Here is a 57,671-nt window from a genome sequence, read left to right as displayed (position 1 = left end):
GAGTGTTTCTATTTGCACTATCCCTTTGGTTCAAGTTCGAAGAAGCTAAAGAGGTAATTTTGTAGACTGCTCAGAAAAAGGTTTTTGAAAAGGATTGAATGGGAAGAAAGGAGACAAGAAAAAGTTAATTGAAATCAATGGAATCATAAACTGGATAAAAATGATATTCCTACATCTGTGTGGAACTAATCAAACTAAATAGAACTAATCAAACTACATGGAGCTATCGAAACTGCTTAGAACCTATCCTGATTCGTACTAACGTAAACCAAAACCATTCCAGAAAGATAGAATAACGCCTCGCCACGACGTCAACGAACTATACACATCAATTATATAGCACTGCTAAACCAATTACTCTTCCTTTCTGAGTATAAGGGATAGTGCAAATAGGAAGATAAATAAAACCCGCCACTTCAGCTGCTGAAACAGCTTGAAAGGCGGGTATTTTGTATCTTGGTTATTTATCCGCAAGAACAGTTCAGGACAGGCTTGCGGGCAGCGAGCGCTTCGTCCATACGGCTGACGACGGTGGTATAGGGAGCGTTTTTGACGAGCTCCGGGTTTTCTTCGACTTCTTTGGAGATGGCGATCATCGTGTCTATGAATTCGTCTAAGGTTTGTTTGCTTTCGGTTTCTGTTGGCTCGATCATGATGCATTCTTCAACGCTGAGCGGGAAGTAGATTGTTGGCGGGTGGTAGCCGAAATCGAGCAATCTTTTGGCAATGTCGAGTGTGCGTACACCGAGCTTCTTCTGGCGGTTGCCGGAAAGCACGAATTCGTGCTTACAGTAACGTGGGTGAGGCACATCAAAGTAGGGTGTCAATCTAGCCAGCATATAGTTCGCATTCAAGACGGCATACTCGGATACTTTGCGTAAGCCTTCTGGACCGAGTGTACGAATATAGGTGTACGCGCGGACGAGAATGCCGAAGTTGCCGTAAAAGCCTTTGACACGACCGATCGTTTGCGGGTAGTCGTAGTCGAAATAAAAGCTTCCGTCTTCCCGTTTCGCAACGAGTGGAGTGGGTAAGAACGGGATTAGCTTTTCTTTGACGCCAACGGGGCCTGCTCCAGGTCCTCCTCCGCCGTGCGGAGTACTCATGGTTTTGTGCAGATTGAGATGCACGACGTCGAAGCCCATGTCGCCGGGGCGAGTGATGCCCATAATGGCGTTGGCATTAGCTCCGTCATAGTAAAGCAGTCCGCCTGCTGCATGTACGATCTCGGCGATTTCAACGATTTGTTCTTCGAACAAGCCGAGTGTGTTCGGATTCGTAAGCATTAACGCCGCGGTATCGGGACCAACGGCTTTGCGAAGCTCATCGAGATTCACGAGGCCGCGCTCGTTGGATTTAATGGTTATCGTTTGGAAACCTGCAACAGTCGCACTGGCAGGGTTAGTGCCGTGCGCGGAGTCGGGACAGATGACTTTGGTCCGCTTCTCGCCGCGGCTTTCGTGGTAGGAACGGATCATCATAAGTCCGGTCCATTCACCATGAGCGCCAGCCGCCGGCTGCAGGGTTACGCGGTCCATACCGGTGAGCGCTTCAAGGTCATTTTGGAGATTGTAGAGCAGCTCCATTGCGCCTTGCAGCGATTCTTCCGGTTGGTACGGATGTATTTTGGCGAAGCCAGGGAAGCGGGCTACGTCTTCGTTAATTTTTGGATTGTATTTCATCGTACACGAGCCAAGTGGATAGAAGCCATTGTCGATGCCGAAGTTGCGACGGGAAAGGGCCGTATAGTGACGGATGACGTCTACTTCATACACTTCTGGCAGGTCGGGTTCAGTCTGACGCCTAAACTTGGCTGGCAGGAGATTGTTCAAATTGACTTCTGGCACATCGGATTCAGGAAGTGAATAGGCGACACGACCTGGGTGGCTCATTTCAAAGATGAGCGCTTTGGCGTCTGATTTCACGTTTATGTTATTTTCGCTCATACGAGTTCCTCCAGTGCAGCTGCGAAGACATCGATATCTTCACGCGTTCTTTGCTCTGTAACGGCAATAAGTATATGGCCGGCGAGCTCGGGGTAGTCGCGGCCGAGGTCGTAGCCGCCGATGATGTTATGCTGCAGGAGCTTACTGTTCAGCTCCTGCACGTTCGTGCCGTCGGGCAGTTTGACGGCAAATTCATTGAAGAAGCTGCCTGCGAATGGCAGCGAGAATTTAGAAGACGCGGCTAAGCGGTTTGCCGCGTAGTGGGCTTTCTGGACGTTGAGCTTGCCAACGTCTTGGATGCCCTGCTTGCCCATCGTGGATAAGTACACGGATGCGCAAAGCGCGAGAAGCGCTTGGTTGGAGCAGATATTCGACGTGGCTTTCTCACGTCGGATGTGCTGCTCCCGCGCTTGGAGCGTAAGGACGAAGCCGCGTTTGCCATCGCGGTCAACGGTTTGGCCCACGATGCGCCCAGGCATGCGGCGCATCCAGCTTTCGGCGACGGCGAAGTAGCCGCACGTCGGCCCGCCCAGCGCAGCTGGGATGCCGAGCGGCTGGCAGTCGCCGACGACGATGTCAGCGCCGAGCTTGCCCGGCGCCTCGAGCAGCCCGAGCGTGAGCGGATTCGCGCTCACGACGAGCAGTGCGCCCGCGCCGTGCGCGAGGGGCTCAGCGGCCCCGATATCCTCCAAGCAGCCGAAGAAATTCGGCGATTGGAGGATGACGGCAGCCGCTTCGTCGCTAAGCTTGGAAGTGAGGTCCTCGAAGTCGGTCACGCCCTCTGGCGTAAGCCCGATCTCGACCACTTCCAAGTTCAGCCCGCGGGCGGTCGTGCGCAGAATCGCGCGCGCTTCCGGGTGCACCGCGCGAGAGACGAGCAGACGGCTGCGCTTCGTCGCTCCGCTAGCCAGGGCGCCGGCTTCGGCCAGCGCTGTTGCGCCATCGTACATCGAGGCGTTCGCTACGGCCATGCCGGTGAGCTCACAGATGTACGACTGAAACTCGAAAATCGCCTGCAGCTCGCCTTGGCTGATTTCCGGTTGGTAGGGCGTATACGCTGTGTAGAACTCTGAGCGCGAGATGACATGATTGATCACCACCGGAAGGTGATGATCGTAGATGCCAGCGCCGAGGAAGCTGGCATACCGGTCAAAGTCGGCGTTGCGACCCGCCAGACCGCGCATATAGCGTAGAAGTCCTTGCTCATCCAGCGCCTTCGATACGTTCAGTTCGCCTTGAAAGCGAACCTTCTGGGGTATATCTTGAAACATCTCCTCCATGGATGAGATGCCGATGGTCTCCAGCATTTCTTTCTGATCCTGCTCCGTAATAGGCAAATAGCGGTGCTTCATGATGGCGGCTTGCTCCTCTCTTGAGACGAATGGCTTACGGTTTTCTTTTATAAAAAGGGGTGGAAACGACTTTTGCTTTGACCTGAGCCCCTCTAATTTCCACATTCAACTCCGTACCTAGCGTACTGTAAGCGGAATCGATTAAAGCCAAGCCCACATTCGTTTTGAAAGTTGGAGATTGCGTCCCTGTTGTGACTTCACCGATCTGTTTCCCATCCATATTGAAAACAGCATAATGCGGACGGGGAATGCCGCGTTCGACCATTTCAATGCCTACGAGCTTGCGAGGTATACCGTTTGCCTTTTGACCAGCGATCACGTCGCGGCCTATGAAATCTCCCTTATCCAGCTTCACAAAAAACGAAAGTCCAGCCTCTAGTGGTGTAATATCCTTGGAAAGCTCTTGCCCATAAAGGGGGAGACGAGCTTCGAAACGGAGCGTATCGCGAGCGCCTAAGCCAACTGGTACAAGACTGAGATTTTGATCAGCACTCAGCAGCAGATTCCAGAGCTTTATCGCATCGTCTTTGTCAACATACAGCTCAAATCCATCTTCCCCCGTGTAGCCTGTGCGCGAAACGAGTGCCTGAATTCCCGATACTTCCACATCTTGAAGGAAGCGGAACGATTTTAAGGATTGAATCGGTGCATCTGTAACTTTAGCAAGGATTTGTTCCGCATGGGGACCTTGGAGGGCTAGCATGGCCGTTTCGTCAGAGACATTGGTCAATTCCACACGGCCCGTGAGGTTCATCTGCATCCATTCCACATCTTTATCGATATTGGATGCATTGATGACCAGCATGTAGTTGTTATCACCAAGTTTGTAAACGAGCAGATCGTCTACAACGCCACCAGTTGGATAACACATTAGGCTATATTGGCATTGACCTGCTTCCAGCTTGGACACATCATTTGTTGTTATTTTTTGCAGAAAAGGGAGGGCGTCCTCTCCACTTACTCGGACTTCCCCCATGTGGGACACGTCAAAAAGCCCAGCCTGCTGTCTGACGGCGTCGTGCTCTTTTTGAATACCTGCGAACTGCACAGGCAGCTCCCAGCCTCCAAAATCAATGACTCGCGCTCCATGCTCCGCATAAATCGGGAAGAGCGGTGTTCGTTTTAGCATGCTCGTAACCTCACCTTCGATTGTTGACATTACTATTTTGCCCGAAATATAAGCCAGAAAATGCAAAAAAGAGCAAAAAGTATGCAACACAAACATACCTTTTGCCCTGTCCTTTTTACCTGAGAGTTACCTTGCGCGAACTTCATGTCCGTCAAGTTTCCCCTTGGGTGTCCGTTTTGCCGCTGTTTGCGGAAATCCGAAGCTCTCCAGAGATGCGTCCGATACAGGTCCTTTTGCCTGAGAGATTCACCACACTAGGGCTTACTCCTTCGGCGCCGCGAGCTTTCCTTGCGGTCTCTCCCTATACCATCATTCGCCAATATTTAATTAGTTTATAGTATTATTATGTGCCCAAATTGGTGTGAATTGTCAACTGCAACTTTTGAAAAGTGAGACTAGCCGCCTTAGTCCGGCTGTGTTGGCAAAATTTACTGCGACCACCTTGACTTTGATGTTCCCATTAGATTAAGCTAAAAGCAAAATTTGCTGGTAAGCGAGGCGTTAAACGATGAGTGAAGTACAAGCCAATTTGTTATACACCAAAGAGCACGAGTGGGTAGAGAAGCTGTCGGATACAGTGGTTCGCGTAGGCATTACTGATTTTGCCCAAGATCAATTGGGGGATATTGTGTTTGTGGAGCTTCCTAAAGTCGGAACATCCGTTACCGCGAATGAAAGCATTGGCAGTGTGGAATCGGTTAAAACGGTTTCGGATATTTTCTCACCTGTTTCGGGCAAAGTAACTGCAGTAAATAGTTCACTGGAAGGTTCACCTGAGTTGGTAAACAGTGCGCCATTCAGTGAGGGTTGGATGGTTGAAGTCGAAGTTACAGGTGCTGAAGCTTTGGAAGGCTTACTTACGCCAGCTGAATATGCATCTTACATTGGTAATGACTAGTAGTTTTTAGGATGGAGGTTTTCTCATGTTATTTGGGCAAAAGCCACAGGAGCCGAATGACCGTGTTCCCCCTGGCCAAACGCTGACACAAGGCTGGCCTGTGCTTCATTACGGGTCTGTGCCTTATTATAATGATATGAGCAAATGGAATCTGCGTGTCTTTGGCTTGGTTGAGGAGGAGTTTCAGATCTCATACAAAGACTTCATGGCTCTTCCACGCAAAGAGTTCGCAAACGATATTCACTGCGTAACCACATGGTCCAAGCTAGACAATGTGTGGGAAGGCATTGCTGTTTCTGAGCTTATGAGCAAAGTGAAGCTGAAGCCTGAGGCCACACATGTCATGCTGCACGCGGAGCATGGCTGGACGACAAATCTTCCGCTCGAGGACTTCCTCCGTGAGACGTCTTTTCTGGGCATCAGGCACAATGGCGAACTGCTTACACCTGACCACGGGGCTCCTGTTCGCATGGTTGTGCCGCATCTTTACTTCTGGAAGAGTGCGAAATGGCTGCGCGGCATCGAGTTTATGCCGAAGGATAAGCCGGGCTTTTGGGAGCGGAATGGGTATCATATGTATGGTAACCCGTGGGCCGAAGAGCGATATGATTTTGATTAAAGAAATAAAGAAATCGAATAGATCGAAAATAATTTGCGGGTATGTTTGGGATATGTTAGAGTAAAAATAACAAAGAGACGGATTCGCGGTCCGTCTCCTGCACAACACTTGGGTATAGACACTCCGAGTGAGATACCGGAATGAATAACCCCTACCCTACGGTTCACGCTAACCTGAGTGGGGTTATTTTCTTTTCATATACGTCAACAGCGCGAGAATAAACATCCCGAACAGAATCAACTCATGAAATGAAAAATTACACCATTTGAAGTCTATCATCGATAGGCTCTTTTTCATTTTATTGACCTCTTTGAGATGCGTTGGCTGCGTTGGCGATCCCTTTAGAGAGCAAAGGTATGATTTCGATTAGAGATAGCTGTTAACTGCATGAGAAAGAAGTCTTGTATGATCTATTTAATAAGATGAAATCCACAAATAAATTATTACCCAGCACTTATATCTGTCTCCCGTAATAGGATGTATGAAATCACATCATTAGGAGGCATGCAACAGATGCAGAAGAAAAAGCTAACAATAAAGAGAAAAACAAACTTAGTAGTACAGAGGCACGTTCATGAATTTGAAGGTAGTACAAAACTAGCTGAAGAAGGTTCTGATCGACATAACCATCGATTTGCAGGTGTTACAGGGCAAGCGATTCGAGTAGGAACAAGTCATGTCCATGAAATTGATCTCACGAAAACTGATTTCTTAAATCATTTTCATAATCTGAAAAGGATTAGAACTGGACCGGCTATTTCAGTCGGAAATGGCAAACACGTACATTTTGTTACTGGCCAAACCACCTTAAATGATGGTCATGTACACCAATTTAATTTTGCTACATTGATTCAAGCACCTCTTGTTTAATGAACAATTGTAAGTATCTAACTGGTTAGAGGCAGGTTGCTATTGCAACTTGCCTCTTTGTATACAAAACCATTGTGGGCATGGCTGTTCTGTTTTGTGACTACTGTGTTTTTGATCATCTTTTTTAAAATTCCGATTTCTACTATGAAGTAAAACGTAGCTAGCCTCTCCTGAAATGAAAGTTTGCAAATTATATTCTGATAAGTTACTATTAGATTAGTAATTGATCAATAACTAATGTATGTAACTTTAAAGGTGGAATGAATGATGGCAAAGAATTCTTCAACTTCAGTGAATCGACGAGCAGATATTGTATCCGCTGCCATCGAAGTTTTTGCTGAAATTGGTTATTACCGTGCTACGACAGCAAAAGTTGCGGAACGCGCACAAATTTCTCAGCCTTATGTTTTCCGGTTTTTTTCAACAAAAGAAGCACTGCTGCAAGAAGCGCTCGAGGTGTCATGGACACGAATTCTTGAGGCTTTCCGCGCGGTTATTGAGACCGTTGCTCCTGATCAGCTTGAGAAAGAACTGGTCGATGCTTATATTCATATTATGAAATCTTACCAAAATGAAACACTGCTGCAAATGCAAGCTCAAACGATTAAAGAGGACATGATCGCAGAGGTCATGCAAAAGGGATATCGGGATGTTCAGCAAGTGGTGCTAGAAGCTTTTAAGCGGGCAGGTTTCGAAAAACCTCATGAGAGAACCATGATTTTTCTTGCTAAAGGGATGTTGTGCAATATTTCAATGGCGCTGTCTTTACCAGAATTAATGCATGTGGATGAATAAGCGATTAAAATTGCTGATATGTACGGATTGTCCGAGGTTTTTTGAGTAAAGCGAAGTGAGTTGGCAGCTTGAGGTGACAATTAGGCAGAAGTGCACATACACTGTCTTAGGGTTGAGAGGGGTGTCTGATGAATGCCTTCAATTGTTAATGGTGCTATCAAGATCAATAGTGTCACCTCTGGTTCAAATGTCCAGATCGGAGATACCTTCATTATTAACCTATCAAGCAATTCGAAAATCTTCGCAGGAGCTAACTCCTTTTCCCCAGGCGATAGTTTTGGAAGTGTCCAAAGTGTTCTAAACGGCAGCACCAATACCATAGATCCGGATATTGTCGATACGCCGAACACGAATATTTAAATGAGATGAGAAGTATATCATTTTTGTATTTGGCTGGGATTGGTTTCGAGTGGTTCAGGAACAACGCGAACGCGAACAAGTGTGAACCGAAGATCCAACGCTTTGACTGTATGAGAAAAAAAAACCCCTACATGGGGTTTTTATTATTTATACCCTGACATAATGCTGTCAGGGTATTTGCGGTATGATTAAGGTAACACTTGAAATGACGCATGAACAGTGAAAAAGGAGACGATATCTATGACTCATCCTGCACTAGAAATGTACAATTACCACGTCTGGGCGAACCAAACCATGTTGAATCGATTAAAAGAACTTCCAGAGGACGTTTACAATAAGGAGATTAAAAGCGTTTTTTCTACGATATCGAAGGCGATCGCTCATATTTACTTGGTAGATGCGTGCTGGTTAGACATTATCTCCGGTAAAAGCATGAGGGAAGCCATGGCCGATTCAGCCCAATTGACTGCTGACGTAGAGTCCAAGGGGATCGAGGAGATGGAGAAGCTGTACGTCCAGATATCAGAGCGGTTTAAAACTTTTTTGAACCAACAGGAAGATATGGAAAAAAGGATTATGCTTGATAATCCTTATACGCGACAGCGTGATACCAGCTTATCTGAAATGGTTCTGCAGGTCGTTAATCACGCAACTTATCACCGCGGTAATATTACGGCTATGCTGCGTCAAATGGGGCATGCATCTGTGATGACCGAGTATGCGCTTTATTGGTACTCCTAAACATAAAACGGCTCTGTCGCAATGGATGCGAACAGGGCCGTTTGTGGCTTATACCTTAATTCATGGATGCGCCTTCAGTGAATATTTGGAAGGTAACACCGAACTTGTCTTTTACCTGTCCATATGCGGGGCTAAAATGAGTCTCTTGGAGCTCCATAATGACTTGGCCGCCTTCCTTCAAGGCATTATAGAACTGTTGTGACTTTTCCTTATCATCCGATGTAATACAGACAGTCACGTTATCGCCCTTTTGAACAGTCTGACCTGGAAATGTATCGGAAAACATCAAACTAGACTCGCCAACTTGCAACATGGCATGTCCAATACGCCCCTTAGCATCCTCTGGTAAAGGAAAATCTGGGTTAGCCGGCATCTCGCCGAAAGATTGCGTGAAAAGAACTTGGGCATCCAATGCCTTTTCATAGAATTGAATAGCTTCCCCTGCATTGCCGTCCATCACTAAATAAGCTGTTAATTTTACTGTCATTATAAATGCCTCCTTGGTTTTACACTAAAATTGTTTACCTCTTATTATTACCATAAACTCATCAAAAAATAAAGAACATTTGTTCGTATTTATGAAATCTTAATCATTTCTTCCACATATTGAAAAAGTTGCCCTCCTTCATTATTTTCCCTCATGTCGAAAATAAGCGTCCTATACTATAATAAAATAGATGAAGTCCGTATTCTCACAACACGAAAGGTGATGGAGACACCAATGAACAAGTCTCGCATGTGGTCGCCCATTCAAAAAATATTCCATTCGTTCTCCTTAAAGCAAAGAATATGGCTTACCTTTGTTGTTCTAATCACCTTAGGACTTATGGCAACGGGCAGTATTGCATATTTGATAGCTTCCAAGGAAATTCAGCGTAATGCTCTGCAGTCTAGTCAAGATACCGTTAATCAATCGGCGCAAATCGTGAATGAACGGTTGAAGAACATTGGTATTGCCGTAAGAGCATTGATGTTCAGTGATGCCTTTAAGCAACTAATGAAGGATGTACAAGCTAATGATAGATCTAGCTACTACAAGTCATTGACCTCATTGCAGTATGTCTTTTCCCAGGTAAAATTCAACGATTCGATGATTGATAGCATTCTGATCGCCACACCGTTCGGGGATTTTTATCCGACCTCCAGTGTGCGGAACACGGCGAATTCATTTTATAAATCGGACATGTATGAGCATTTCAAGCAATTGAATCGTGGTTTCTGGAGTAAAGGGCATGTCGATCCATTTTTTACAGGCAAGCAAAGGGTGATATCACTCGTTACAGAAGGCGTAGGCGAAGACTCTTTTATGGTTTATGAACCGACCAATGTATATGTCGTAGTCAATGTGAAAGAAGATGACTTGCGTGATCTCTTTATGGAGAATTTGACCAAAACCAACAAACAATATTATTTCATTGATGCCAAAGGTGAAGATGTGAATTACTCAGATAGGACGAGTAAAGACCATTTCATTCAAAAGCCCGCATTTTTTGAGCAATTGAGTGATCAAATGAAAGGTTCTTTTTTCTACACGAATGATAAAAAGGACTATTTAGTTAATTATTCGCGTTTGGATGTGAAGGACGATTGGATGATTGTCAGTGTTCAGGCGAAGGATGAGTTGTTGGCCAAATTAAATGGGATAAAGAGAGCAACGACTTATGTGATTATCGGGTTTATTATTTTATCGCTATTTATAACGAATAATTTAACCTATCTGCTTTTAAAACCGTTGTACAGACTGCAAAGGCTGATGAAGCGAGTGGAAGAGAATGATCTTTCTGTTCGTTTTGAAAGCGTTTATAAGGATGAAGTATCCCAGGTAGGATTCCGTTTTAACCGGATGCTGGACGAAATTAAGCAGCTGATTGAAGATGTGAAGAACCGTGAGCGTGATAAGCGGAAGGCTGAAATTAAGGCGCTATCGGCTCAGATGGACCCGCATTTTTTCTATAATACGCTGAATACCATTTACTGCAAATCGGTTTTGGGAGAAAACGACGACGTGAACGAAATGATCCTGGCGCTGTCGCAAATGTTCCAATTAAGCCTTAACGGCGGGCGCGATCTAATAACACTGGGTGATGAATTGGAGCATGTTCGTCAATATTTGGCCATTCAGCAAAGGTCTTATGAGAATTTGTTCGTGTGCCAATTCGAGGTGGAGCCGGAGCTGCTCACATGCTTGGTACCTAAGATTATGATTCAACCACTTGTTGAAAACTGTATTTTACACGGATTTAAAGATATGACCTCAGGGGGGGAGATTCAGATTAGAGTTCGTACCGAAGGGGACTGGCTGTATATAACGGTGGAAGATAACGGGCATGGTCTAGTGCCTGAGAAGCTCCTTCAGGGAATTGTTCACCCGACAACATCCAAGCATGGCTACGCGCTGCGCAATATTTATACCCGTTTACAGCTGTATTTTGGCGATCAGCAGCGAATGGAGATCACCAATAACGACTTAGGGGCAGCACGAATCGAACTATGGATCCCAAGCTATGAAGGAGAGGAGGATTTCCATGAACATGAACCGACTGGTTAAATTATGTGTCGTTGATGATATCCGAAGCGTTGTGGACATGATTACGAAGAAGATCCCTTGGCAGGATCACGGCATCGAAATCGTGGGAAGCGCAACCAGTGGAGAGGAAGGGTTGTCGGTCATTCGTGAAAGCTTGCCAGATATTATTCTAACCGATATTCGGATGCCTAAGATGGACGGATTAGAGATGACACGCAGTATATTAGAGGTACTGCCGAACAGTAAGGTCATTATATTAAGTGCTTATACCGATTTTGAATATGCTCAAAAAGCCATTCAATATGGCGCGCTTGATTATGTGAAAAAACCTTTCTCCGTTGATCAAATCGTGAAAGCCGTTGTGAAAGCCAAAGAAGTATGGGAGCAGGAAAATCTTAGCCGTACGCACGTGCTTGGGCTTCAGCAGAAGATCAAAGAAAGTATGCCAGCTCTGCGGCAGGAATACTTATCTCTGCTCGTTCATCATCAAACCAGTGAAGCGGAGTTGGCTAGATTGTCGGACTTCCTGGACCTTAATGAACTGACTCCTCCCTTTGCGGTGATGACGATTCAGATTGATCAGTTCACGGACAAATATGGCGAGGTTCCTGTTAAGGAGCTTGAGCTTGCACGGTTCTCTCTGCAAAATATCGTGGAGGAAACGATTTCCTTCTATACGACAGCTGTCGTGTTCAGGGAAGCGTTTAATCGATATATTTGCATTTTGAATATGGCGTCTGACGATCCTTTGGTTGAAATTGCGGATCACTGCTGCGCAAATATCGCGAGACATACTAAGTTCACAATTTCAATTGGTATCGGTCAAATAGTGAGCGTGGTACAGGAGCTTCCGAAGAGTTATCAGCAGTCGTTAAGCGCGTTGTCTTATCACTTCTATACAGGCGGCAATGGTGCGTTCAGTTACAACGCTGACTCGCCAGAGCTCCCTGTGGAGTGGATTTATACCGAGGACAGCGAGAATGAGTTTCTGTTCGCTTTCCGTTCAGGCAATTTGGATAAATGTGTGGAATGGGCGATGGGCATATTCAACGAGATGGGCAAAGCGTCTGTCTTACCTGAGCCGGGTGTTGTCGAACGTTTGCTGCAAGGACTCGTGTTACGGATGCTGCGGGTCCTGATGGAAAAATTCCCTAGGGCGAACATGACCGATTTCGAGTCGAAAGTCCATGAAATTAGAGGCGAGAGCGGGGCGGATCTGCGAGAGTATCGAGAATGGTTCGTTCAATTGTGCGATATCGGCTGTCGTATGATTAATCAGGAGCGAGCAAGCGAGTCGCAGAAAATCATTTATCGCTCTGTGGAGTACATCAAATCGAATCTTCATTTGGATTTAACCTTGGAGCATTGCGCAAAGCAGGCAAACCTAAGCTGGGGTTATTATTCGAATTTGTTCAAAAAGGTAACTGGAACTGCCTTCCAGCAATTTGTTACTATAGCGAAGATAGAACGGGCGAAATCCATGCTCATTGAAGACTACCAAGTGCAGGAAATCGCGCAGCAGCTTGGCTATGAGCATAGGCGGTATTTCAGTGAAGTATTCAAGAAACAAACGGGCCTGACGCCGACTGAATTTAAAGATATGTCTCTGGGCAAGTCCTCGAAGTCATGAGGGTTTGCTCTTTTTTAATTAAATAGACGTTTAACGGACCTGGATGCCGTTAAATGCCTATTTAGAGCGATGATTCCGATCTTACGGACTTCAGCGCCGTTATTCGTTTCCAATCGATCTAAAGTTGATTTCGCACCAATTTCCTTACTCAACAGCTGTATGTTGATTGGTCAATCGTAGTTTTTTTAGTAGATAAGAGAGTACAAGTTTTATTACACTTCGCGTCATCAGTCTTGACAAACGCGCTCGTCCCTGAAGGACGACGGAGTCGTTTATCCCTGACTGGATGGGGTAAAATGTAGAAATATCTGCCCTTGTTCATGAGTTGACCTCATTATCAGAATGAACGAATTCTTTTAGTATAAAAGTGTAAACAAAATCAATTCCAGAACGATACAAGTGTTCGCAAACAAAAGGGAGGCTTACAAATGATAAAAAGAATTGGGACGGTCACTTTAAGCGTTTTACTGGCTGGCAGCCTGGCAGCTTGCAGCAACGGAAGCAACAATGCGGCAACCAGCCCGGCAGCATCCGCCAAGCCATCTGAACAAACTGCTAGCGCAGCGCCTGTGAAGAAAGATAAGACGAAGCTTACTTATTGGACGGGTGACCGTCATGATATGGATTACATTAAAGGCGTTGTACAGAAGTTTAACGAAACGAACGGTGAGAACATTGAAGTCGAAATGGTTGTGAAGACGGAAGATTTCAACCAAGCGATTGATTTGGCTTTCGCTTCCGGACAGGCACCTGATATTATCCGCGTGAAGGAAAATACGATCCAACCTTTTGCCCAAAAAGGATATTTGAAGCCAATTGATTCTTACCTAACTGATGCTATCAAGAAGAAATTCCCGATCATTGATGATTTCAACCGGATTGATGGGAAAATGTACAGCCTTCCGAACTATGGTTCAACACTGAGACTTGTTTACAATAAAGAGCTTTTCGCCAAAGCGGGCATTGCTGCTCCTCCGAAAACATTGAAAGAAATGGTCGAGGATGCGAAGAAAATTACAGCTGTAGGTAAAGCTTCTGGCTCTTATGGTTTTGCTCAAAACTTTAAAAGCCCTGAAAGCGCTCTAGGACGTTCGGCAAGGGTTATCGCTGAAGCGAGCGGTTACGGCGGACTTGGCTTTGATTTCAAAACTGCGAAGTTTGATTTCACAGGATTCAAAGACATCATTCAAGCGTTCAAACAAATGGTAGATGACGGCAGTACGCTGCCAGGTATGGAATCACTGGATATTGACCCGCTGCGCGCGCAATTCGCAGAAGGTAAAATCGGGATGTACATCTCATTCTCATCGGAACCAGGCGTGTATGCGAATCAGTTCCCGGCCAAAATCGAATGGGCAGCTGCACCGGTACCAACGATCGATGGCACGATTAAAGGCGCTACCTCCTTCTTAGGCGGGCAATGGTTAGCCATAAGCAATACAACCAAAAATGCAGACCAAGCATGGAAATTCATGCAGTTCATGTATGCGGACGAAGTTTTGAAAACGTATCATGAAAAAGGCTTCGGTCTCTCCATGGTGCCATCTGTTTCTTCCGTGGCGAAGAAACCGGAAATCAAAGGTATTGACGGCTTCCTACCAGTTGGAAACGACGGCACTTGGCCGCTGCAGCCTACTGTAACTGTTGAAGGCATGAAAAAAGATGATGCATTCTTCAAATACATGATCAGTGGCGGGAATTTGGATCAAATTATTCAAGATCTGAATAAGCGTTACAATGACGCTCTCGATAAAGCGGTAGCTAAAGGTACAGTGAAGGTGCAGCCGAATCTAGGCTTCGATCCGATGAAGCTGATGATGAAATAATAGCTATGAATACGGCGAGAGTGGAGTGAATAGCTCCACTCTCGCTCTCTAAGTATAGATATTACAGGAGGGAACGGGATGAACAGGACACGCCAGATCGGGTTTTCATATTTGTTTTTATTTCCAAGCTTTCTACTGACCATGGTGCTGGGCGTCTATCCGATTGGTTGGGCTATCCGATATATGTTTTATGACTACAAGGGTTTCGGGGAACCGTCATTTATAGGGTTTGATAATTTCAGGAGGCTCTGGCAGGACACGGAGTATTGGCACTCTGTCTTGAATACATTCATTTATGCAGGAGGTAAGTTAATTATTACCTTGCCATTATGCTTGGTGCTAGCCGTTATTCTGAATCAAAAGCTGCGCGGCCGCAATTGGCTAAGAGCCATCTATTTCATGCCGACGATTATTAGTTCTGCTGTCATGGCTGTCGTATTTTTCATTATTTTCAACTCCTATAACGGCATTCTCAATCAATATTTGCTGAAGTTCCACATCATCTCCGAAAGAATCGATTGGCTCGGTCCCAAACACGCCCTGTTTACGACGATCCTCATCGCTGTATGGGGTGCGGTAGGCAATTACATGCTGCTGTTCCTTGCCGGTCTTCAAAATATCCCGAACGATGTATATGAAAGCTCGTCGCTGGACGGCGCCAATAAATGGCAGCAATTCTGGTACTTAACCATTCCAATGCTGGGGCCAGTGCTGCAAATCGTGATCATGCTGGCAATCATTAATTCGCTTAAAGGGTACGAGAGCATTATGGTGTTGACCGAAGGCGGTCCGGTAGGAAAGACGGAAGTGATGTATTTGTACGTGTATAAACTCTTCTTCCCGACACCGTCAGGGACACTTGTGGACCAGCAATTCGGCTACGGAAGTGCCGTTGGATTCGTTACAGCCGTCATTGTAGGCATCATCACACTAGCTTATCATGCGATGTCTAGACGTCTGAACAAACTTCAATGAGGGAAGGTGCTGGAAAAATGGAAGTTACTGAAACGTTATCGAATGTACGGATAAATAAACAAACCCAGCCATTTTCATTCGCGAAAATAGGCGGAAGAGTACTGCTCTGGATCTTCTTACTGGTTACAGCCTTACTGATTGTGTTTCCTATTGCTGTAACTTTTCTTGGCTCCTTCATGTCCAATATCGAGATTACGAAAGGCGGGAAGATTTTCCCATCCTCCTGGCAGCTCGTGAATTACAAAGAAGCCTGGGTGCAAGCTAATTTCGCTCGTTTTACATGGAACAGTCTATTTCTGAGCGGAGCAACAACCATCGGAACGCTGATCGTAGCATCGATGGCCGCTTATGTGGTTGACCGGATTAAATTTCCGGGTAAAGCCATTTTCGTCGCGATTCAGGCATCTACCATGTTCATATCGATAGGCGCTGTTGTCATCCGGCCACAATTTGAGCTTATGGTTAAGCTCCACCTGCACACGAATTTATGGGGAGTTGTCCTCATTCTGGTGAGTGGTCACGCGTATATTTTCTTTATTTTGCTGAGCTTTTTACAAGGTATTTCCCGGGAATTAGATGAGGCTGCGCGAATTGACGGCTGCTCGAACGGCGGGATATTTTGGCGAATTATTTTACCTTTGATGCGTCCGGGATTGGGTGTAGGGGCACTGTTTACTTTTTGCGGAGCTTGGAATGAATATTTACGCCCGTTAGTGTTTACGATGACCAATCCCAAACTCCAAACGTTAACTGTCGGATTATCTTATCTCCGCTATGGGGCATCGGCTGCGGTTCAAACGCATTATATGCTGGCAGGGGCTTGTTTATCGATCTTACCGCTGCTGGTCGTGTATATGATCGCGAATAAATCGTTTATGCAAATGACAGCTGGTTCACTGAAGGGCTAGGAGGGGCAGACACCTGCCTAATACAAATATCAATCTGGAGGTTGTTTCTATGGTCTTACCTGTACCTGGAATTTTAAAGTCGAGTCCTTTCATTCGTCGTCATCCTGCTAATCCGATTTTGGATGCGGATAGGGTTCCTTACCCTACTGCGCTTGTATTTAACGCGGGCGTTACCAAATTCAATGGTCAATATGTTATGGTATTCCGCAATGATTATGGTTCCAGAAGCGAACAAACACTTGAGCCGCATTCCACAACGGATCTTGGGATTGCGTACAGTCGTGATGGGATCCATTGGGAGGCTGGGCCGAAGCCTTGCTTCAAGATGAATGATGGAGAAATCATTCGGGCCTATGACCCTCGATTGACGGTTATGGATGGCCGATGCTACATGTGCTTTGCAGTGGATACGCAGCATGGTATTCGAGGCGGTATCGCGGTTACCGATGATTTTGAAAACTTCGAAGTGCTCAGTTTATCGACGCCGGATCTTCGTAATATGGTGCTGTTTCCCGAGAAAATCGACGGCAAATACGTTCGTTTGGAAAGGCCTTTTACCGTATACAGCCGTGGGGGGGCAGACCGATTTGACACATGGATTTCCGACTCTCCGGATTTGAAATATTGGGGTAATTCCGATCTTCTGCTGGCGGTTGAGCACGTTCCCTTCGCCAATGATAAAATCGGGCCTGCCGCTCCTCCTATAAAAACAGAAATAGGCTGGCTGACCACGTTTCATGCAGTGGATATCGATCCTGCAAGAGGAAAGAACGGCTGGGAACCTACTTGGAAAAAAAGGTATACAGCAGGTCTCATGCTGCTCGATCTCCACAATCCGAAAAAGGTAATCGGCATGTATCAAGAGCCCTTGCTTGCGCCGGAAGCCAACTATGAGATCGACGGCGGATTCCGCAACGATGTCATTTTCCCTGGAGGCATGATTTTGGAACCATCGGGTGAAGTGAAAATCTATTATGGCGCTGCTGATGCGGTGGTCTGTTTGGCTACAGCACATGTGGATGATTTAGTTCAGTTATGCTTGAAAGCATGAGGTGAAGGTAAGATGACGATTTGGGATCAACTTCATAATCCTCCTGTCCAATATCGCTCAGTGCCGTTATGGTCATGGAATGATAAATTGGAAACGGAGGAGTTAGAACGGCAGATTGAGGAGATGCATAAAGCCGGGATAGGTGGATTTTTTATGCATGCCAGAGGAGGACTCCTTACTCCGTATATGGGTGAAGAGTGGATGTCGGCTGTACGGACTTGTATCGAGAAAAGCAAAGAACTTGGTATGACCCCATGGTTATATGATGAAAACGGATGGCCCAGTGGCTTCGCAGATGGAAAAGTTCCAGTACTGGGGGTCGCTTACCAGCAAAAAAGACTGGCCTATGAGCAAGCCCCCTTTCAGAACCCGGCTGAGAGAACGATCGGTTTCTATGCCAAATCCGAGCAGGGCTATCGTTTATTGTCAGCAGCAGAAGAGAGCAGCGCAGATTTAAGGTTTTTCTATGAAATAAATCCATATTATATTGATACACTAAGTGTGGAAACCGTACGGGCGTTCATTGAATCGACCTACGAAGCCTATTGGGAACGCTTTGGCGAAGAGTTTGGAGACGATCTGAAAGGCGTGTTTACGGACGAACCGCAGTTCGCTCGCGGGCATTTGCCTTGGTCGTTTGATCTGGAGCAAGCATTTGAGTCTAGATATGGCTATGACTTGAAGGAAGCTCTACCCGCTTTGTTTATGAATGTGGAGGGCTCCAGTAAAGCAAGATATGATTATTGGGAATGCGTAACCGCGATGTTCAGTCAAAGCTATGCGAAACAGATTGGGGATTGGTGTGATAGCAAGGGATGGTCGGCAACAGGTCACGTTGTAGATGAACAAGTGCTCATGCAACAAGTGACTTCAGTCGGGGATCCAATGGCATTTTATGAGTTTTTGCAAATTCCGGGCTGTGATTGGTTAGGCCGATTTATTAGCGAGGAGCCAATTGTTCCGAAACAGGTAGGTTCAGCAGCCCATCAACTTGGGAAAAAGATGACCATTACGGAAAGCTTCGGTTGTTCAGGCTGGAATGTCAGCTTTGAGGATCTTAAGCGAATAGGCGAATGGCAATTTGTCCACGGGATTAATTTGATGTGTCAGCATTTGCAAGGATATAGCTTGAGAGGCCTACGAAAACGTGACTATCCGCCGTCCCTATTTTATCAGCAGCCTTGGTGGGAGGATTATAAAGGTTTTAATGATTACTTCGCGAGACTGACGATGTTACTTTCCAAAGGAACACGTCAACCCGAAGTATTGCTTCTGCACCCAATCCGCTCTGCTTGGGTTCATCAATGTGGTGAGGATTCGTCAGAAATCGAGCCTTACCATAAGGCTTTTACCCAGCTTTCCCGCCAAATGTGCCAAACATTCGTAGAGCACGATTATGGCAGTGAAAGCATTATTGAACGTCACGGTAGTGTCAGCAACGGGAGCTTTATTGTAGGCGAGGCATCCTACCGAGTTGTGATCATTCCGCCAAGTGTAACCTTGAACCGCGTTACGGTTGATTTGTTGAAGCAATTCGTCCTTCAAGGCGGCTGCCTTGTTGCATTTGCGCCATTTCCAACGCTTATTAATGGAGAACTGGATAAGGAGTTAGATCAGCTAATTGAGAGAGCGCTGAAACCCGAATGGAATTCTAGTTCGCTGCTAAACGCCTTGTCCAGCACCGTATCTCCATCCATCCGTATGTTGGATCATGACGGAAAAGACGTATCAGAGGATACCATGAATGTCCAGACGTTAGCTTTGGACGGCGCGATTATGTACTACATCGTAAATTCCGGTAAGGAACGCTATGAGTCCGTGCAGGTAGAGCTGTTCCGAAAAGGAAAAGTATCCTTAATTGACCTGGAGACAGGTGGGGTTATACCTATCGAACAGGAAGATACAGATTGCGGCGTACGCATTTCATTGACCTTTCATCCAGGACAGTCCTATGTTGTGAAGATCATACCTGAAGAAGCAGCGCAAAGTGAAGAGATGTTTGATACAAATAGAACGACTTCTTGGCAGACAGAATCGAAAATCGTTTTAGATCATACTTGGCAGATTTCTAGTCGTGAGGAAAACAGTTTGACGCTAGATACTTGTCGTTTACGTGTTGATTACGGTGCTTGGTCAGACCCTCAGCCCGTGGTTTTCGTTCAAGAACTGCTTTTAGCTTTTGGACGACCTGTTCATATCGAACTAGAATTCGAATTCCAGGTTGCGTTTGATGTTGATCCTTCGCGCGATGTATATGTGGTCCTAGAGAAGCCGGAAGATGTCAAAATCGAATTGAACGGGCGACCAATTGAATCAATAAGCTCTGGCTGGTGGCGAGATATTTCTTTCCAGAAAGTGGATATTAGTGGAAGGATCGTACCAGGAGTAAATCGAATTCGACTTCAATCTTATTTCTACAACTCTTCTCAGACTTACGCAGCAATTGAGCATGCGAAACTGTTTGAATCGGAAGGAAATAAGCTGACGTTCGAAACAGAAATCGAAAATATCTATATCATTGGGTCTTTCGGTGTAGAGTCAAGCTCGCCATACCTGAGCGGAGAGCGTCAAGCGGTTCATACGATGGGTCCGTTTGTCCTTACGGAACTACCTGTTTCCGTGCGTACGGGGGATCTCGTTAGTCAAGGATTTCCTTTCTATAGCGGTAAAATTCACATTGAGCAAAAGGTGTATATCGATAGAAACGATTGGACGGAGGCGAAATGGAGCTTTTCCACACCGCCAAATACCATTGTCAGTCGATTGTATATTAACGGTCAAGAGGTTCGAACGTTTCTCTGGGAGCCTTACGAGGCAGATATCACTTCCTTCCTGCGTAAAGGCGAAAATGTAATCGAGGTAGAAATGGCAAACAGCTGCCGAAATTTGCTAGGTCCGCATCATCACATAAAAGGCGAGCTCTATAAGGTAGGACCTGACAGCTTTACGGATAAGCCTGGGTGGACGGATAAAGACATAGACAAGAATACGTCAATTTACACGGATCGATATACGTTCGTTCGATTCGGTTTAGATGATTCGCCGTATATTGAATTGAAATAAAATAAGAATAGAGCGTAACAACTTATAAATGATGCTGAAAGTGATGCTAATCGGTATCGGATGGCTTTTGCAGAGGTGGAGCTCTACTGATAGAACGATGAAATGACCCGCTAAGGCTGTGGCCTAAAAGTGGGTCATTTTTTGTCGAATATATAAACTTTTTATCTGAAATAAGGTAGCATTCCCACTGGTTTTCAGCTAGACTGAAGGAAGTTATTTACGAATATCATGTTAAATTGGGGTGGCAGCATGGCTAAGAAAGGTTTATCTATAGGGAAAAAGGCAGCACCATTTCGACTAGATTCTACACAAGGTATTAAGGGTTTGGAAGATTTCAAGGGCAAGCCGTTAGTTATTATTTTCTTGCGTGGAACATGGTGCCATAATTGCCAGAAACAGATGCCAGAGTTAAATGAGTATTACGAACGATTTTTGGAAAAGGGCGTAAATCTCATTGCCATCGCTGGACAAAAGCTAGCCAACATCAAAGATTATGTTAACGCGAACGGCATCAAATTCCCCATTCTTTCGGACGAAACGAGAGAAGTCATAAAGTCTTATGAGGTGTTCACGCCAATTAAATGGGACTCATTCCGAATTGCGATTCCAAGCACGTATATTATTGATGAACATCAAACGATTCGTTATTCCTATATTGGTGAGAACCAAGCGGATCGACCATCTGCGAAGGAAATTTTAGAAGTGATTGATACCCTTTCTATTGTCTCTGACCAAGGCAACTCGATTCAAGAGGAGCTTCCGGTTTTCTTAGCGAATATGAAATCCACCCTACAGCACGTGAATACTTCTGCTGCCTATGTGACGAAGAGTATAGAGGACAATCTACATAATATTGAAGGACTTAAGAAAGCTTCTCTAGGTAATTATGAGCAATTAGAGGAGTTTGTGAGCGTTTATGAGAAAAAGTCTGAGGAATTAAACCGATACAGTCATCAGCTGAACATGACATCCGATGAATTCACGGATATTCAGCAGTTGAATCAACAATTAAGTCATAACATTCAAACGACACGCGGATTGATGGATGAATTAATTAGTATGACCCTTGTCGTTAATGAGATGAGTGAGGTCATCTCCAAAATTTCCAGACAGACCAAAATTCTAGCGCTAAATGCATCCATTGAAGCTGCCCGAGCAGGCGAGCATGGCAAAGGCTTCGCCGTTGTCGCCCAGGAAGTGAGCAAACTGGCCCATGGAACGGAGGAGTCCGCAGGTAACATTACAGCGCAGCTGCAAGCGATTGATGAGAAAATTAATGAAAGCTTTTCGTCTTTCTCTACGTTTGAAGAAACGATGGATACAGTTAGAGAACGAATTTCCGTCAACTCAGCCCATATCCTTACGATATCGGATGGCGTTAAAGTGATCGCCAATGACACGCTGCAGCTAGGTACCGAACTGAACCACATCAAGGATAGCCAGCACCAAGCGCAAATTGATTTGAGTAAAGTTGGGGAAGTTGAAACGACGATAAATAGTGAAGTAAGTGAAATCTTACAGGATATGCATTATCATGTAGATCAATTGAATGCTTTGGATGAGAGAACGAAAAAGTCGAAATAATGATCTCGAATAACCTAAAACACCTATTCATGTACGCATTTATTGCGTATGTGGAACGGTGTTTTTTCTTTTTTCGATAAAAACACCAATAATACCCCATTTGGGGTATGGTGCTTTAGTCGCATTTACAGGTATTTTTAGTATGAGAAAACGTGGAATATTGTCGTAATTTGATAATTTAGTATAGGGAAATGGCATCGATAAATAGGAGGTACTATGAAAAAAATAAGTTCAATCATACTGGCGCTCATCCTCTTGATTGGGGGACTTGTACCGTATGCGAGTGAAGTAAGTGCGGCGGCCACCTTATTGCCGGCCCCTATGCATCAGCCTGACGGGATATCTGTCATTGCAACACCGGGTTTGGATCCACTTACGAGGAAGTACTTTCTCAAATCAGGGGACACCATTTACTTGAATGTGCAATTCGAGAATGGTGGCGCTGCCTGTCACAAAGACAGCATTGTTATAACGGAAACGGTAGGCAGCCAAACAACACCGGCTATCTTTAGAATTCCTGAAACACCACCCCAATATATGGGCTATCCCTCTTTATTTAAGTACACGGTCGGAGCTTCTATGGCCTCCGGTCGACTCATCATGAAGCAAGGGCCAGAATTATGCTATACAAACAAATTGGAAAATGCTTGGCATTCTTTCTCGAATTACAAAACGAACTTTAGCGATGGAACCTCCATGGATAACGTGACGTATTTCAAAAGTTTGTTCAAGACCGAAGTTTATATTGATAATACCGCTCCTACGATAACATTTGGCCAATCATCCAATTCAGACTATAAGAATAGCCATGGCGTGACGGTAACATCGACTGATCTGCCCGTTGAAGGGAGTGTGTCACTCTATTACACATGGACGCAAAGCGCTGCGCCGCCAGCTGCTGCGGAAATTAATACCAGCATAGTGAGCGGAACGGCGGCTCCCGACCCTACAGGTAACGGGACCTACTATCTTCATGCACGAGCTGTAGACAAGGTCGGGCATGAAACGATTAGCTCGGCTGGACCGTTCAATTATGATCATGAACCGCCAACGATAGCATTCGGGCAGTACGCGATTGGCATTATTAAGAAAAGCCATGGCGTTACTATAACAGGAAATGACACGCCAGTGAATGAGAATGTCAACCTTTATTATACGTGGACTCAGAAAGTGCTGCCGCCACGAGACGAGGAGATTTCAACGGGCATTCTGAGTGGAGCGGCCGCATTAGATCCTCCAGGCACAGGCATCTATTTTTTACACGCCAAAGCTGTGGACGCTGCCGGCAATACGACCATCAGGTCGTCTGGCTCGATTATGTTTGACAATGAACCGCCCAAAATTACGCTCGGACCTATATCAAGTACCGCCCAAAAAAGTCAAAACGTGACGTACTCGGTTCTCGACGCCTTCTCGGGCTTGAAACAATGGAGCTACGAATGGTTCAAGGAAGGGGTTTCCTACTCGACAGGTACCGCAAGCAGCGCTGTAGGAATGTTAAGCGTACCGAATAGCTTGGAAGGCAATTATAAGCTGAAAATCACGGCAACGGACAATGCGACGAATGTGAGGACGCTGGAAAGTCTGGATTATGTCATTGATAAAACAGCACCGGCGATAACCTTCTCTGAGCAGGGGAATAGCACGCCAGCCAATGCGCGACAAGTGACTGTATCCTTGGCGGAAGTTAGAGGAACGCTCGGCCAGGCAAGCTATTTGTGGTCTAGCAGTGTAACAGTCCCAAGTCCTAGCGCTCCGGGATGGAAGCTATTTTATGATGGAACAGGCTCCAAAACGTCTCACAGCGCAACACTATCTTCCCCAGCGAATGCGAATAACACGCAATATTTACATATCAAGACTGCAGATAGCGCAGGAAACATCGGTTATGCAAGTACAACACAGGGCTTTGTGCTGGATAATACGAAACCAACAGTTGCCTTTAGCAATCCAAGCACGAGCACGTACAGTAAATCGGTTACGACAAGTCTTAGCTTGTCAGATAATATCACGGCAGCGCTTGGGAATTATGTTATTAAGTATGCCGTCTCGAATCAAGCGATAACCGACGGAAACGATGCGACATGGAGCAGCTCGACGAACGGAACCTTTAAAATTGAAAATAAATCGGGTACGTACTACATTCATGCCAAGGTTTATGATCAAGCCGGCAACTGGCAGCTGGCGCGGGGCGGTCCATATTTGCTGGATGACCTCGCACCCACCGGTACGATACATATCCCTGTAGAACAAACGAACAACAAGTCTGTAGCGGTAGAGCTCACAGCGACAGATTTGCATGGACCCATTGATATGCAGCTGTCGACGAACGGAGGCACAACTTGGGGGAGCTGGGAAGCATTTACCGCTTCCAAGCTCGTTACCATACCGGAAACGGAAGGTGTAAGGACGATCTCTGTCCGATACCGTGATGCGGCTGGCAACATCAGTACGACCTATTCGGATACGGTTATCTATGATGTAACGAAACCGACTGCGGTGAAAATAACCTACAACACAACACAAATCACGAATCAGTCCGTTACGGCGACATTGACAGCAACGGATACGAATACAGCCTCAGGTGATATCGATGTAGTCAATCTCAGCGGATTCAGCTATATGTTCCAAGCAAACGGAACGTACACGTTCGTATTTCGCGATAAAGCAGGCAATGAGAATACGGCAGTCGCAACCGTGACCTGGATCGATAAGACGAAGCCACAGATTCAGTTCAGTGTAGAGGGAGTTTCCGACAAAAAGAAAGCGGCAAGCTCAGTTATTTCAGCAACGGATAATATGACTGCGGCTAACGAGCTTACTTATGCCTATGCCTGGTCGATGAATGCAGGTACGGCTCCGACTGCCTGGACCGCGCTAGGTGCAGATCATAAGGCCGAATTGAGCGGGGCGAATGGCCTCTGGTATTTGTGGGCAAAGGTAACGGATAAAGCAGGGAATGAGGCTGTCCGCCGCACAAACTCGCTGTTCCAGCTCGACAATACGAACCCGGTAGGCGTGGTTTCCTATAGTCCTGCAGGGCGCACCGCTAGCGATGTGAAAGCAACCTTAGCTGCTAACGAATCGGTAAGGGTGACGAAACCTAGCAGTGGGAGCAAGGAGTACCTATTTACGGATAACGGTTCTTTTGAGTTTGAATTTGTAGATGACGCAGGTAATGTCGGTAAGGCTGTGGCGACGGTGAATGGAATTGATCGAAGTTTGCCTTATGCAGCGGTGACCTTATCTCCTAGCGATTGGACGAACGGCCCCGTTCGTGTGACGGTAGATGCGTCTGGCAATCCTGCGCTGTCAGTAAGCCATATCGTTGTACCTGAAGATGCAGTTCTGGTCTCACAGACGGTTCAGCAGGCGGTCTATGATTTTAAAACGAATGGGACACTTCAATATTCGCTGCTGGATGGGGGCACTTCACTGACTAGCGAGGGAGAGGTCGTGGTCCAAAATATCGATCTGGTGCCTCCTACAGCAGATTTGATGTACAGCACGCAGAGTAAAACGAATGAAGATGTGACCGTGACTTTAATTACCTATGATGACAATCATGGCGTAGTTACGATAGCTGGAAGCGATACGTATACCTTTACGGAAAACGGCTCGCATACGTTTATTTTTCAAGACGAGGCTGGGAATATCTCTCAAAAGACGGCAACGGTCAATTTTATTGATAAACAATCACCAGTGCCAGTGCTTACGTATAGCGAGAATACATGGACGAAGCAAGATGTTACGGTATCCCTTTCCTTCACGGGTGAAGATGATCCTGTAACGGTAATCAACAATGAAGGAAGTACGCAGTATACATTCAAAGAAAACGGAAGTTTTGTGTTTTATTATCGAGACGCAGCCGGAAATGAAGGTCAAGTAACAGCGGAGGTAACCGTAATCGACCGAGCTCCCCCAACGGCGATCGTGAATTACAGCGAAGTGGGATGGACGAATCATGATGTGGTCGCTATGTTAGTGGCTCAGGATAATTCCGGAGTACTGCCAACCGTTGTCAATAACGAAGGACTGACGACATATACGTTTACGCAGAATGGTGCATTTAAGTTTGTTTACCAAGATGCAGCGGGCAATCAGCGTGAGATTAATGCGAATGTGGATCGGATTGATAAGACGCCACCTGTGGCTAGTGTTCAATATTCAACGTCCATGACGACGAAGACCAATACAGACGTTCGCGCAAGCGTTGAAGCCAATGAACCGATCACTATCATCGGCAATAATGGCAGTACTTCTCGTGATTTCACAGCAAATGGGAACTATGTATTCCGTGTAGCAGACCGTGCGGGCAATGAAGCGACAGTAACGGCGAATGTATACAATATCGATCGTACGCGCCCCGTTTTGAACGTTACATACAGCAAGACAGCACCAACGAAGGATGATGTTATTGTAACAGTAGAAGCAAATGAGCCCATCCAAGTGCTGAATAATAACAGATCCAACCAGATTGTTTTCAAAGAGAATGGAACTTTTACTTTCCTCGTTCAAGATTTAGCCGGTAACACCGCTGAAGCCATAGCGACGGTAAGTAATATCACAAGAGCAACGGCGAAGGTTACATATGCTTACAGCGAAACAATGCCTACAAAAAACAACGTCACGGTCACATTAACAGCTGACAGGGCACTGACATATGTAGGAATTACAGGAAATGTCGTAACCTTCACGGAAAATGGAACACGTTGGGTAGAAGCGGCAGATGCTTTGAATAACAAATATGGTCTGCGAATCGATGTGAACAATATCGATCGAGAAGCGCCGAAGATTCGATTCTTAAGCGGAGAGCAGCTGCTAATCGATGTTGGAACAACGGCTATTAACCCAGCTTCCGATGTTGAAGTATCTGACAATCTTGATGGCAACTTGAAGGAAAAGCTCAGTGTGTCCCACAATATTCAAGCCGGGGTACCCGGGGAATACGAGATTACTTACAAAGCGACGGATCGCGCCGGTAATCAAATGGTTGTTGTGCGCAAAGCGATTGTTATCGCGCCAACGACCTTCACGCTGTATGTCAATTCGAAGCAGCTTCAGGATACGGAAGCAGTGGTCTATGGCGATGCGATTCAATTGAAGCTGTTCGGACAACAAGGGTCAAGTCAAGTGAAATGGGCCCGAGGATATAAAAATAAAGGCGATTTTAAGACCTTTGGGCAAGCTCTAGCAAATGGCAATTTACCGGTTAAGGAATATGGCTTATATACGTTCTTTATCCAAGACCAAGAACGTCAGACGAAGCTCGTTCATGTCTACATTTTACCAACGAAATCTTCAGAATAACGAGGAAGCATCAACTTTTCTTTGATGGTTGATGCTTTTCCTCATTTGTAGAGGAGAGTGAATCATGAAGGCGGTACAAGCAAGGATTTGGAAGAAACTGGCACTCATTATGATGACAATTGTACTATGTCTGCCTATCGGTGGAGAGCTGGCGCTTGCGATCGATGCGGAAATTCAGCCGCTCACGGTTGCGAATGATTTCATGGATGTAAGTGTCAATAAGCAAACAGGACGCTTCAGCGTGATGACGAAGATGGGGTCTCCGCTCAAAACAAGCGACGACAACAAACCGCTGCTGTTCCGCGATAAACTGCCAGAAACATCGTTTACGACATTCCGCATTAATGGCAAAGATTTTATTTATGGAAATGGTTACGGATTTCTAGGGACGAATGGTTATTTTACTTTTTCGCCTGAGAATAAAGGCCTCTCGAACCAATCCGTCTGGCATATCGAGGGTCTAGATATTATTCAGACGCTAACGTTAGTAGATGACCAAACGAACCCGAATGCGGGTAACATAAAAGTCTCTTACAAGGTTAAAAACACGACGAAACAAGATCAAAATGTCGGATCTCGCATTCTGCTTGATACGATGCTGGGACCGCAGGATGCTTCTCCCATCTCCTTATCAGGCGGCAATACGTATATTCGAAATGAAACGAAAATCGAAGGGTCACTTCCGTATTATTGGAGAGCGACAGACAACCCTTTGAATCCAAAGGTGATGTCATACGGCTTCATGCAGGGCTGGGGAAATAAATCGCCGAATCGGATGATTCTTGCCCATTGGAATGGTATTTCCGAGACCAAATGGGATTACACGGTGAATCCGCAGCTGGATTTTACAAGTACGCAAAATGCTTATGGTTCGGCGGACAGTGCCGTTGCCATGTACTGGGATCCTTCGAATCTTGCTCCTGGTCAGGAAGCTGTGTTTGAAACTTACTACGGGTTAGGCAGCTTTTTTACCTCTCAAAAGGAAGCGACCTACGGGCTGCAAATTGGGGCGCCGAAACAATTAAAGGTTAATGAAAATGGGACTGGTTATAAGGAAGCGGAGTTCGAGGTTCGTGTGGATATCGACAATTCGATCGATCGTTCCGTAGAGCAGCAGAATGTTCAGGCCGTTCTTGGATTACCTGCTGAGCTTGAGCTAGTACAAGGAGAACGATCAACGAAAGCGGTAGGAGGCATGAAGGTTGGCGAGGTCAAGACGGTTACTTGGAAAGTGAGGCCAAAGCCGCAAAAAGTGTATAAAGCTGCACAATTTCAAGTTATTGTACAAGCAGCCGGCAGCGAAGAAAACATACAAGCTTCCTTTGTCGTCCTGCCAGCCTTATCAGGCAAAATTCCCGAAGTGCAGGTTCTAGAGGCGCTTCCTAAGAAACTGTATATGCTGGATGAGAATCCTACGATAGCTCTGCAAGGCAAAGGGTTCGAGGTTCTAAAGGGTTCAAACGAATGGCAAGTGCAGATGATCCGTGAACGTGATGGGGCGCAAGTGCTCGTTCCGAGTACGGATGTCACTGTTGTGGATGATAAACAAATCACGGTCCAGCTGAAAGACACGCTGTGGCCTCCGCTTAAGGAAGAGCCAGGCACTTACATCATTCGAATTAATGCCGGCGTGATCGGTACGTTCGAGAAGAAGGTCGAATTCACAAGAGACAAGCGTTATAAAACGAGAGACTACGGGATATTGCTCGTCGTTGGCGAGAACATGGATGGGAAGGGAAATGAGACTTACAATCTGGTTCCGGTTGAAAATGAGTCCAAGCTAGCTGATTTGAAGCATCAGTATGCAAGTGCCTCGAAAGAAGCCTTGCTTGAGTTCCGAGGGCCGATTCGCTCGCTGGCTGGAGACAATTCGTACTTTGAAATTGGAGCGGGAGCGACCATTAATTCGGTCATCCGCCACGATACATCGAAGGAATTGAGCGCGATTTTCGGGCAAGCCTCGCAAAAAATGGTGATTCAAAAAAATGATCAGGACCTTTCCCATGAAGGAAACTACATTGAGTTGAAAGGGAACGGCGTGCTGTCCATTCCTGGTTTTCCGTTTTCGTTTGGTCCGTTTAGTATCGAATTGGTTGATGGAAGCCGCTATTCACTGGATGCGAACGAAGATGATGGGCAGAAGCCTATCGAAATTAACTGGGAAGTGCTGAAAGGTTTGTCGGTATTGCAGCATATGTCCTTCTTCCAAGTGGAGATTAAGAATGCAGTCATTGGGAATGAGAGTGTTTCTTTTGGCGGGTCGGTGTCGATGAACTTCAACCCAGGACAGAAAAAGGAAGAGGAGAAAGATCCGAACGGGAATAACAATCAGAATCCACCGCCTCCGCCGCCAGGAAATGGGCAGGGAGACGGGGCTGAGAAAGACCAGACCGATGAAATGCTTAAGGTGGGCTTATCCCTGGATGAAGCGAAGTTCGGGATGAGAAAAGAGACGAATATGTTCGGGCGGGCAAACACCTTCGGCTTCATGGGACTCCGCGCGGAAGGTTATGCCGGATTGCCGGAGGGCATGGTGCCTGGGCTTGATTTTGGCGCAAGCGGCAGGGTCATGCTGGATACCTTTGATAAGAAATTCGAAATCGAGGGGCATGTTCAATTCCAGGTTGTTGAATTGGATGGCTTGCTGACGCTGCGCTTTACGGAAAGCGGTGTGCCAATCCCTGATAACTTCGTCTTCGTCGTTGGCGGGGAGCCTGGAATTCCGCTAATCCCGATAGCACCTGTGGCCTTTATCACCAAAGGCGGTGGCGGGTTCCGTAATCTGTATGACACGGTTACAGGCAATTTTAATATTTTGCCTCCACTGAAAGTTGTCATGATTGGGGGGCTAAGTGTTGCCAAGGTTATAACGGCAGATAATGTGACGCTGGGATTATCAATGCGGGGGATGGAATTTTCCGGTGAATTTGAGATTCTGAAGTTTCCGATTCTCAAAGAAGTGTACGGAAGCGTCGACTTTCAAGATTCATTAACCAACTTCGGTATTGCGCTTAAGGCTGGAGCAAGGCTTGAAATTTTCGATGCGATTATAGGTGAAGTCTATGTTGTTTTCGAATATGATTCGTCCAAGCATGGCTTGTTAGGTCCTGTTTACATGGCGGGTGGAGGCTCATTAACAGTCAGAATCCCTAGAGCGGTTCCGATCGTTGGCGGCAAAGAAATCGCTCATGCATCAGGAGAGATCAGCTCCGAGAAGGTTTGGGGGAAGGTCAGAATTATTGGCATTCCGTTTGGCTATCAATATGCTTGGGGAAGCCGCAGGCCGACACTCGCATCGTCGCGGTTAACGGCAGACATGCTGCCGGAAGCGGAAGGGCTGATGGAAAAGGAGTACATCGATGATTCCGGGAATGTGTCAGCGATGACCTTCGGGACGAACATTAAACGCGTCGCAAGCTCGAAGAAACCTGCAGTATCGATGAAATCTGCTGATCGTGTAAGTATTTTATCTAACCCCAACGAGTATGAAATTCCGGTCACAGCTGATCAAGAAGCAGCGTTGTTTGAACTCAAGTACACGGGGGAAACGCCGCCAAATCTACAAGTCACAGATCCGAGCGGCCAGGATTATCCGCTTACGATCGACGAAAACTACTTGGTACAGGAAATTACCCCAGAGGATTCGCAATCGGGAACGCTAGAGAAGCGCGTGTACGTTTCAATCCAAAAGCAGCTTGTAAGTAACATGGCGGGGAATTGGAAAGTGAAGTCCGACCAACCGCTTGAATGGTCATTGATGGATGTAACCGTACCTGCAACCTTGTCGAATGTAAACGCAACGGTTGATCCTGAGGGTGGCAATAAAGTCAGGGTGAACTGGCAAGGGGATCATACGACGAATGAAAAAGTGTCTCTTTTCCTAAGCACGAATAACGAAAATGATCCAGGCCGCCTGTTAGTCAAAGACATTTCTGTTCAGGATGGGACTACGGAGATTACACTCCCTGAGACGATAGCAAGCGGATCTTATTACGTCAAAGCCGTTTTATCGCAAGGCGACACGAATCTGGACAGCAGATATAGCGTTGCAGCCATCACAATTGTAAATCCTCATCAGCCTGTACAACCGCAAGAGGTTAAAGCAGTACCCGCAGGCAGCGGTTTGCTGGGCGTATCTTGGAAAACGCCGCAGGCGGTAGACGGTTACACGATCCAACTGCTGGATGAGAATAATAAACCTGTAACAGGCATAGGCACCGTGGATGTGCCAGGAGACGCTAAGGAAACAACCCTTGGCGGAATGATCAAAGATGACACTGGCACAACGGTTGGACTCGTTCCTGGCTCGACCTATAAGGTATCCATCGGTGCGTACAAGAAGGTCCAAGGTGGCAAGGTTTATAGTGAACCAGCTATTTCTGCTGGGGCTTACTTACCGGTACCTAACCCAGCCAAGGTTGAGCTAACTCAACTGAATATGAATAACGAGCCTATTACGAATTCGTATGGAGAAAATGGACAAAGTGATCAGAAAACCTATGTCGTGAATGAGAAATCCTTCCAATTGCAGCTGCATGCAGATCAATCGGTTTCCACAATCGTTCGTGTGAATGATAAAAACGTAGGCACTTTCTCGGGAGCTGATTGGAAGAAAACTATTCCCTTAGAGGAAGGGACCAATTTGATTGAACTCCTATCCACGAATGCGAGCGGGGACCAAACACGCAGCGGCACAAGGGTATTCTCAGATACAACAGCACCGGACCTCAAGATTGAGCGACTAGGCTCCATTTCTACCGATAAAACGGTGTTGGTCAAAGGGGTAGCAGAGCCGGGAAGCAAAGTAAGCATCAATGGGCAGCCTATTACCGTTGAAACGGATGGGGCTTTCGAACATGCCTTGCCGATCGAGGGTTACTTGTCGAAGGCTATTGTCATCACCGCAAAGGATGATGCCGACAATGAGACGACATACAGCTCCGAAGTTATGAATCAAGCCGTGGATGCATTCGTGAAGGTGGAGCTTCGACCTGTTGCTGAAGCCTCAGGAAAGCTAGCGGCTGATGGAGAAGAACTCAGCCTTCCGGCAGGCAGCAAGCAATCGTTAGAGCTCGTAGGTGTGGATAAGAACGGCGTATCTACAGTTATTGATCCTAGTCAAGTAGGCTGGAGTATGATTCTGGGTGACGCCAACGGCTCCGTTTCGGAGCAAGGGCAGGTTGCAGCAGACTATGAGGGCGAGCTGGTTGTCAAAGCCTCCTATGCCGTGACGACAGAATACGCATTTGAGGATACGCTCATCGTTAAAGTCGGCAAGAAGTCAGATGCACCTCCGCCATCTAAACCTAACTATGATGACTGGTATATTCCGCCGACGCCTTCGAATCCGAACCCGAATCCTGACGGAGACGGTTCTTCCAGTGATTCGCAGCAGCAAGCTGATAAAGTAGTGGAGGAAACCTTGCAAAATATCCTGAAACGGCTCATCGAGCTGGAGCAGGATGTGGAGTTCGTCACCTCGGCTAAGCTTGTGCCTAATCAAGAATCGATTGTGAAAATTCGTGATCGAGCGGCACTTCGATTTGCAGCGCAGCCAATGCAAGAGAACGTAGGTCTTGGGATTGGCGTAGTGCGGAACCCGAAAGCCTATGAAAGTGAAGGCTTGAAAGTCATAGGCGATATCTATGAATTTAAGTTTGATAAACCGATTAAGCTGAAAGAGCCTGCGGAGCTTACGATCCGCTTTAATTTAGAAGAGATTCAGGATCCAAGTAAGGCTGGTATTTATTGGTATAACGAGCGAACGAAGAAGTGGGAATATATCGGCGGCGTGATGAATCCGCTAGCAGGTACGATAACTGCGACACTTCCGCATTTTAGCAAGTATGCTCTCCTGTATAACGCAGATATGCAGGATTTCAAAGATATGAACAATCGCTGGTCTCGCGATATGGTCTATCGTCTCGCATCGATTGGTGCGGTGAATGGCATTAATCAGGGGGATGGCCTTATCTTTGCACCTACGCGATCCATTACAAGGCAAGAGTTTGCCAAGATCGTAGTTGGGGCAATGGGCACTGTGCTTTCATCCAGTAACCTTCCGATGGAATACGCGGATCGGGACGATGTAGCACCATGGGCAGTGCCTTATATGTCTACGGCACTTACGAACCAATGGCTGGGGGGAACTTCCAGTCAAAACGAGCTTTATCTCTCGCCTTCGGTGCCCATTTCAAGAGCTGAAGCGATCGCGATTATCGGACGCATCTTGAAAGCTGGAGACAGCAAGGCAGCCGGAGCGGGTAGTTCATTCCTCGATGGAAGCCAAATCCCGAATTGGGCGAACGAATACGTTCCAATGCTCGTTGAGCAAGGGATTATTAGCGGATATCCGGATGGTACGTTAAGGCCGAATAATGAGATTACGCGCGAGGAAGCAGTGGCAATGATTAGCAGAATGATCGATACGAAATTGAATTAAAGCAATGGCCTGGATTGCAGTGAATATGAAATAATTTACGGACAAGTGAAAGCACCTAGAAACGGTGGAGCTCACTCTGTCCGTTTTTTTTCATGCCTATTGCATTGGAATTATCCAAGGCTGTACTTACTTAATATCTTATAAGAAATTCAAGAAATCACAGAAATTTATCCGATAGGGGGGTGCTATTATACAAATATAAACAAAGATGAGGTGATGATATGCAAGCAAAATTGGCAGCGGACGCCATTCCCACCCCCAAAAAGCGGGATTCATGGATAAGAACGATACAAAGATATAAAGTAATGTATGCTCTCTTATTTCCGGCATTAGTGTACTTTGCCGTATTCAAATATATTCCTATGGCGGGAATCATTATTGCTTTTAAAAACTATAACCTGGCTTTGGGACTATGGGATAGCCCATGGGTGGGATTGAAAAATTTCAAAGATTTTATCAATGGCGTTTATTTCTGGGACATTATGAGAAATACGATTATCATATCGCTGTATAAGCTATTGTTCGGTTTCTCCGCTCCCATCGTACTAGCTTTGCTGCTCAATGAAGTTTATACCCAATGGTTTAAGAAAATTGTACAAACGATCACTTATTTGCCCCATTTTCTGTCATGGGTCATCGTTTATGGACTGATGGTGGCATTATTAGCCCCGGGAGATGGCCTTTTTAATATGATTTTGAAGCAAAATGGTGTTGACCCGATCTCCTTTCTAACGGAACCAGCTTGGGGCAGACTGCTGATCATCTTATCGGAAATATGGAAGGATATTGGCTGGGGAGCGATCTTGTACCTTGCCGCTTTAGCAGGCATTGATCCTAGCTTATATGAAGCAGCTCGAATTGACGGAGCTTCCAAGTGGAGACAGCTATGGCATGTTACATTACCCGGCATTCGAGGCGTCATTATTCTGATGCTGATCCTCAAATTAAGTCATATTCTGGATGCTGGCTTTGACCAGATATTTATGTTTGCCAACAGCTTTAACCAGGAGAAGATCGATATTATCGACACATGGGTATATCGAGAAGGGTTAGAGCGTCTTAAGATTGGTTTGGCTACTGCTGTAGGATTGTTTAAAGCTATCATCGGATTTGCTTTAGTATTGGCTGCGAACAAGATTGCCAAAAAATTCGATGGGCAAATTTGGTGAGGTGGTTTTATAAATGATCAATATGACACTCGGGGAAAAAATATGGCAAGCAGTCGTATATTTTATTCTTAGCATACTAGCCCTACTTTGTTTACTTCCCTTTTTGTATGTTGTTGCTGTTTCCATGACGCCAGAATCGGAAGTGTTAAGAAAGGGAATTGTGATTATTCCAGAAACCTTTACGTTCGTAGCCTATAAAGAAGTATTCATTTCTCATGGTATAGGGCAGGCGTATAAAATTACTCTGTTTCGAACGATCGTAGGCACTGCGCTTAATGTGTTATTTACGGTCCTAGCCGCTTATCCGTTGTCCAAAAAATATTTGCCAGGGCGCAGCACATTTCTGATATTCATTGTATTTACCATGATGTTCAGCGGAGGATTAATTCCAACGTATTTGTTAATCCGCTCACTGGGGTTGTTAGACAGTCCGTGGGTATTGATTATTCCACATCTCATTAGTGCATTTAATCTGGTCATTATTAAAGGCTTTTTCGAGCAATTACCTGCTGAAATCGAGGAATCGGCGAGGGTCGACGGCGCAAGTGAACTTCAGTCACTTTGGAGAATTATTTTACCCCTGTCTTTGCCCGTTCTTGCCACGATTTCCTTGTTTTACGCCGTGGGGCATTGGAACAGTTATTTCGATGCCATTGTTTACTTGAATGATGCGAACTTAATGCCGCTGCAAGTTGTCTTGCGCAACATTCTGCTTAACGTCGCAACACAAAGCGCTGATTCGATGGCCAATTCCGGAACGGTTAGCAAGTTCGCTGTGCAAATGGCTGCTATTGTCGTGACGACGGTTCCGATTTTGATTGTTTATCCATTTATGCAAAAGCATTTTACGAAGGGTGTACTCATGGGATCGATTAAAGGTTAAAAGGCAATTCCTACCTAGGTTGTTACGGGGACACCGTGATAATATATATACAAGCAAAAGGAGAGGTCAATATGGAACGTAAAAAGATTACATTTACTGTTCTGGCTGCTATCGTAGGGCTGGGAACGCTATTGTCAGCATGTGGGAACCAAGAAGAAGTTAAGCAGACAGCTTCGAGCAGCCCTCAATCCGAGGCTAACAAGTTTGCGAACAAAATGAAGATCTCGATGTTTAACCAAGGTACTTTCAATGCTGCCGCTCCGATACCTCCACGTGAGGAAGATATTCAACGTCAAATGTTGGAGAAGGCGATGAACATCGATTTGGATATGACGATTCCTCAAGCTGGGCAGGCAACAACCAAACTGAATACGCTGATTGCAGGCGGAGATATTCCAGATTTGCTGTTCTTGAAGAGTCGATCCGATCTCGCGCAATATTATGACCAAGGCGTTCTTGCGGATTTGACCCCATACTTGGATCAATTTCCCGAATTGAAGAAGCGTTTTGGTAAAGACTCCTGGGAGGCGACGTCATATCTGGGCAAAACGATTGGAGTTCCAGGTTATGATAATGTAAACGGTATCAGTCGAAGCTTCTTCATCCGCAATGATTGGTTAAAAAAGCTAGGCTTGAAAGTACCGACAACCCCTGACGAGCTGTTCGAAGTGATGAAAGCCTTTACGGAGAAAGACCCAGACGGCAACGGTAAGAACGATACGTACGGATTCATCGGCGGTATGAATAAAGAAGGTAATCTGCAAACCTACGGCTTCGATAGCTTGATGTGGATGTTTGGCGTCAATCCTCCTTCAGCTATTGAAGTGAAAGACAATAAACCAGTATTCCTATTTATTGATCCTAAAATGAAGGAAGCGCTCGCTTACATCAATAAAATGATGACAGCAAAAGTTGTGGACCCAGACTGGGTGACGATGAATACGCCTGATTTGTTGGACCAAAAGTTATTTAAAGGTAAAGTTGGCTTCATGATCAGAGATGCCCGCAGACTGGAACCGGATGCCCAGCAGAAAATGAAAGAAATTGGCGGAGAGGTACCGGAATGGATCGTCATTCCTCCAATGAAGGGGCCTTACGGCGATCAAATCGTTGAGAAAAAATCATTTCAAGGCAATTCATGGGCCATTTCCAAGAAAGCGGACAAGGACAAAATTATTCGAATCTTGTCTATGCTGGAATATCTCTTTACGGATAAAGAAGCCTATCCGAATTTCGCATACGGCATTAAAGGCATTCATTGGGATATGGTAGATGGAAAGGTCAAAAATAAAACCTCCGAATTATCGAAGGAAGTTAAAGAAAAGTATCTATGGGTCGATCATTATAAAATGCCGCGCCGTGGCGATGATGCCGAGTACTTCAGCTTCCAGAATCCGAAGACAGCAGAAGCTTTCACGAACAATCAACAGTATGTGGGTCCTACTTTGCCTGGAAATTTGTTGACTGCAGACCCGAGCGACACCTTGGCGGCAGATCGCACACGTTTCATTAATGAAAGCTTAGTCAAATTTATGTCGGGCAAAGACCCTCTTACGAACTGGGACAATTTCCTCAAAACATTGGATACCAAGTTCGACATGCAGAAATATAAGGATACAGCAGTTAAACAATTTAAAGAAGCAGGCCTAATCAAGTAATAAGACGAAGAGAGTGGCGATAAATAGCCCCTCTCTTTGTTGTCCTATGCTATGCTTAGTTTAATCCAGATTTAAAAGGAAGATGACCGATGCGAAGAAGAATCAGCTTGCCTATAAAACTATTTATGATTGTGTTTGCGTTCGTATTAAGCTGCATCATATTGATAAGCCAATTGTCCTATCGCTATGTCCAGAAGGAAATAAGAACCAATGACATTTATTACACAAACCAAATATTGGACAAAGTTGACCAGTATCTAACGGTAAATTTTTCTTCCTTCCAGACGATCTTGTTCTCGGTCGAAACTTCGGTGAAAGCAAACATTGCCAATACGGAAGTGATTAAAAAGCAATTAAGAGAGCTCTATGAACTCAATAGTAACTACGTGAGTAACATTTACTTGATCAATAGTGATTTATCTATTCTAGGCGGAAGTACGACTACGCGAATTTTCGATGAACCTTTATCTGATAGAAAACCTTTGTTTGATGCGGCCGACAAGAACAAACGGACTACATTTGTTAGTGATCCTTATAAATCGAAGTATTCCGGCTGGACCGTTACGATGGTGCGATATCTGAACGGCGCTTCGACTCCTATGGCCATTGCCGTAGATTTGGATCTCAATGCAATTGAAGAAACCTTGTTTAAGATTAATAAAAAAGAACAAATGAATCTAGCTCTGATCACCACATCGGGTAAAATCATTGCTGGATTTTCGGAAAATAGAGGACCCCTCAGTATTCAAGATCATACTTTTTCAATCGGGGAAACGTCGGCGGAACAAATTCTGGATACGACGGGAACAAGCCTTCAACTGCATACCAAGGATGGCATGCCGGTCTCCGTTCTGAAGAAACCGACGGAGAAATTCAATTGGTCCATCATCTCGATCAACGATGAATCTCGCTTGGAAGCTGCGTTGTCCAGATTGCAAACCTATTATATCGGGCTTCTAGCCGCAGGTCTTCTATTAAGTCTGTTCATTTCCTTTTTTATCGCCAAATATATAAGGAATCCGCTCTATGCACTCAAAACAAAAATGAAGCGGGTGGAGCAAGGCGATCTGACCACGACAGTTACCATTAAGCGAAATGATGAATTCGGTGATCTTTCCTTAGCATTCGACCGTATGCTTCAGCAAATTGTGGAGCTGATTCGGCGAGTCGAGCTTCATAATGAACTGGAGCGGAAACTGGAAATCCAAGTGCTGCAATCTCAAATAAACCCTCATTTTCTATATAATACGCTTGGATCAATCAGCAATGTCATACGTCTCGGACAAATAGAGAAAGTAGATGTGGTAATCGGGTCTCTCATTTCCATATTGGAATACGGGATCGCCGACGCTTCGGAGAAGGTTTCACTACGTCAGGAGCTGCAGAATGTATCGGATTATATAGCGATCCAGAACATTCGTTATAACAGGCACTTCCACTTGATTGAACATATCGAAGATGGGTTAATGGATTTTCCGGTTTTTCGAATGCTGCTGCAGCCCATTGTGGAAAATAGTATCTTCCATGGCTATAACGGTGGTGGAATCGAAGGCTCGATTACGATTCATGCGTACAGGAAGGGCTGCAATGTCATGATCGAAGTCATTGATCAAGGCGAAGGAATTCCAGCGGATCGCATACAGCATATTTTAGTCGCAGATCCGAGTGATCACGAAGTAAAAAGGAAAAGAATCGGGTTAAACAATATTCATGGTCGAATAAGACTTCACTATGGAGAACAGTTCGGGCTCCAAATCACAAGCATACCTAAGGAAATAACCCGTGTCCGCGCAATATTCCCGGCAGGTATGTTTAAAGGAGATGCATGATGGTGAGAGACTACACCTGCTTCATTGTTGACGATGAAGATCTAATCATTCAACGATTGGAATTATATTTTAGCGAGCTCTCCCACAAGGAAAGACGATTCCATTTGGTGGGCAAAGCGAATAATGGGCTTAAGGGGATAGAGGAGATCTTAAAGCTTAAACCAGATATCGTAATCTCCGATATCGTCATGCCGCGAATGGATGGGATTTCCATGATTGAGCAGTTAAAGCCGGAGCTGCCCCATACCCAATACATTCTTTTGACCGCCTATTCGTCTTTTGAATACGCACAGCGAGCTATTCATGCCAACGTATTGGAGTATATTGTTAAGGTTCCGCTCAGGGAAGCGGATTTGGATCGAGCTTTGGATAAGGCAGCCGGAATTCTGGATGAGGTTAAGAAAAAAGAAGAGGAACTGCAATCTTTAAACGTATCCGTTCTTGAAAATAAATATAGAGTCCGCAAGCAATTTTTTAACGAGCTGATCAGAGGCGAAATACCAACTCATCGGGCATCGGATTTCGCTAATCGCATGCAGTTCCATTTCTTTCAAGCCAACTATTGCTGCTTTATTGTTGAAATGAATCTGTACGAAAGTTTCCGAAATGAATATACAGCGGTTGACCAAAACATCTTGAAATATGCGATTACAAATGTAATCGAAGAAACGGTGATGAATTGTGGCAGGGGTGTAGCTACGGATCTCTCCGATAATCGTTTTATCGGCTTTCTTTCCTGGGAAAATAATCGCAGTGAGATGGATACGGAATATGCTTGCCAGACATTGGGGAGTCAGATCGTCTCTCATTTGCATCAATATTTGAATCAAAGGGTATCCGTCGCTTTTGGCAGTCCGCACCGAGGCTGGGAATCCATCAAACAAGCTTACACGGAAGCTCAAAATGTGAGTGAGGATTTCTATTATCATACAGAGAAAGTAGTGAAAACACCCGCGCATCGGTTCCAATACCATAATGACAGAAAGGAGGACATTCAGCAGAAACTGGCTGATTTTCTTGCATGGGTGCAGAGAAAGGTTTCCAAGGAAGAGCTGGAGAAAGAATTTGCTGATTTAAACCAATTTGTTACGGATCATAAAATCCATAAGTCCATCATGGCACCAATGCTTCGAGACTTGTACAGAGACATTGCTGTGAAATTTAAATCGGGGAACACGATGACCACAGATGTAGCTGAGTTTCCACTAGAATTTATGGCATTTCGGGAGCAGCTAGCGTATATTGGCGACTTCACTTTCGAATATGTACACGCTGGCCAACTTTTACATCGTGCAGAAATCATGAGTGCCATGCGGTTTATAGAGAAAAACCTGAAACAGCGATTAACGTTGGAGGCTATTGCTGAGGAAGTGAATTTAGCCCCATCGTATTTTAGCAGTCTATTCAAAAAAACAATGAACGAAGGCGTTATCAGCTACATCAACCGTAAAAAAATTCAATTGGCTCTCGAGCTGTTAAATGTTCAGGATTACTCTTTATTGGAATTGTGCGAGGAAGTTGGTATTGTAAATGAAGGGTATTTTTGCAAATTATTCAAAGAATATACAGGTGATACACCTAAGCAATATCGGATAAAAATGACACGGTATGAATCCAAATAAGGTTGCAAAAAAATGTATGAATTTTTCGCGAAATCATGTAAAAAAACGGGGTTCAAAAGGATTACCATGATAGATGTATCTAATCATGGAGGTTATCCAAATGGAGCTTATTAAAGCGGATGTAACTGTCGTAGGCGGAGGTATTGCTGGGCTATGCGCCGCCATTGCCGCCGCACGTCAAGGGTTGCAAGTTTCACTTATTAATGATCGACCGGTTCTTGGGGGGAATGCCAGCAGCGAGGTCAGGGTTCATATCAACGGGTCGGCCTATCTTGGAAACAGTCCATCCTATTATGCACGGGAGGGCGGGTTGGTGGAAGAACTCAAGCTGAAGATTTTCCACTATAATCCGCTATATAACAAGAAGCTTATGCTCTCGCTTTCGGATACGGTCTTGTTGGATATGGTCTATGATGAGCCTAACATTTCTCTATTTCTGAATACATGCGTGCATGAAACGGGCATGGAGAATGGCAGAATCAAATGGGTGGAGGGCCTTCAATTGGCTTCCGAAAGAAAATTCCGTTTTGAAAGCCGAACCTACATCGATTGCTCCGGAGACGGGGTTGTCGGATATCAGGCAGGTGCTCTCTTCCGATGGGGGCGAGAAGCGAAACATGAATACAAGGAAGATTTGGCTCCAGAAGTGGCTGACCATTACACCATGGGAGACACAATCCTTTTCCAAGCACGCAACGTAGAATATTCGGTTCCTTACAGGAGGCCGGGCTTTGCGTATGATATTACGAAGTTGCCGTTTTTTGAAAGTATCAGAAAAGGTTTGAACCATCGGGCTTTTCCAAGAAAAATCAACGGGCTCGGCGGATTGTGGTGGCTGGAATACGGCGGACATATGGATGTTATCGCAAACAATGAAGACATCGCATTGGAGCTGCGGAAATTGGTTTACGGGATATGGGATTATATCAAAAATAGCGGCGAATTTGACGATGTGGACAATCTCATCTTGGATTATGTCTGCCCGATTCCGGGAAAGCGGGAGTCGAGGCGGTTTATAGGGGATCACATGTTGTCTCAGAACGATCTTACAGCAAAGCCGCATTTCGAAGATGCTGTATCCGTCGGGGGATGGTATATGGATTTACATGCTGCTAAGGGCATCTACGATGAGGGGCCGGCTACAGCCTGGAATTTCGTGCCTGGCTTGTACAATATTCCGTTCCGTAGTTTATTTTCCCGCAATATTCCTAATCTCATGTTCGCTGGTCGCAATATAAGTGCTACCCATGTTGCTTTCGGTTCTACAAGAGTAATGGCTACCTGTGGTTGTATGGGGCAGGCGGTTGGAACGGCAGCTTCGTTATGCTTGAAATATGAGGTAGACCCCGCAGCCATAGTCGAATCTCATATGGGGGAGCTGCAGGCGCTGCTGCTTCGAGACGGGCAAACGATTGTAGGGCTTCAAGAGGAATTGGATCCTTACTTCGCTGACGGATTACATATTCGTACCTCGTCTCAGCGCAGCTATGCCAATCCTCATCCAACCGAAGCGATTCCTTTGGAGAAAGGGTTATGTTTGGTCTTGCCGATTCAGACATCCGTGGCGGAGAGTGTACGGATCAAAATTAAAAATATTTCCGAGCATTCGGAAACACTGTATGTGAAGCTGTTTGGCGGAGATCGAAAGGAAAACTACATTCCCACCAGCCAGTTGAAAGATTACAGCTTAGCTATTACAGCTGGTCATGACGACTGGATTACGCTGGACTTAGGCTTAGAGAAGCCGGCAGACGATAAAATTTACATCGTACTGGAAGGTACGGAGAGACTTGCCGTATACGGCAATGAAGAGAAAATGACAGGAGCAGTCAGCTTCCATTTTAGGCCGGAAGTGCCGTCCAGGCTGAAGAAATTCAATAAGAGCATTTGCTTTAAGGACCTGCTGCCATCCCAGAATATGTATAATCCCGAGAATCTCGTCAACGGCTACTCCAGGCCTTATGGTCTGCCGAACGGCTGGATTTCCGAACGTACGGAAGGACAGGAATGGTTGGAATTCTCTTTTGCAAGCCCTAAAAATGTAGATGAAATCCATCTTGTTTTCAATTCACAGCTGGATTTGGAGCATTTCGACGATCCGATCGAGTCCCTTATCCAAGATTATGATGTGATCTTGACCTTAGAAGATGGAACCGAAAGTGAAATCATAATCCGTGGAAATTATCTCACGTTGAATAAACATAAGGTGGATGCGAAATGTGTAACCCGAATCCGGATTAATTTCTGCGCAACTTACGGTTCGCCTTATCATGAAGTATTTGCTGTAAAATTGTTTGCTCCTAAAAACGATAAGTGAGGTCAGGTGAAGTTACGATGAAGGAATTATTCCCTCGAAGAGGGCTCCCTAATGTCATTCAGAAGTTGGAAAATGGGGAAACAGTGACAATCGTTTATTTTGGCGGCAGTAATACCCGTTCTGAAGGATACAGGGTCATGACGGCGGAATGGCTTCGTGAGCAATATCCCAAAGCGGATATCCGCTGTGTGAATGCAGGCATTGACGGAACTGGATCGGATTTGGGCTGTGCCCGTTTGGAGACGGATGTGCTTCGTCATCAGCCTGATCTCGTGTTTGTTGAATTTGTCGGTAACGATGGCGGAGTCCCCGAGTCCAAGGCACGGATCGAAGGGATCGTCCGTCAAATACGCAAGCGAAGCCGGTTTACCGATATCCTGTTCGTTTATACGCTGAAAGAGCGAGATGTGGTAGGATTTCAGTCCGGGGAATACCAGAAGGGAGCTCTTATGCAAGAGGATGTAGCTGACTATTATGGTATTCCTTCGATTCATCTGGGCGTAGCGGTCAGTCATTTGGTGTCGGAGGGAAAGCTCATTTTTACCTCAGGGGGCTCAGGGGCAGACAAGTCCATTCCCGGAGCTGTTGTTTTTACGCATGATTCGATCCATCCGACAATTCCGGAAGGTCACCAGATTTACACGGATACGATCACTCGGTCATTTGAGCGGATTCGTGAACTTGGGGGTGGTTCGGGACGTGTTGAACATAACTTGCCTCAAGCCACCTTGGTCTCATCCAATCCGTGGGAGTACGCAGCCATGCAGCCGCTGGATGGCCATGCCCATTTATCAGCGGGATGGTCCTACGTGACTCCCGATGATTCAGCTTTGGCCCGCGAGTACGATTGGTTGTTCTCCGGCCTATGGCGATCAGTCGATCCCGGAGAGGCTATCACGGTGCAGTTCGAAGGCACACATATCGGGTTGTTCGATATCGGGGGGCCTGATTCCGGCAGATTGAAGGTGACGGTGGATGGCGGGACCCCCTTCCTTGTCGACCGATTCACACCCTACAACGATCATAATCGGAATCAGTATATTTTCTTGCCGGAGCTCCCGAATGGGAAACATACGGTTCGCTTCGAAATCGATACCGAGAAGACAGATAAAGCGGCCGTGTTTGAGGCATGCGGCAATGAACGAAGTAGGGAGCATGTTCGGCAGCATCCGTATTGGTACGATCAAACGGTGATCCAGCTTGGGAAGTTGTTGTTGGTGCAGCCGCCATTATCATAGTTAAAACCGTCTTTGTTCCCAGTGTAAGACCTACAACGTATCTGATTGCAGTTGAGCAGTCTAATACCGTGTAGGTTTCTTTTTTTACTTAAAATCTTATAAGAAATTCTTGAAATTAAAGAAATTTCATGGTTATGTGAGATGCTATGATAACAAAGACGGAGGGGGGATTAGCCAGCAGGATACGGATAATTGCTTCTTTACGATCATTCGAACAAAGGAGGTTATTATTGTTTTGAAAGCGCTATCAAAATAAGGGGAGGATGAGTTGTATGATAAAAAGGAAGCTGTTTTTCTTGATTGTTCTCATCATGACGATGATAGTTCCTTTAAGCTTATTCGGAATAAGGGCCGCTAATGCGGAGACCATACCGTATAAGACGATCATCATCGATGACGGGAGCATCACGATCGATGGTGTCGTGACCCCTGATGCGGATAACGTGAATAACGGATATTCGGCACCGAATTGGACCACAAGTACAGGGGTGAAGGGGTATAATAATTCCAGTTCCAAATATACGAGCACAGTAGGGAAAACCATATCGTGGAATCCGCGTTTGGAAGCAGGAACAGCGAGAATATCGTTCTACAAGCTTTACTGGGAGGACAAAGCGGATAGCAATGTAAAAATCGAAATCGCTCATAATGGAACGACGGATGTCCTATTTATGGATCTGAGGCCTTCATTCGGGGCGCCTGCGGGATGGGTAGATTTGGGAGAGTATTATTTCTCCGGGGTTGGTGAAGAATTCGTTAAATTGACTCGGTCTACCAGCACCACCAGCACGATACTTACGCGTGCTGACGCGGTCAAGTTCGAAGGGAATATTCAGCAGAAAGAGCCTCATAAGACGATCATCATTGATGATGGAAGCATCACGATTGATGATGTCGTCACCACGGATGTAGATAACAAGAATAACGGATACTCGGCTCCTTATTGGAGCACAAGTACAGGAGTGAAGGGGTATAATAATTCCAGCTCCAACTATACGGATGCGGTGGGAAGAAGCATCACATGGAATCCGCGATTGGAAGCAGGAACGGCGAGAATATCGTTCTACAAGCTTAATTGGGCGGATAAAGCAGATAGTAATGTCAAAATCGAAATTGTGCACAACGGGATTACGGATGTCATGTTTATGGATCTCAGGCCTTCGTCGGGCCCATCTGTCGGATGGGTAGATTTGGGGGAGTATTATTTCAGCGGTAATGATACCGAATTTGTCAGGCTAACTCGAACGCAACCTACGACGGGGACCATCATTACCCGTGCAGATGCGGTCAAGTTCGAAGGAAATATCCGGCAGCAAGCTCCACCGTTGCCTCCGCTGCGCAGCCGCACATTGGCGAATCTCAGTTATACGGAAAAAGGCAGCATCGAAAACACAAATTATAAGGCGACCTTCTATGAAGCTGCTTGGGATGGAGGCAAATCCATCGTTCGTGATCTGTTCTATAAGGACACGGATACGGGGAACTGGGTGCCAATCAATAATACGGCGGAAAGACTTGAAGAACAATGGGTCTTATTGGATGGGAATGCGGGGAGTCGAACCAATTACTACGATACAATGAACAAACGCTGGATTACATTCGACGGGGTTCATTTCCCTGACAGCCACACGGCGGTGTTAACCGATTCTTTGCATGAAGACGATTACGATTTGCAAGTGAACTGGTCCATGTCAGGGGATAAACCTGATATTTCCTTCGCCTTTACACCTCGCCGGGATGGCAATTATGTGATCGGCTATCAGTCTTTCACAACAGAGCTAATCTCTGGCGTCAATGAAGTGTTAAATGGTTTCAGGTCGCATGCAAAAATGGTGGGTTCGGTGGAATCAACAAGCTTAAGGGAGTTGAGCGCTCCGATGAGTCTGGTTGAAAAGAATGACGGTGCGGGGAACGCTTTGACGTATGGCGTATTTGTACCGTCGGAAGAGCTTCCGGTCGAGTTTGAACCGACGGGAGGCGTTACCAAACAGCGGCTGGGCATGAGTCTTGTCAACAACGAAGGCAGCGTGCAGCCGATCCTTTATGCTCCTCAGCTAGGGACTTATTCGCAAATGACCGCGGAAAGCACGTATCAGTTTCATATGGGGCTAATCGCTCAAAGCAGTAATCTGTATGAGGCCTACGGGGATATTCTCCGCAGTGAATACGGTTATTCAGCATACCGGGAAAATGTCGCAGATCAGTCACTTACTGACGCGATGTTCAATATGATCGATCTGCTTAAGATAGAACCGCAGGGGGACGATTCTGTTAATTATGTTCCGTCACCTAGCGGTTGGTGGAACCGGGCTAAGGGCTTCATTGATATCGAGAATGAGGATAGTGTGCGAACAACATCGAATGCGGCTCTTCTGGGTGCTTATTATTTGACCGGGGATGACCAACTTTACGATACGAGGGCGTTGCCGTCCATTCAGTACGGAGTATCACGAAATGGCATCGGTTGGTCACCGACACAAAAGCCCGTATATAGCGTACCGTCGTTATGGAAAATGGCAACCTTGCCGTTCGATGTGTCAAGCGTTGCCGCTGTCAATCAAATGCTGGGCACTTCGGCAGGCATTGGGGCGCTGGGGCAGGAAGAGTATCTTGTGCGAGATCCGGACCAGAAGGATCGGGGGCCAGTCATTCAGCCACTTATGATGTATCGTATGACCGGAGATGCGCAGTATTTACAGGATGCCAAGGATGCAGCCGATAGCTATATCGCTCAAAATATCGATACACCTGCATCCGTAAATGTGAGTAAAAATGAGTTTATTTATTATTATAGCAAATTGTGGATGGAGATCTTGGAGCTGTACGAGGAAACGCAAGATCCCAAATACTTGAATGCCGCGTACAAGGAAGCCAAACAGTACGCGACCATGTTCGTTGCTCGTCCGGTTCCTGAAGGCACCGTTACGATTCCGCAACCGGAGACGTATAATTACGCGGAGTCGTTCCACTGGCCGGAAAGTGGTAAATACGCATATCCTAGGAGCAAGCTCCCTGAAGATGTAGCTGGTGGCGTACAAGCGGACAGTTGGCTTGTTTCTCCTAATGGGTTGACGTTTGAAGCAGGAAGTACAACTGGCTATTATCGGATGAACGCGCAGGAAGCGCCATTCATGATGAGATTGTCGCTCTATACAGGCGATAAACTGCTGCAGGATATCGCTCATAATGCGGTCATCGGGCGATATTCCAGCTATCCAGGTTATTACTATAAAGGCTTCGCCGTTAGTCAATTGGAGCCGGATTTTCCTCTGGAAGGTCCAAGCGGGGCTACATCCATCTATTATCACCATATGCCAGCGCAGCTCGGGCAAACGATGGATTATCTGATCAGCGAACAATCGCTGAAATCGAATGGGAGTATTACATTCCCTTCCGTATTCGAAACTAATTTTTTATGGTTCAAATATCACCTATACGGGAATAAACCAGGTCAATTCTACGGCAACTCGAACGTTTGGCTCTGGATGCCCAAAGGGATTATCCAGACCAACCATCCGCAATTGAACTGGATAACAGGGGAGAGCGGGAATAGGTTCTACATCGGATTAAGTAACGAATCAACTGCTGAGGTACAGACTCCGATCGAATTGAATGCGCAAATCATTGGGTTCGACCCGCAACAAGATTATACCGTAACCATCATCCGCGATAATGGCACACCAGAGCAAGCGGTTATGAGTGGTGGAATCATTCAGGCCACAGTATCAAGCAAGGGAATAACAGCTATCATTGTGGAGGGACTAGACATAGATGTGCCGCTGCACCAGATTAGAACGGCCGATCCATCGGATGCAAGCTATTTTTTCGATGTTCACAGTCCAATAGATGCTGTTAAAGGTATGCTAATCGTCAAGCCCGACGAAACGTCCTACGATGCTTACGTGGAGGCAAAAACGACGAAACCGGCGACGATCCATTACTCCTTGGATGGAGGAGCCACGTACACAACCGTTCCAGATACGATCTATCCGATGGAATGGTCGATACGGGTCAACGATCTATCCCAAACTTTCACGTATTATGTGGAATCGGACGGCAAACAGACTCGCAAGCGGACGCTATACCTGCCTGATCAGGTAGCGGCAACGCCGGTCCAACCGTTATGGCACGATGGATCATCCATCATTGTAGATAATACGGAGGCGGATACAGAAGGCGTCTGGATACGAGATACAACAGCCAATGACTATTACTACGATAACTATGTGTATGCCAAATCGACTGCCGGTACAGCGACAAGCAAGATTGCCTGGCGACCAGATCTTCCTGAAAGTGTCACTTACAGCGTGTATTACAAGCTGCCGCAAATAACAGCTTCAAGCGAAAACTGGGCAACCAATGCCTCTTTTACCGTTTATTATAGCGGGGGCTCCGAGACGGTTACCGTTGATGAGTCTGCGGCCAATGGGACGTGGGTGTTCCTGGGAGCCTATCCTTTTGCGGCAGGGGATAGCGGGTATGTCGAACTAACCAATAAGGCCAACAAGTCACGGGTAGTTGCCGATGCCATGATGTGGGTGGACCCTAATCGGATGCTGCAACTGGAGTCGGTGGCCATCAAGTCGGATCGGGACGAACTGCAGATGACTCAAGCTGCTCAACTGAGCGTAACCGGCTATTTAGAAAACGGCCTGATCGGTGATCTAACCCAGGCAAACGTGCAGTATTTCGTTGATAGAACTGATCTGGCCACAGTGGACAGTAACGGTTTGCTGACCCTTCAAAGCCTTGATGGAGCCACGGATCATATCGAGGTGTGGGCCACGGTAACGATGGACGGAGTGACCTTAACAACACCGTCTTTGACAATACCCATCAGGGAGCTGACGGTTATTGTGGACAGTACGAATACGACCGGGTTTTACACGACAGAAGGGTCATGGAGCCAAAGCAATTTAGCCGGCTACAAAATTGGAGTTAAGTCCCGTTACTCTACAGTTCAAGGATCATCGGCAACGTGGAAGGCCCAGTTTCCAGAGGGAAAATATAATGTCTCCATCTACAAAATCGTTCATACGACGGCAAACGATAATCATGTCAAAGTGGAAGTGAAACATCAATCGGTTACCGAGGTCACGTATATCGATGCGACAGCCGGGTCTTCGGGTTGGGTTAATCTTGGAACGTTCGACTTTACAGGAGACGGCAGCGAGTATGTTCGTTTAACCAGGAAGACTCCGACTACGGTAGATCCACCAACTCTTCCTGCGGACATGATTTATACGAGGGCTGATGCAGTCAAGTTCGAACGGCAATCCGTCAGTCCGGCATTGCTTGCGAACGGGGTGCCAGGTAAACCGACACTTTCGAATAATAGTGGTGTTGCGACAGGCTTACATGATGGCAATTATGAGGTTACGATGAATATGTGGTGGGGAAACAATGGCTCACTGTATAAGTTGTACGAGAATGGCCAATTGATCCAAACGAAGTCGCTGGCCGATGCATCGCCAGCAGCCCAGACTTCCATTATTCCAATTCAAGGTAAGCCAAACGGAACCTATGTGTATACATGCTTGTTATCGAATTTGTATGGAACGACTTCATGTGATCCACACACCGTCACCGTGGCTGATGCGAATCCTGGCAAACCTGTGTTATCCAGCGACAACTGGGATCAAGATGGGAACTATACCATTACAGCTAATATGTGGTGGGGCACGAACGCAACACAGTATCGATTATATGAAAATGGCGATCTTATTGAAACGCAATCTTTATCTTCACACACACCAAGTGCCCAATCGGCCATTACACAAATTTCAGGAAAAGCTCCTGGCATTTATCAATATCGCGGCGAGTTTATGAATGGAAGTGGAACAACGGTAAGTGATGTTATACAAATTATTGTAAAATAACCCTAAGAGCTGAGTGGATGAGAACGATCCATTCGGCTCTTATATTTCTTGGGAATTTAGTATTGAACTATGCTGTACCGAGGACTCCTAGAGCATCGACGTTCCCATTCGAGTGGAGAAGAAGCTTTTCTCTCGCTTGTTTCCATGCCTGTACGGAAGTAACCTTATAACAAAACGGGCTGCCCCAGTTCTACGGATTTGTAACCCGCTAAGGCGACAACGGTTGAACGTAATCCATCTTCCCCGGTGATCGGTACCTGTTCGCCATTCAGCAGCGCATAAACGAATGACCTCACCAAGTAATCATCCATGGAGTCACCCCAGAAATTCCATACGCCTTTTCCATTATCCATACTATATAGCTCGTTTTTCTGAGCAAAACCATCGATCGCAATGGTTCCTTTCGTACCGATGATCGTCATTGTCACGTCTCCCCAAGTAGGGAATGACGCGTTCCGCGACCAGCTTGTGTCCAAGACGCCAAACACGCCATTGGCGAACTTAACATGTATCATACCAGCATCATCGATATCCAGATGATCATTAAATAAAGTGGCTGAATAGGCGTAGACTTCTTTCACTTCGGATTTGGTAATCCAATTCATCAAGTCCATGACGTGAACGGTATGATCCAACAAAGCTCCGCCACCGGATAACTCTGATTGGAGGAACCAACCGGAGGGAAGCGAACCGCGATTTGTGCCCTTAATGGCTATGATATCGCCAATTTCTCCCTGTTCGACCGCTTCCTTCGCTTTAATAACCGAAGCCAAATACCGGCATGGAAACGCAGTCATAAGCTGAACGCCGTTGTCCTTACAAGCGGTAATCATGGCTTCCATTTCGGAGACGGAAATGCCAAGCGGTTTTTCACAAAGCACATGCTTGCCGGATCTCGCAGCCGCTATTGTTAACTCTGCGTGATGGGCATTTTCCGAGCAAATGACGACTGCGTCAAAATCTGTAGCGAGCAAATCCTCATAATTTTCATAATAGGGCAGTCCATAATTGGTCGTTACTTCTGCTACGCGGCTTTTGATCTCGTCCGCGATACCGATGATTTCGACATTTGGCATGGCCCTGAACGAATTCAAATATGAGTATGCATGGCCGTGCGCAAAACTGATCATACCTACTTTTAATTTCTTCATGCTGTTTCCTCCCCGAGCTTTGAGCTAAGCTGCAGCCCCACAGACTTCCCTGTCCGTACCGATTCCAGCGCAGCCATGGTAATTTCTAGCGCCTTATAAGCATCGTTAGCCGTTACGATGGATTCGCTTCCATCTCGAATGCATTGAATGAAATGAGATAACTCCAAGTCATAGGGGCTAGAGAAGCCTGGACTTTGCGGAACTTCTGCGAAACGTCTGTCTTCTGAATCGGAAGGGGCCTTGCAGATTTGCAGAGAACTGCTTTTTTGACTGTCGCTTCGTATGATGCCTTTGCTGCCCGCAATTTCCACGGCGGTTTGGAAAGGTCCGTGATATCCCCAGAATGCTTCGAGATTGGCAACTGCCCCGTTTTCAAAAAGAAGAGTGACCAGAGCGTAGTCGATGTCATTAACACGTTGATTCAAGCCATATACCGACTTAACTTCTCCGATCGCCCAACGTAAAAAGTCAATATCATGTATCATTAGATCGGCAATAACGCCGCCGCTTTTATCCGCTTCGTAGAACCAAGGTCTGAGATTCCCGGGATGTGAGCCTATCCGTTTGGCATGAACTACGCCGACTCTGCCTAATTTCCCCTCATCGATGGCTTGTTTCATTTGTACATATTCGGGGAAAAAACGAACAACGTGTCCGACAAAAAGGCGAACGCCATTGTGTTCGCAACATTGGATCATAGCTTCTGCATCTTCTAATTGAAGCGCAAGCGGTTTTTCACAAATCACATGTTTACCGGCTTCTGCCGCTTTCAACGTATATTCTTTATGTAAAAAGCTTGGTAATGTCACACTGATGACTTCGAAATCAATCTCTTCCAACATGGTTTCAAAGGAATTAAATGCACGTGCCCCTGTTTTCGTGGAAAGTTCTTGCGCTAGCTTGAAATCTGTATCGCAGACGCCAACAAGCTGCACATCGGGCATGTTAACGTAACTAAGGGCGTGTACATTTCCCATCCCCCCGCAACCGATAATGGCTACTTTCATGCAAACTCACTCCTCACTTTGATGTATAATTATTTCTAACTAATCTTTATCATATGCGTATTACAGGTTACCGTATATGCGGACATTTATTCTTTTTGTATCCATATTAGTGCTGATTGAAAGTGCGGTGATTGAAATCTATGGAAATTTTTAAAGAGCCGATCCCCTATCAAAACGCGTCGTTATGTATGAAGGTGTGGAGATTTACCCAGTCGGGAAAAGAACAGAAAGAATTGAATCCCTGGCACTACCATAAAGAGGTTGAGTTGATACTGGTTGAAGAAGGGACTCACGAAATTCAGACGCCTAATCATGTCTACTCGCTTAATGCCGGGGATGTGGTGGTTATCGGTTCTTCCCAATTGCACAGAGGACGAAAGATCGGCGATAAGGATCTCGTCTACATCGTGCTGCACATCGACCTTCAACCTTATTTCGATCCAGCTATGATGATGTATTACCGGCATTTTTTAGAAATATTTCATCCATTAGAAGAGCTGAATTACATTTTTCAGGAAAACGAAAAGGTGAAGAAGAAAATTGGCATGATTATCACGGATACACATAATGAGGTTATGGGCAAAAATAAAGGCTATGAAATCGCAGTCAGCATGCATATCAAGCATCTACTCTTGATGCTGTTTCGCAATGACAACCGGGAGTTGTTAACGACGCATGTCAATGTGGATGCCGATGTTGATATCATTCGGTCGCTTGTTGCTTATGTGGATGACCATTTGACAGAGAAAATAGACATGGGAGCAGTGAGCCAAATCGCTGGTATGAGTTACACTTACTTCTCCAAATATTTCAAAAAAAAGATGGGATCCTCGTTTACCGATTATGTCAATCAAAAGCGTATTTCCAAAGCGGAGCGGCGGCTTGTTACCGAAAACCGCAGTGTGAACGAAATTGCCGAGTCTGTTGGGATAGAGAATATGGCTCATTTCTACGAGTTGTTTAAACGATTCAACGGATGTACACCTAAACAATATCTTCGCAAAATGAGTGTGGACAGCCAAATTAAATAAATGTTCATATATCTTCGAAAAGCGATCATTTCTCCTAGTTCCACAAGGGAGGGATCGCTTTTTCACATGTAAGGGCGAATTGTCGTCGAATATGTTACTATGATGAAAGACTCTACCTTTTTTGATTAAAGGAGCCGACATCATGATTACCGTAACTGGTTATCAAATTCATCAAGTTATTTTTGAAGACCCAACGATTATCGTTTGCCACGCTACCTCTGATGAACATGCTTGCGAGGTGCTTTTAAAGATTGTTAAGGAAGGCCATAGAGCGATTATAGAAAATGCGAAGGTTATTAATGAATATGAAATAGCCGGAAGTTTAAATATACAAGGTGTTATCAAACCAATCGCCTTATTAAGACAAGGAAATGTCCTAGTCTTGGCTAGTGAATGGGTACATGGATTGACACTGCGTCATTTTGCTCAATCTGGTCAGATATCTATTCCTGTTTTTCTTAAGATTGCGATTCAAATAGCGCGTGTGCTGGAGCAACTGCATAAAATACATATCGTACACATGAATATAAGACCGGATACGATTGTCGTAGTGCCATCCTCTTTACGAGTTAGTTTGACGGGCATGGGACACTCCGTGTTATCGATAGACGGGGGCAGACAAGCAAGGAACATGCCGCTTATTGAGGGCTCTCCCCCTTATATGGCACCAGAGCGTACGGGGCAATTGAACCGCGTTGTGGATGGAGGCACCGATCTTTACTCTTTAGGGGTAACTTTCTATGAAATGCTAGCAGGTCAACTTCCTTTTCATGCGAAGGATCCGCTAGAATGGGCTCATGCTCACTTAGCCAAAACGCCTCTTCCATTATTAACATTCAATTCGCAAGTACCTGCGATTATCGATGAGATCATAATGAAACTTCTTGAGAAAACAATGGATCGCAGATATAAGAGTGCGTATGGATTGCGAATGGATTTAGAGAATTGCTTGCAGCAGTGGGAGGCAAACGGCGATTGTGAGCGATTTAGGATTGCTCAGCAAGATGGGCCGCTGCTGTTAGAGATAAATCGTGATTCTTCGGATAAACCTATCATGTTATCAGAGAGAACAGAATTTGAGACAAGCGAGACAAGCAACGGATACTCACAGGTGCTAGAACTAGCGGCCGTCATGCGAGCCTCTCAAGCTTTCTCAGAAGAGACGGATTCCTATCATCTCCTCTCTAAATTAATGAGTATTTTAATCGAGGTTGCTGGGGCGCAAAGAGGTTGTTTCGTAGCCATACGTTCAGCGGAACTTTATGTGGAGCAGATTGTGGAAGCGGAAAGCAGAGAACAGCCCTTAAGGGGAGGAATTCCGTTAAGTCAGTATGAGAACGTTTGCCAGAACTTAATCAGTTATGTAGCCATTAAGCGTCATTTTGTCATCCTGGAAGATGCAGTAAGGGAAGGACTATTTACACAAGACCCCTATGTCCAACTGCATAAACCCAAATCCGTATTAGGGCTGCCTATCATTGCACAAGGGGAACTGCAGGGAGTGCTTTATTTGGAAAATAATTTGACGTCTGGTGTTTTTGCTGCAGAGCGGTTAGGTGTCTTGCACATGCTGGCTTCGCAAATCAACTATGTGCAAAGATTGCTAGGTTATTACGGCAGTTCGCAGAGCATTCAAGAGCCTAAGATCGGAGGAGCACTTACGTCTCCCATTGTCCCTTTAACAGAACGGGAGATTGAAGTCTTGCAGTGGATGGCGGCAGGATTATCCAATAAAGAAATCGCAGTGCGATTAGTGATGTCCGCGGGGACAGTCAAGGTGCATATGCGAAATCTTTTCGGTAAATTGCACGTCAATAACCGCGTGAAGGCAGTCACTGTGGCCACACAATTGAATTTGCTCCAAGCCACTCCAATTGCTGAATGAGATTGTGATAATATGAGAATATAAGGACGCATTGAAGACTTGTCTTTATTGTATTGGCTTCATACAATGGGAGTAAAGGTAACGACACTATATGTTAGGAGAGCTGCATGATGCGTTTTAAAGATGTGTTTTCGATCATCGGACCATCTATGATCGGTCCATCAAGCTCTCATACCGCGGGAGCGGTCAGGCTAGGACGTGTTGCCAGACAACTGCTTGGTGAACAGCCGAAGAAGGTTGAAATCATACTATACGGTTCCTTCGCCGATACTTACCGGGGGCATGGCACCGATTTGGCTCTCATTGGCGGTCTACTGGATTATGAAACCGATGATCCGCGTATTCCTGCTGCTGCCGAAGAGGCTGAAGCGCTTGGTGTGGAGATTGCCTTCCTTACAAGTAAAGATAAGGCTGATCATCCCAACACCGTTCGATTCATACTTTCTTCGGATACACGGGAATTGAGTATGACGGGAGCATCAATCGGCGGAGGCAATGTTGAGATCGTTAATGTGAATCAATTTGATGTGAAATTTACAGCGGTATACCCTACTTTAGTTATTTCCCATCATGACCGTCCAGGAATGATTGCAGATATTACTGCCTTATTGGGGCGCAGCGAAATCAATATCGGTTTCATGGATTTGGATCGGAAAGGCCGCGACCGGGAAGCGATGACAGTGATTGAAACGGATGTATCGATTCCGGATTCTCTAATCCAAGAGCTTAAGAATTTAAGTATGATATTCGAAATAAAAAAAGTAGACCTCGCAGAAAGAGGCGAATAAATGAGATTCCGGACATTGAAACAATTAACGGAAGTATGTGCTTCCGAAGGATTAACTATTGCAGAAGTCATGCTTGCTGACCAAAGCCAAGAATCAGGTAAATCACCTGAGTATGTATTCGAGAAGATGCGGGCGTATTACCAAATCATGAAAGAAGCTGTCGCCAAAGGATTGACGGAAGATACAACATCCCGAAGCGGGTTGACAGGAAAAGATGCTCAGCGTGTTGCGAGCTATATGACAACGACAGAAGCGTCCTTAGGCGAAGAAGCATGCAAAGCGATGGCCTATGCACTCGCCGTATCAGAAGTCAACGCATCCATGGGACGTATTATCGCTACGCCGACGGCTGGCTCCTGCGGAATTATTCCGGGTGTTTTCATTAGCAGTCAGCAGCGATTTGGATGGGATGACGACCATATGGTAAAAGGCTTGTTAAGCGCCGGTGCCATCGGTTATGTCATCGCCAACAACTCCTTCGTCTCCGGTGCTGAAGGAGGATGCCAAGCTGAAGTTGGGTCCGCCATTGGTATGGCGGCTGGTGCGTTAGTGGAGCTTCGCGGCGGTACGCCGGAACAGGCGATGCACGCAGTGGGGCTTGCTCTGAAGAACACATTGGGGCTCATATGCGACCCCGTTGGCGGTTTGGTTGAAATTCCTTGCATTGTCCGTAATGGATTCGGTGCGGTTAATGCGATGGCAGCAGCCGATATGGCTTTGGCCGGTGTCAGATCCGTCATCCCTTCGGATGAAGTCGTTCAAGTGATGTATGAAGTAGGCACGGCAATGCCGGAGAAACACCGGGAGACAGCCAAAGGCGGCTTAGCTCAGACACCGACAGGCCAACAAATCATGAAAGAGCTGAATCTGGGTAAGAAGCAGCGTTAGAAATCAAGTCTGTGGGTGGGGTTTTCGCCTGCGGGCTTTTTTTGTTCGTCATCCGAAGGATGTTTCATTCTTAAGACAGTCTGGTGATCATATTCCCAGGAAATTCGGGATTCGCCCCACCTGAYGCAGAATGCTGCTGAGACGATGTTTTTCATCGTTACAGTGGTGGGAGTGCGAGAAATTGACTCCGTAACGATGAAAAACATCCTTAAAGTCGCTGGGGTCGRCCCCATCAGGCGCAGAATGCTGCTGAGACGAAGTTTTTCATCGTTACAGTGGTGGGAGTGCGAGAAATTGGCT

The 57,671-nt window shown here is 45.8% G+C and carries 34 protein-coding genes and 1 riboswitch; of the genes, 28 read left to right on the top strand and 6 right to left on the bottom strand.

What is annotated here, in order from left to right; all coding sequences use genetic code 11:
• Nucleotides 1-464: 464 nt before the first annotated feature.
• The 3 genes from gcvPB to gcvT are packed head-to-tail and all read right to left on the bottom strand — an operon-like array spanning nucleotide 465 to nucleotide 4,427.
• The gene (gene gcvPB, locus ASG85_RS25415) at nucleotides 465-1,946 is read right to left on the bottom strand and encodes an aminomethyl-transferring glycine dehydrogenase subunit GcvPB (RefSeq protein WP_060648096.1); all 1,482 of its coding nucleotides are present in this window, start codon (nucleotides 1,944-1,946) and stop codon (nucleotides 465-467) included.
• A complete protein-coding gene (gene gcvPA, locus ASG85_RS25410) occupies nucleotides 1,943-3,298 on the bottom strand; it encodes an aminomethyl-transferring glycine dehydrogenase subunit GcvPA (RefSeq protein ID WP_060648095.1) in 1,356 nt (451 codons plus the stop codon). Before gcvPA ends, gcvPB begins: the two co-directional genes overlap by 4 nt.
• Before the next feature lie 34 nt (nucleotides 3,299-3,332).
• Entirely contained in the window at nucleotides 3,333-4,427 is a 1,095-nt protein-coding gene (gene gcvT, locus ASG85_RS25405; RefSeq protein ID WP_082588226.1) for a glycine cleavage system aminomethyltransferase GcvT, read from the bottom strand.
• A 215-nt stretch (nucleotides 4,428-4,642) separates the two neighbouring features.
• Nucleotides 4,643-4,740, bottom strand: a riboswitch (glycine riboswitch).
• 195 nt (nucleotides 4,741-4,935) lie between these two features.
• Here gcvT and gcvH point away from each other — a divergent pair.
• From gcvH to ASG85_RS25375, 6 genes are all read left to right on the top strand, one after another.
• On the top strand, nucleotides 4,936-5,325 hold the full coding sequence (gene gcvH, locus ASG85_RS25400; protein WP_057304702.1) for a glycine cleavage system protein GcvH: 390 nt from the start codon (nucleotides 4,936-4,938) through the stop codon (nucleotides 5,323-5,325).
• Nucleotides 5,326-5,350: 25 nt separating this feature from the next.
• Nucleotides 5,351-5,944, top strand: coding sequence for a sulfite oxidase-like oxidoreductase (locus ASG85_RS25395; RefSeq protein WP_057304703.1), 594 nt, complete (start codon nucleotides 5,351-5,353; stop codon nucleotides 5,942-5,944).
• Between the two features lie 513 nt (nucleotides 5,945-6,457).
• Entirely contained in the window at nucleotides 6,458-6,814 is a 357-nt protein-coding gene (locus tag ASG85_RS25390; protein ID WP_057304704.1) for a YmaF family protein, read from the top strand.
• A 267-nt stretch (nucleotides 6,815-7,081) separates the two neighbouring features.
• On the top strand, nucleotides 7,082-7,609 hold the full coding sequence (locus tag ASG85_RS25385) for a TetR/AcrR family transcriptional regulator (RefSeq protein ID WP_060648094.1): 528 nt from the start codon (nucleotides 7,082-7,084) through the stop codon (nucleotides 7,607-7,609).
• A 132-nt stretch (nucleotides 7,610-7,741) separates the two neighbouring features.
• Nucleotides 7,742-7,969 (top strand): spore germination protein, encoded by a 228-nt coding sequence (locus ASG85_RS25380; protein ID WP_056835022.1) that lies wholly within the window; start codon nucleotides 7,742-7,744, stop codon nucleotides 7,967-7,969.
• Nucleotides 7,970-8,209: 240 nt separating this feature from the next.
• Complete coding sequence (locus tag ASG85_RS25375; protein WP_060648093.1) at nucleotides 8,210-8,710, top strand: DinB family protein; 501 nt, start codon at nucleotides 8,210-8,212, stop codon at nucleotides 8,708-8,710.
• A gap of 55 nt (nucleotides 8,711-8,765) precedes the next feature.
• On the opposite strand, the gene ASG85_RS25370 is transcribed toward ASG85_RS25375, so the two are convergent.
• Entirely contained in the window at nucleotides 8,766-9,197 is a 432-nt protein-coding gene (locus tag ASG85_RS25370; RefSeq protein WP_060648092.1) for a VOC family protein, read from the bottom strand.
• Between the two features lie 234 nt (nucleotides 9,198-9,431).
• Between ASG85_RS25370 and ASG85_RS25365 the strand changes: the two genes are divergently transcribed.
• The 18 genes from ASG85_RS25365 (at nucleotide 9,432) to ASG85_RS25280 (ending at nucleotide 50,621) form a co-directional block, all read left to right on the top strand.
• Nucleotides 9,432-11,258 (top strand): sensor histidine kinase, encoded by a 1,827-nt coding sequence (locus ASG85_RS25365; protein ID WP_060648091.1) that lies wholly within the window; start codon nucleotides 9,432-9,434, stop codon nucleotides 11,256-11,258.
• The gene (locus ASG85_RS25360) at nucleotides 11,236-12,867 is read left to right on the top strand and encodes a response regulator (RefSeq protein ID WP_063860371.1); all 1,632 of its coding nucleotides are present in this window, start codon (nucleotides 11,236-11,238) and stop codon (nucleotides 12,865-12,867) included. The genes ASG85_RS25365 and ASG85_RS25360 overlap by 23 nt, the downstream gene beginning before the upstream one ends.
• Nucleotides 12,868-13,295: 428 nt before the next feature.
• Nucleotides 13,296-14,693 (top strand): ABC transporter substrate-binding protein, encoded by a 1,398-nt coding sequence (locus tag ASG85_RS25355; RefSeq protein WP_060648089.1) that lies wholly within the window; start codon nucleotides 13,296-13,298, stop codon nucleotides 14,691-14,693.
• 78 nt (nucleotides 14,694-14,771) lie between these two features.
• The gene (locus ASG85_RS25350; protein ID WP_060648088.1) at nucleotides 14,772-15,668 is read left to right on the top strand and encodes a carbohydrate ABC transporter permease; all 897 of its coding nucleotides are present in this window, start codon (nucleotides 14,772-14,774) and stop codon (nucleotides 15,666-15,668) included.
• Between the two features lie 17 nt (nucleotides 15,669-15,685).
• Nucleotides 15,686-16,576 carry a carbohydrate ABC transporter permease gene (locus ASG85_RS25345; protein WP_082588218.1) on the top strand — a complete coding sequence of 297 codons (891 nt, stop codon included), beginning with the start codon at nucleotides 15,686-15,688 and terminating at the stop codon, nucleotides 16,574-16,576.
• A 49-nt stretch (nucleotides 16,577-16,625) separates the two neighbouring features.
• Nucleotides 16,626-17,627 (top strand): glycoside hydrolase family 130 protein, encoded by a 1,002-nt coding sequence (locus ASG85_RS25340; RefSeq protein WP_082588217.1) that lies wholly within the window; start codon nucleotides 16,626-16,628, stop codon nucleotides 17,625-17,627.
• A gap of 12 nt (nucleotides 17,628-17,639) precedes the next feature.
• Nucleotides 17,640-20,690 (top strand): glycosyl hydrolase, encoded by a 3,051-nt coding sequence (locus tag ASG85_RS25335; protein ID WP_060648086.1) that lies wholly within the window; start codon nucleotides 17,640-17,642, stop codon nucleotides 20,688-20,690.
• Nucleotides 20,691-20,939: 249 nt separating this feature from the next.
• Nucleotides 20,940-22,274: a redoxin domain-containing protein gene (locus tag ASG85_RS38880; RefSeq protein WP_200961705.1), complete on the top strand. Its 1,335-nt coding sequence runs from the start codon at nucleotides 20,940-20,942 to the stop codon at nucleotides 22,272-22,274.
• A 216-nt stretch (nucleotides 22,275-22,490) separates the two neighbouring features.
• Complete coding sequence (locus tag ASG85_RS25325; RefSeq protein ID WP_060648085.1) at nucleotides 22,491-27,584, top strand: Ig-like domain repeat protein; 5,094 nt, start codon at nucleotides 22,491-22,493, stop codon at nucleotides 27,582-27,584.
• Nucleotides 27,585-27,648: 64 nt separating this feature from the next.
• Complete coding sequence (locus ASG85_RS25320; RefSeq protein ID WP_060648084.1) at nucleotides 27,649-34,026, top strand: S-layer homology domain-containing protein; 6,378 nt, start codon at nucleotides 27,649-27,651, stop codon at nucleotides 34,024-34,026.
• A 221-nt stretch (nucleotides 34,027-34,247) separates the two neighbouring features.
• Nucleotides 34,248-35,195: an ABC transporter permease gene (locus ASG85_RS25315; protein WP_057304717.1), complete on the top strand. Its 948-nt coding sequence runs from the start codon at nucleotides 34,248-34,250 to the stop codon at nucleotides 35,193-35,195.
• 13 nt (nucleotides 35,196-35,208) lie between these two features.
• The gene (locus ASG85_RS25310; protein ID WP_057304718.1) at nucleotides 35,209-36,078 is read left to right on the top strand and encodes a carbohydrate ABC transporter permease; all 870 of its coding nucleotides are present in this window, start codon (nucleotides 35,209-35,211) and stop codon (nucleotides 36,076-36,078) included.
• 71 nt (nucleotides 36,079-36,149) lie between these two features.
• Complete coding sequence (locus ASG85_RS25305; RefSeq protein WP_060648083.1) at nucleotides 36,150-37,736, top strand: extracellular solute-binding protein; 1,587 nt, start codon at nucleotides 36,150-36,152, stop codon at nucleotides 37,734-37,736.
• 89 nt (nucleotides 37,737-37,825) lie between these two features.
• Nucleotides 37,826-39,565, top strand: a complete 1,740-nt coding sequence (locus ASG85_RS25300) for a histidine kinase (protein ID WP_060648082.1) — start codon at nucleotides 37,826-37,828, stop codon at nucleotides 39,563-39,565.
• Nucleotides 39,562-41,187, top strand: a complete 1,626-nt coding sequence (locus tag ASG85_RS25295; RefSeq protein ID WP_235550219.1) for an AraC family transcriptional regulator — start codon at nucleotides 39,562-39,564, stop codon at nucleotides 41,185-41,187. The genes ASG85_RS25300 and ASG85_RS25295 overlap by 4 nt, the downstream gene beginning before the upstream one ends.
• A 100-nt stretch (nucleotides 41,188-41,287) precedes the next feature.
• Entirely contained in the window at nucleotides 41,288-43,504 is a 2,217-nt protein-coding gene (locus ASG85_RS25290) for an FAD-dependent oxidoreductase (protein ID WP_235550218.1), read from the top strand.
• A gap of 17 nt (nucleotides 43,505-43,521) precedes the next feature.
• Nucleotides 43,522-44,742 carry a GDSL-type esterase/lipase family protein gene (locus ASG85_RS25285; RefSeq protein ID WP_060648080.1) on the top strand — a complete coding sequence of 407 codons (1,221 nt, stop codon included), beginning with the start codon at nucleotides 43,522-43,524 and terminating at the stop codon, nucleotides 44,740-44,742.
• Nucleotides 44,743-45,014: 272 nt separating this feature from the next.
• Nucleotides 45,015-50,621: a hypothetical protein gene (locus ASG85_RS25280; RefSeq protein WP_060648079.1), complete on the top strand. Its 5,607-nt coding sequence runs from the start codon at nucleotides 45,015-45,017 to the stop codon at nucleotides 50,619-50,621.
• A 164-nt stretch (nucleotides 50,622-50,785) separates the two neighbouring features.
• On the opposite strand, the gene ASG85_RS25275 is transcribed toward ASG85_RS25280, so the two are convergent.
• The gene (locus ASG85_RS25275) at nucleotides 50,786-51,772 is read right to left on the bottom strand and encodes a Gfo/Idh/MocA family protein (protein ID WP_060648078.1); all 987 of its coding nucleotides are present in this window, start codon (nucleotides 51,770-51,772) and stop codon (nucleotides 50,786-50,788) included.
• Nucleotides 51,769-52,779 (bottom strand): Gfo/Idh/MocA family protein, encoded by a 1,011-nt coding sequence (locus ASG85_RS25270; RefSeq protein WP_057304725.1) that lies wholly within the window; start codon nucleotides 52,777-52,779, stop codon nucleotides 51,769-51,771. Before ASG85_RS25270 ends, ASG85_RS25275 begins: the two co-directional genes overlap by 4 nt.
• Before the next feature lie 140 nt (nucleotides 52,780-52,919).
• On the opposite strand from ASG85_RS25270, the gene ASG85_RS25265 reads away from it, so the two are divergent.
• From ASG85_RS25265 to sdaAA, 4 genes are all read left to right on the top strand, one after another.
• Nucleotides 52,920-53,810, top strand: a complete 891-nt coding sequence (locus tag ASG85_RS25265; protein ID WP_060648077.1) for a helix-turn-helix domain-containing protein — start codon at nucleotides 52,920-52,922, stop codon at nucleotides 53,808-53,810.
• A 142-nt stretch (nucleotides 53,811-53,952) separates the two neighbouring features.
• A complete protein-coding gene (locus tag ASG85_RS25260) occupies nucleotides 53,953-55,695 on the top strand; it encodes a protein kinase domain-containing protein (RefSeq protein WP_060648076.1) in 1,743 nt (580 codons plus the stop codon).
• A gap of 110 nt (nucleotides 55,696-55,805) precedes the next feature.
• Nucleotides 55,806-56,483, top strand: coding sequence for an L-serine ammonia-lyase, iron-sulfur-dependent subunit beta (sdaAB, locus tag ASG85_RS25255; RefSeq protein ID WP_060648075.1), 678 nt, complete (start codon nucleotides 55,806-55,808; stop codon nucleotides 56,481-56,483).
• Nucleotides 56,484-57,371 carry an L-serine ammonia-lyase, iron-sulfur-dependent, subunit alpha gene (sdaAA, locus tag ASG85_RS25250; protein ID WP_057304729.1) on the top strand — a complete coding sequence of 296 codons (888 nt, stop codon included), beginning with the start codon at nucleotides 56,484-56,486 and terminating at the stop codon, nucleotides 57,369-57,371.
• Nucleotides 57,372-57,671: the final 300 nt, after the last annotated feature.

It is taken from the genome of Paenibacillus sp. Soil724D2, from assembly GCF_001427935.1.
GTDB lineage: Bacteria > Bacillota > Bacilli > Paenibacillales > NBRC-103111 > Paenibacillus_E.
The sequence above is the reverse complement of the archived record's forward strand: the minus strand, read 5'-3'. Positions and strand labels throughout refer to the sequence as shown.

What these genes read in the sequence shown, in the direction of transcription:
- ASG85_RS25290 (WP_235550218.1), top strand. Translation starts at nt 41,288, where the DNA reads ATGGAGCTTATTAAAGCGGATGTAACTGTCGTAGGCGGAGGTATTGCT.
- ASG85_RS25350 (WP_060648088.1), top strand. Translation starts at nt 14,772, where the DNA reads ATGAACAGGACACGCCAGATCGGGTTTTCATATTTGTTTTTATTTCCA.
- ASG85_RS25395 (WP_057304703.1), top strand. Translation starts at nt 5,351, where the DNA reads ATGTTATTTGGGCAAAAGCCACAGGAGCCGAATGACCGTGTTCCCCCT.
- ASG85_RS25340 (WP_082588217.1), top strand. Translation starts at nt 16,626, where the DNA reads ATGGTCTTACCTGTACCTGGAATTTTAAAGTCGAGTCCTTTCATTCGT.
- ASG85_RS25265 (WP_060648077.1), top strand. Translation starts at nt 52,920, where the DNA reads ATGGAAATTTTTAAAGAGCCGATCCCCTATCAAAACGCGTCGTTATGT.
- ASG85_RS25280 (WP_060648079.1), top strand. Translation starts at nt 45,015, where the DNA reads ATGATAAAAAGGAAGCTGTTTTTCTTGATTGTTCTCATCATGACGATG.
- ASG85_RS25370 (WP_060648092.1), bottom strand. Translation starts at nt 9,197, where the DNA reads ATGACAGTAAAATTAACAGCTTATTTAGTGATGGACGGCAATGCAGGG.
- ASG85_RS25300 (WP_060648082.1), top strand. Translation starts at nt 37,826, where the DNA reads ATGCGAAGAAGAATCAGCTTGCCTATAAAACTATTTATGATTGTGTTT.
- ASG85_RS25260 (WP_060648076.1), top strand. Translation starts at nt 53,953, where the DNA reads ATGATTACCGTAACTGGTTATCAAATTCATCAAGTTATTTTTGAAGAC.
- ASG85_RS25310 (WP_057304718.1), top strand. Translation starts at nt 35,209, where the DNA reads ATGATCAATATGACACTCGGGGAAAAAATATGGCAAGCAGTCGTATAT.
- ASG85_RS25275 (WP_060648078.1), bottom strand. Translation starts at nt 51,772, where the DNA reads ATGAAGAAATTAAAAGTAGGTATGATCAGTTTTGCGCACGGCCATGCA.
- sdaAA (WP_057304729.1), top strand. Translation starts at nt 56,484, where the DNA reads ATGAGATTCCGGACATTGAAACAATTAACGGAAGTATGTGCTTCCGAA.
- ASG85_RS25355 (WP_060648089.1), top strand. Translation starts at nt 13,296, where the DNA reads ATGATAAAAAGAATTGGGACGGTCACTTTAAGCGTTTTACTGGCTGGC.
- ASG85_RS25345 (WP_082588218.1), top strand. Translation starts at nt 15,686, where the DNA reads ATGGAAGTTACTGAAACGTTATCGAATGTACGGATAAATAAACAAACC.
- gcvPB (WP_060648096.1), bottom strand. Translation starts at nt 1,946, where the DNA reads ATGAGCGAAAATAACATAAACGTGAAATCAGACGCCAAAGCGCTCATC.
- ASG85_RS38880 (WP_200961705.1), top strand. Translation starts at nt 20,940, where the DNA reads ATGGCTAAGAAAGGTTTATCTATAGGGAAAAAGGCAGCACCATTTCGA.
- gcvPA (WP_060648095.1), bottom strand. Translation starts at nt 3,298, where the DNA reads ATGAAGCACCGCTATTTGCCTATTACGGAGCAGGATCAGAAAGAAATG.
- ASG85_RS25305 (WP_060648083.1), top strand. Translation starts at nt 36,150, where the DNA reads ATGGAACGTAAAAAGATTACATTTACTGTTCTGGCTGCTATCGTAGGG.
- ASG85_RS25270 (WP_057304725.1), bottom strand. Translation starts at nt 52,779, where the DNA reads ATGAAAGTAGCCATTATCGGTTGCGGGGGGATGGGAAATGTACACGCC.
- ASG85_RS25285 (WP_060648080.1), top strand. Translation starts at nt 43,522, where the DNA reads ATGAAGGAATTATTCCCTCGAAGAGGGCTCCCTAATGTCATTCAGAAG.
- ASG85_RS25390 (WP_057304704.1), top strand. Translation starts at nt 6,458, where the DNA reads ATGCAGAAGAAAAAGCTAACAATAAAGAGAAAAACAAACTTAGTAGTA.
- ASG85_RS25375 (WP_060648093.1), top strand. Translation starts at nt 8,210, where the DNA reads ATGACTCATCCTGCACTAGAAATGTACAATTACCACGTCTGGGCGAAC.
- gcvT (WP_082588226.1), bottom strand. Translation starts at nt 4,427, where the DNA reads ATGCTAAAACGAACACCGCTCTTCCCGATTTATGCGGAGCATGGAGCG.
- sdaAB (WP_060648075.1), top strand. Translation starts at nt 55,806, where the DNA reads ATGCGTTTTAAAGATGTGTTTTCGATCATCGGACCATCTATGATCGGT.
- ASG85_RS25335 (WP_060648086.1), top strand. Translation starts at nt 17,640, where the DNA reads ATGACGATTTGGGATCAACTTCATAATCCTCCTGTCCAATATCGCTCA.
- ASG85_RS25365 (WP_060648091.1), top strand. Translation starts at nt 9,432, where the DNA reads ATGAACAAGTCTCGCATGTGGTCGCCCATTCAAAAAATATTCCATTCG.
- ASG85_RS25315 (WP_057304717.1), top strand. Translation starts at nt 34,248, where the DNA reads ATGCAAGCAAAATTGGCAGCGGACGCCATTCCCACCCCCAAAAAGCGG.
- ASG85_RS25295 (WP_235550219.1), top strand. Translation starts at nt 39,562, where the DNA reads ATGATGGTGAGAGACTACACCTGCTTCATTGTTGACGATGAAGATCTA.
- ASG85_RS25325 (WP_060648085.1), top strand. Translation starts at nt 22,491, where the DNA reads ATGAAAAAAATAAGTTCAATCATACTGGCGCTCATCCTCTTGATTGGG.
- ASG85_RS25320 (WP_060648084.1), top strand. Translation starts at nt 27,649, where the DNA reads ATGAAGGCGGTACAAGCAAGGATTTGGAAGAAACTGGCACTCATTATG.
- ASG85_RS25385 (WP_060648094.1), top strand. Translation starts at nt 7,082, where the DNA reads ATGGCAAAGAATTCTTCAACTTCAGTGAATCGACGAGCAGATATTGTA.
- ASG85_RS25380 (WP_056835022.1), top strand. Translation starts at nt 7,742, where the DNA reads ATGCCTTCAATTGTTAATGGTGCTATCAAGATCAATAGTGTCACCTCT.
- ASG85_RS25360 (WP_063860371.1), top strand. Translation starts at nt 11,236, where the DNA reads ATGAACATGAACCGACTGGTTAAATTATGTGTCGTTGATGATATCCGA.
- gcvH (WP_057304702.1), top strand. Translation starts at nt 4,936, where the DNA reads ATGAGTGAAGTACAAGCCAATTTGTTATACACCAAAGAGCACGAGTGG.